Annotated in this window: 45 protein-coding genes, 1 tRNA gene and 1 pseudogene (1 of these 47 only partly in view); 33 read left to right on the forward strand and 14 right to left on the reverse strand. The window is 68.2% G+C overall.

Features of this window, described 5'->3' with window-relative positions:
- On the reverse strand, positions 1-195 hold the 5' portion of the coding sequence (locus KXV01_RS17745) for a DoxX family protein (protein ID WP_049413833.1). 231 nt of this gene lie to the left of the window's left edge; the window shows 195 of its 426 coding nt (coding positions 1-195); it begins with the start codon at positions 193-195; its stop codon lies off the left edge, out of view.
- Positions 196-339: 144 nt separating this feature from the next.
- On the opposite strand from KXV01_RS17745, the gene KXV01_RS17750 reads away from it, so the two are divergent.
- The 3 genes from KXV01_RS17750 to KXV01_RS17760 all read left to right on the forward strand — a co-directional run bounded on the left by KXV01_RS17750 (position 340) and on the right by KXV01_RS17760 (position 3,065).
- Entirely contained in the window at positions 340-930 is a 591-nt protein-coding gene (locus KXV01_RS17750; RefSeq protein WP_263467992.1) for a TetR/AcrR family transcriptional regulator, read from the forward strand.
- Positions 927-1,961 (forward strand): heparan-alpha-glucosaminide N-acetyltransferase domain-containing protein, encoded by a 1,035-nt coding sequence (locus KXV01_RS17755; RefSeq protein WP_111096175.1) that lies wholly within the window; start codon positions 927-929, stop codon positions 1,959-1,961. The genes KXV01_RS17750 and KXV01_RS17755 overlap by 4 nt, the downstream gene beginning before the upstream one ends.
- A 99-nt stretch (positions 1,962-2,060) precedes the next feature.
- The gene (locus KXV01_RS17760; protein ID WP_049413830.1) at positions 2,061-3,065 is read left to right on the forward strand and encodes an aminoglycoside phosphotransferase family protein; all 1,005 of its coding nucleotides are present in this window, start codon (positions 2,061-2,063) and stop codon (positions 3,063-3,065) included.
- 111 nt (positions 3,066-3,176) lie between these two features.
- On the opposite strand, the gene KXV01_RS17765 is transcribed toward KXV01_RS17760, so the two are convergent.
- From KXV01_RS17765 to KXV01_RS17795, 7 genes are all read right to left on the reverse strand, one after another.
- On the reverse strand, positions 3,177-4,064 hold the full coding sequence (locus KXV01_RS17765) for a DMT family transporter (protein WP_014646917.1): 888 nt from the start codon (positions 4,062-4,064) through the stop codon (positions 3,177-3,179).
- 32 nt (positions 4,065-4,096) lie between these two features.
- Complete coding sequence (gene murB, locus KXV01_RS17770) at positions 4,097-5,158, reverse strand: UDP-N-acetylmuramate dehydrogenase (protein ID WP_099487420.1); 1,062 nt, start codon at positions 5,156-5,158, stop codon at positions 4,097-4,099.
- An 8-nt stretch (positions 5,159-5,166) separates the two neighbouring features.
- Positions 5,167-6,222 (reverse strand): quinone-dependent dihydroorotate dehydrogenase, encoded by a 1,056-nt coding sequence (locus KXV01_RS17775; protein WP_049440130.1) that lies wholly within the window; start codon positions 6,220-6,222, stop codon positions 5,167-5,169.
- An 8-nt stretch (positions 6,223-6,230) separates the two neighbouring features.
- Entirely contained in the window at positions 6,231-7,001 is a 771-nt protein-coding gene (locus KXV01_RS17780; protein WP_049440132.1) for a class I SAM-dependent methyltransferase, read from the reverse strand.
- A 4-nt stretch (positions 7,002-7,005) separates the two neighbouring features.
- Complete coding sequence (locus KXV01_RS17785) at positions 7,006-7,290, reverse strand: DUF4190 domain-containing protein (RefSeq protein ID WP_049440134.1); 285 nt, start codon at positions 7,288-7,290, stop codon at positions 7,006-7,008.
- Positions 7,291-7,398: 108 nt separating this feature from the next.
- A complete protein-coding gene (locus KXV01_RS17790; RefSeq protein ID WP_099487422.1) occupies positions 7,399-8,208 on the reverse strand; it encodes an SDR family NAD(P)-dependent oxidoreductase in 810 nt (269 codons plus the stop codon).
- 41 nt (positions 8,209-8,249) lie between these two features.
- Positions 8,250-9,782: an aldehyde dehydrogenase family protein gene (locus KXV01_RS17795; protein WP_049413822.1), complete on the reverse strand. Its 1,533-nt coding sequence runs from the start codon at positions 9,780-9,782 to the stop codon at positions 8,250-8,252.
- Between the two features lie 183 nt (positions 9,783-9,965).
- On the opposite strand from KXV01_RS17795, the gene KXV01_RS17800 reads away from it, so the two are divergent.
- Together KXV01_RS17800 and KXV01_RS17805 are read left to right on the forward strand one after the other, a co-directional pair.
- Positions 9,966-10,042 (forward strand) — tRNA-Arg (locus tag KXV01_RS17800).
- An 80-nt stretch (positions 10,043-10,122) separates the two neighbouring features.
- Positions 10,123-10,587: a GNAT family N-acetyltransferase gene (locus KXV01_RS17805; RefSeq protein WP_111096177.1), complete on the forward strand. Its 465-nt coding sequence runs from the start codon at positions 10,123-10,125 to the stop codon at positions 10,585-10,587.
- Between the two features lie 26 nt (positions 10,588-10,613).
- Here the strand turns inward: KXV01_RS17805 and KXV01_RS17810 are convergent, their stop codons facing one another.
- Positions 10,614-10,973, reverse strand: a complete 360-nt coding sequence (locus KXV01_RS17810; protein WP_049413819.1) for a response regulator — start codon at positions 10,971-10,973, stop codon at positions 10,614-10,616.
- On the reverse strand, positions 10,963-12,099 hold the full coding sequence (locus KXV01_RS17815; RefSeq protein ID WP_099487428.1) for a PAS domain-containing sensor histidine kinase: 1,137 nt from the start codon (positions 12,097-12,099) through the stop codon (positions 10,963-10,965). The genes KXV01_RS17810 and KXV01_RS17815 overlap by 11 nt, the downstream gene beginning before the upstream one ends.
- Positions 12,100-12,277: 178 nt before the next feature.
- Here KXV01_RS17815 and KXV01_RS17820 point away from each other — a divergent pair, with 178 nt between their 5' ends.
- The 5 genes from KXV01_RS17820 to KXV01_RS17840 all read left to right on the forward strand — a co-directional run bounded on the left by KXV01_RS17820 (position 12,278) and on the right by KXV01_RS17840 (position 18,423).
- Positions 12,278-15,385 carry a response regulator gene (locus tag KXV01_RS17820; protein WP_164283347.1) on the forward strand — a complete coding sequence of 1,036 codons (3,108 nt, stop codon included), beginning with the start codon at positions 12,278-12,280 and terminating at the stop codon, positions 15,383-15,385.
- Positions 15,382-16,206, forward strand: coding sequence for a CheR family methyltransferase (locus KXV01_RS17825; protein WP_005416310.1), 825 nt, complete (start codon positions 15,382-15,384; stop codon positions 16,204-16,206). The genes KXV01_RS17820 and KXV01_RS17825 overlap by 4 nt, the downstream gene beginning before the upstream one ends.
- Complete coding sequence (locus tag KXV01_RS17830) at positions 16,206-16,781, forward strand: chemotaxis protein CheB (RefSeq protein ID WP_049440472.1); 576 nt, start codon at positions 16,206-16,208, stop codon at positions 16,779-16,781. The genes KXV01_RS17825 and KXV01_RS17830 overlap by 1 nt, the downstream gene beginning before the upstream one ends.
- On the forward strand, positions 16,778-17,911 hold the full coding sequence (locus KXV01_RS17835) for a hybrid sensor histidine kinase/response regulator (RefSeq protein ID WP_049413814.1): 1,134 nt from the start codon (positions 16,778-16,780) through the stop codon (positions 17,909-17,911). Before KXV01_RS17830 ends, KXV01_RS17835 begins: the two co-directional genes overlap by 4 nt.
- An 83-nt stretch (positions 17,912-17,994) precedes the next feature.
- Positions 17,995-18,423 carry a BLUF domain-containing protein gene (locus KXV01_RS17840; protein ID WP_111096179.1) on the forward strand — a complete coding sequence of 143 codons (429 nt, stop codon included), beginning with the start codon at positions 17,995-17,997 and terminating at the stop codon, positions 18,421-18,423.
- Between the two features lie 15 nt (positions 18,424-18,438).
- Here KXV01_RS17840 and KXV01_RS17845 read toward each other — a convergent pair whose 3' ends face one another.
- Positions 18,439-18,759, reverse strand: coding sequence for a metalloregulator ArsR/SmtB family transcription factor (locus tag KXV01_RS17845; RefSeq protein ID WP_049413812.1), 321 nt, complete (start codon positions 18,757-18,759; stop codon positions 18,439-18,441).
- A gap of 80 nt (positions 18,760-18,839) precedes the next feature.
- Here KXV01_RS17845 and KXV01_RS17850 point away from each other — a divergent pair.
- The 3 genes and pseudogenes from KXV01_RS17850 to KXV01_RS17860 all read left to right on the forward strand — a co-directional run.
- Positions 18,840-19,283 (forward strand): annotated as a pseudogene (locus KXV01_RS17850) (hypothetical protein); the annotation flags it as partial.
- The gene (locus tag KXV01_RS17855) at positions 19,280-19,717 is read left to right on the forward strand and encodes a DUF6691 family protein (protein ID WP_049413808.1); all 438 of its coding nucleotides are present in this window, start codon (positions 19,280-19,282) and stop codon (positions 19,715-19,717) included. The pseudogene KXV01_RS17850 and the gene KXV01_RS17855, both read left to right, overlap by 4 nt.
- A 43-nt stretch (positions 19,718-19,760) precedes the next feature.
- Positions 19,761-20,813, forward strand: a complete 1,053-nt coding sequence (locus KXV01_RS17860) for a linear amide C-N hydrolase (RefSeq protein ID WP_049413806.1) — start codon at positions 19,761-19,763, stop codon at positions 20,811-20,813.
- Here the strand turns inward: KXV01_RS17860 and KXV01_RS17865 are convergent.
- Positions 20,810-21,589, reverse strand: coding sequence for a DUF6491 family protein (locus tag KXV01_RS17865; RefSeq protein WP_263467993.1), 780 nt, complete (start codon positions 21,587-21,589; stop codon positions 20,810-20,812). The two genes, KXV01_RS17860 and KXV01_RS17865, sit on opposite strands and share 4 nt — an antisense overlap.
- Positions 21,590-21,670: 81 nt before the next feature.
- Here KXV01_RS17865 and KXV01_RS17870 point away from each other — a divergent pair, with 81 nt between their 5' ends.
- Both KXV01_RS17870 and KXV01_RS17875 read left to right on the forward strand, forming a co-directional pair.
- On the forward strand, positions 21,671-22,366 hold the full coding sequence (locus KXV01_RS17870; RefSeq protein ID WP_049440463.1) for an AraC family transcriptional regulator: 696 nt from the start codon (positions 21,671-21,673) through the stop codon (positions 22,364-22,366).
- A 126-nt stretch (positions 22,367-22,492) separates the two neighbouring features.
- Positions 22,493-23,443 (forward strand): DMT family transporter, encoded by a 951-nt coding sequence (locus tag KXV01_RS17875; RefSeq protein WP_099495174.1) that lies wholly within the window; start codon positions 22,493-22,495, stop codon positions 23,441-23,443.
- A 9-nt stretch (positions 23,444-23,452) separates the two neighbouring features.
- On the opposite strand, the gene KXV01_RS17880 is transcribed toward KXV01_RS17875, so the two are convergent.
- Complete coding sequence (locus tag KXV01_RS17880) at positions 23,453-23,776, reverse strand: hypothetical protein (RefSeq protein WP_199164869.1); 324 nt, start codon at positions 23,774-23,776, stop codon at positions 23,453-23,455.
- A gap of 27 nt (positions 23,777-23,803) precedes the next feature.
- Between KXV01_RS17880 and thrA the strand changes: the two genes are divergently transcribed.
- Genes thrA through thrC form a run of 3 tightly spaced genes read left to right on the forward strand, consistent with a single transcriptional unit; the run spans position 23,804 to position 28,535 of the window.
- Complete coding sequence (thrA, locus tag KXV01_RS17885) at positions 23,804-26,308, forward strand: bifunctional aspartate kinase/homoserine dehydrogenase I (RefSeq protein ID WP_263467994.1); 2,505 nt, start codon at positions 23,804-23,806, stop codon at positions 26,306-26,308.
- Positions 26,305-27,219: a homoserine kinase gene (locus KXV01_RS17890; RefSeq protein ID WP_164283339.1), complete on the forward strand. Its 915-nt coding sequence runs from the start codon at positions 26,305-26,307 to the stop codon at positions 27,217-27,219. The genes thrA and KXV01_RS17890 overlap by 4 nt, the downstream gene beginning before the upstream one ends.
- Positions 27,220-27,248: 29 nt before the next feature.
- Positions 27,249-28,535, forward strand: a complete 1,287-nt coding sequence (thrC, locus tag KXV01_RS17895; RefSeq protein WP_164283337.1) for a threonine synthase — start codon at positions 27,249-27,251, stop codon at positions 28,533-28,535.
- Positions 28,536-28,640: 105 nt separating this feature from the next.
- On the opposite strand, the gene KXV01_RS17900 is transcribed toward thrC, so the two are convergent.
- Positions 28,641-29,393 (reverse strand): helix-turn-helix domain-containing protein, encoded by a 753-nt coding sequence (locus KXV01_RS17900; RefSeq protein ID WP_099495177.1) that lies wholly within the window; start codon positions 29,391-29,393, stop codon positions 28,641-28,643.
- Positions 29,394-29,519: 126 nt separating this feature from the next.
- On the opposite strand from KXV01_RS17900, the gene hisS reads away from it, so the two are divergent.
- The 15 genes from hisS to KXV01_RS17975 all read left to right on the forward strand — a co-directional run bounded on the left by hisS (position 29,520) and on the right by KXV01_RS17975 (position 43,541).
- Positions 29,520-30,914 carry a histidine--tRNA ligase gene (gene hisS, locus KXV01_RS17905; protein ID WP_049413795.1) on the forward strand — a complete coding sequence of 465 codons (1,395 nt, stop codon included), beginning with the start codon at positions 29,520-29,522 and terminating at the stop codon, positions 30,912-30,914.
- Positions 30,915-31,177: 263 nt separating this feature from the next.
- The gene (locus tag KXV01_RS17910) at positions 31,178-31,486 is read left to right on the forward strand and encodes a YerC/YecD family TrpR-related protein (RefSeq protein ID WP_005416326.1); all 309 of its coding nucleotides are present in this window, start codon (positions 31,178-31,180) and stop codon (positions 31,484-31,486) included.
- Positions 31,487-31,520: 34 nt separating this feature from the next.
- Complete coding sequence (gene hisG, locus KXV01_RS17915; protein WP_049438529.1) at positions 31,521-32,432, forward strand: ATP phosphoribosyltransferase; 912 nt, start codon at positions 31,521-31,523, stop codon at positions 32,430-32,432.
- Positions 32,429-33,724 (forward strand): histidinol dehydrogenase, encoded by a 1,296-nt coding sequence (gene hisD, locus KXV01_RS17920; RefSeq protein ID WP_111096186.1) that lies wholly within the window; start codon positions 32,429-32,431, stop codon positions 33,722-33,724. The genes hisG and hisD overlap by 4 nt, the downstream gene beginning before the upstream one ends.
- A complete protein-coding gene (gene hisC, locus KXV01_RS17925) occupies positions 33,721-34,815 on the forward strand; it encodes a histidinol-phosphate transaminase (protein WP_099495181.1) in 1,095 nt (364 codons plus the stop codon). Before hisD ends, hisC begins: the two co-directional genes overlap by 4 nt.
- A complete protein-coding gene (hisB, locus tag KXV01_RS17930; RefSeq protein WP_049413790.1) occupies positions 34,812-35,885 on the forward strand; it encodes a bifunctional histidinol-phosphatase/imidazoleglycerol-phosphate dehydratase HisB in 1,074 nt (357 codons plus the stop codon). Before hisC ends, hisB begins: the two co-directional genes overlap by 4 nt.
- Positions 35,882-36,484, forward strand: a complete 603-nt coding sequence (gene hisH, locus KXV01_RS17935) for an imidazole glycerol phosphate synthase subunit HisH (protein WP_049413788.1) — start codon at positions 35,882-35,884, stop codon at positions 36,482-36,484. The genes hisB and hisH overlap by 4 nt, the downstream gene beginning before the upstream one ends.
- Complete coding sequence (gene hisA / locus KXV01_RS17940) at positions 36,481-37,215, forward strand: 1-(5-phosphoribosyl)-5-[(5-phosphoribosylamino)methylideneamino]imidazole-4-carboxamide isomerase (protein ID WP_099495182.1); 735 nt, start codon at positions 36,481-36,483, stop codon at positions 37,213-37,215. The genes hisH and hisA overlap by 4 nt, the downstream gene beginning before the upstream one ends.
- The gene (hisF, locus tag KXV01_RS17945; protein ID WP_099495183.1) at positions 37,209-37,985 is read left to right on the forward strand and encodes an imidazole glycerol phosphate synthase subunit HisF; all 777 of its coding nucleotides are present in this window, start codon (positions 37,209-37,211) and stop codon (positions 37,983-37,985) included. Before hisA ends, hisF begins: the two co-directional genes overlap by 7 nt.
- Positions 37,975-38,595: a bifunctional phosphoribosyl-AMP cyclohydrolase/phosphoribosyl-ATP diphosphatase HisIE gene (gene hisIE / locus KXV01_RS17950; RefSeq protein WP_049413784.1), complete on the forward strand. Its 621-nt coding sequence runs from the start codon at positions 37,975-37,977 to the stop codon at positions 38,593-38,595. The genes hisF and hisIE overlap by 11 nt, the downstream gene beginning before the upstream one ends.
- Before the next feature lie 147 nt (positions 38,596-38,742).
- Positions 38,743-40,332: a calcineurin-like phosphoesterase family protein gene (locus tag KXV01_RS17955; protein WP_263467995.1), complete on the forward strand. Its 1,590-nt coding sequence runs from the start codon at positions 38,743-38,745 to the stop codon at positions 40,330-40,332.
- Between the two features lie 33 nt (positions 40,333-40,365).
- Positions 40,366-40,650: a hypothetical protein gene (locus KXV01_RS17960; protein ID WP_065199045.1), complete on the forward strand. Its 285-nt coding sequence runs from the start codon at positions 40,366-40,368 to the stop codon at positions 40,648-40,650.
- A gap of 84 nt (positions 40,651-40,734) precedes the next feature.
- The gene (locus KXV01_RS17965) at positions 40,735-41,757 is read left to right on the forward strand and encodes a glucokinase family protein (protein WP_049413782.1); all 1,023 of its coding nucleotides are present in this window, start codon (positions 40,735-40,737) and stop codon (positions 41,755-41,757) included.
- A gap of 51 nt (positions 41,758-41,808) precedes the next feature.
- Complete coding sequence (locus KXV01_RS17970) at positions 41,809-42,807, forward strand: N(4)-(beta-N-acetylglucosaminyl)-L-asparaginase (protein WP_049438333.1); 999 nt, start codon at positions 41,809-41,811, stop codon at positions 42,805-42,807.
- Complete coding sequence (locus KXV01_RS17975) at positions 42,804-43,541, forward strand: copper homeostasis protein CutC (protein WP_164283329.1); 738 nt, start codon at positions 42,804-42,806, stop codon at positions 43,539-43,541. The genes KXV01_RS17970 and KXV01_RS17975 overlap by 4 nt, the downstream gene beginning before the upstream one ends.
- Positions 43,542-43,737: the final 196 nt, after the last annotated feature.

Here is a 43,737-nt window from a genome sequence, read left to right on the forward strand (position 1 = left end):
GCCCAGCAGCACCCCGGCACTGGCGAGGTTGAACAGCACAGGCGGTTGCAGCCCGGCCGCCTGCATTTCGGCCACGCTGTTGTCCCACGCCAGCAGCTTGGCCAGACCCGATGACAGGAACACCACGGCCAGCAGCAGTCGGGCCAGGAACCACAGCACGCGGCTGTCGAGCAGGGCGGTGATCATCCGTGGCATGAAGTCACTCCAGGTTGGGCTTGGAACGGGCCGCGCAGCATCGGGCCTCAACCGCAGTTGAGGTCAAGGGCCGGCTGAACGGAGCTCGCTGGTGGCCGGGTTTCCAGCTTCCAGTTGGACGAACGTTCGTTCATTATTGGCGTCATGAACCGAGCCGACCGCAACGCGCGACGCAACGCGCAGATCCTGCAGGCCGCCCTGCAGTGCTTCCTCGCCAAGGGATTCCACCAGACCAGCATGCGTGACATCGCGCAGGCGGCCGACGTCAGCCTGGGCAATCTCTACAACCACTTCCCCGGCAAGGAGGCGATCATCCTTGCAGTGGCAGTGGCCGAGAGCGAAGAATTGGCGCCGTTGCTGCAGCGACTGGCCGTGGCCGACGGTGATCGCACGCAGGTGCTGGTGTTCCTGCAGGACTTCCACGCGCTGTGCAGCCAGCCGGAATGGGCGACGCTCGCCGTCGAAGTGCTGGCCGAGAGCGCACGCAATCGGGCCGTGGCCGAGGCATTTGCGGCCAATCGCAGGCAACTGCAGGCTGTGCTGGCCGAAGCCCTGCAGCAGGTGGCAAAGCGTGAACGTCGGCGTCCCGTGCTGGCCCCGGCGCTGCAGGCGCAGGTGTTGCTGGATGCCACCGAAAGCGATGCCCTGCGTCGAGGGCTGGGCGAAGCCGGTGGCACCGATGAGGCTCCGCTGGACCCTGGCCTGCTCGCGCTGCTGCTCGGTGCACGCGCATGAGCGCGGTTGACCGGCGATTACACGGCCTTGATCTGGCGCGGTATCTGGCGCTGGCTGGCATGGTGCTGGTCAATTTCCGCCTGGCAATGGCCGTGCCAGCAGAGGGCGCCGGATGGTTGGCAGGCGTCTTCCACTTTCTGGAAGGCAAGGCCTCTGCGACCTTCGTTACCCTGGCCGGACTTGGCCTGGTACTGGCCACGCAGCGCCTTGGCTGGATGCCGGCCAGCGCGCAGACCTGGCGGCGCGCGCTGTTTCTGCTGGTGCTGGGCCTGCTCAACCTGACCCTGTTCCCGGCCGACATCCTGCACTACTACGCGGTGTACTTCGCGCTGGCGGTGCTGTGGCTGCGTGCGTCGCCACGGGTGCTGCTGGCCAGCATCGCCGGCCTCGCGGCCGGGTCGTTCTGGGCACTGCTGCACTGGAACTACAGCCAAGGCTGGAACTGGCAGACGCTGGAGTATGCCGGTCTCTGGCAATGGCCGGGCGCCGCGCGCAACCTGTTGTTCAACGGCTTCCATCCCTTGCTGCCCTGGATGTGCTTCTTCCTGCTGGGCATGCTGCTGGCGCGCCTGCCGTTGTCACAAGCGCGGGTGCAGCGTGCGTTGCTGCTGGTGGGCCTGCTGCTGATCGGCGCAGGCCAGGCCGTGCAGCAGCTTGCGCAGGGAACGCCCTGGCAGCTGTGGCTGTCAACGCAGCCGATGCCGCCGGGACCGGCCTACGTGTTGACCGGTGCGGGCGCAGCCTGCAGCGCGATTGCCGCGTGCCTCTGGATCAGCCGCCGGCATCCGGGGGATTGGCTGGAACCGCTGACTGCAGCAGGGCGAATGACCCTGACCCTGTACGTCGGCCACATCCTGCTGGGCATGGGTACGCTGGAATGGTTGGGCCTGCTCGATGGCAGCGCGTCGCTACCGACCGTGCTGCTGTGGGCGCTGTTGTTCCTGATGCTGGCCACGGGCGCAGCGTGGCTGTGGTCGTGGCGGTTCACGCGGGGGCCATTGGAAGCGGTGATGCGGCGCGTCGCCGGCTAGCACGTCGGTCGCGCAGGCACGATGTTGTGACGGACATGTCTGTGTCGTGGCGGGCACATCTGCGATAGTTGTCGCAGATAACACTTTCCGCTTGCATCCATGTCATTCGCTTCGGCGCAGCATCTCGGCGAAGTCCTCCAGCAGTCCTATGGCATCACCGCGACCGCCGTGGTGCCACGCCCGGTTGGCGCCGATGCCAACGCCAGCGTGTATCGCATCGATGCACGGCGCGGGCAGTGGTGGTTGAAATGCCGCAGCTACCAGGTGGCCCCTGCCGTCTGGGACACCCTGCATTGGCTGCGCGGCACGCTGGGTATCGAGGAAATCGTTGCGCCCTGGCCGGCGCTGACCGGCGGGGCATCGGTGCAGCGCTGGGGCCTGCAGTTCACCCTGTTCCCGTATGTGGAAGGCCAGTCCGGTTTCGAGGCGGCATTGAGTCGCACGCAGTGGCAACGGTTGGGCGAGGTGCTGCGGCGCCTGCACGAGGCGTGCCCGCCACCGGCGCTGCAGGAAGCGCTGCCGAGCATCCGGACGGAAACCGCGGCGCTGGAGACCGTCGGGCAGTGGCTGGCCGGCGAAGGCCTGGCGGCTGCCAAGGATGGGCTGGGCCGTGCCTTCGTCTCGGTCTGGGACCAGCAGCATGCGCGCATCGCGGCGCTGCACGCGCAGGCACTGCAGCTGCACGCGGCGTTGCAGGATGTGCCGGTGCGGCTGCACCTGTGCCACACCGACCTTCATGCCGGCAATCTGCTGATGGGCAATGACGGCGGCCTGCACCTGATCGACTGGGATGGCTTGTCGCTGGCACCGCGCGAGCGCGACCTGATGTTCATCGGTGGCGCTGTCGGCGGGCGCTGGGGCCGCGAGAATCCGTTGGGATTCGAGGAGGGCTATGGCAGCGACCGCGGCGACCCTCGCTGGATTGCCTGGTACCGTCACTGGCGCATCCTGCAGGACCTGATCGAGTTCCAGCAGGTCCTGCTGGGCAGCGATGGAGAGGATCGTTCGCCGCAGCTGCGCCGGCAGTCGCTGCACTATCTGAGCGAGCAGTTCGCACCGGGCAATGTATTCGACGCGGCCGAGCGGGTGTATCGCGCGCTGTAGATCCCACGCCATGCGTGGATGGCATTTCCTACGATGAACCCTCACGCTGCGCGGCGGGTCGGGCATGGCCCAAATCTACAGGGGCGCGCGGTGTCTGCGCGGGGTGTGGATCTACTCTGCGGGCTTGGCCGCTGCAGAGGCGGCTGCGCTGGCGGCGCGGCGCGACAGTACGGCCTCGCGGTGGGCAATGTAGGCGTTGGCGGCGAGGATGATGCCGGCGCCGATGATCGTCCAGCGGTCCACGCTTTCGTTGAACAGCAGCCAGCCGAACAGCGTTACCAGCGGCAGCTGCAGGAAGCTGATCGGGGTCAGCGCCGAGACTTCACCCAGGCGCAGCGCCCGCGTCCACAACAGCTGGCCGATGGTGCCGAGCACGCCGGTGGCCAGCAGCCACAGCCAGGCCACGCCGCTCGGCCAGACCCAGACGAACAGCGCCGGAAGCAGCGACAGCGGCACCCAGAACACGTAGGTGTAGAGCACCACGGTATCGGCGCTGTCGACGCGGGTGAGCTGCTTGATCTGGATCGCCACCAGCGAACTGAGCACCGCGGCGGCCACGGCGACCAGGCTGCCCGCGGTGAAGCCGGCGGTACCGGGTCGCACGATCACCAGCACACCGATGAAGCCGACCACGACCGCGGCCCAGCGGCGCACGCGCACGGTTTCACCCAGCCACAGCACGGCGGCAATCGTGACGAACAGCGGCGTGGAGTACGACAGCGACACCGCCTGCGCCAACGGCAGGTGGCCCAGTGCCCAGAACGCGCACAGCATCGAGCCCAGGCCAATCGCACTACGCACGAAATAGCGCGGCAGCTGCTGCGTCTTCAGCGGCGCACGGCCCGGCCGCAGCAGCATCGGCAGCAACGCCAGCAGGCCGAAGGCATTGCGGAAGAACGCCACTTCCTGGGTCGGCACGTAGCGCGTGGCATAGCGGATCGCTACCGCCATCAGGCCGAACGCCATCGTACTGCCGAGCATCAACAGCGCCGCCCGCATCGGGGCGGCGCTGGGGGAGAGGGCGGGAGTGTTCACCACTGTGCGCCGAGCAGGCGGGGCTCCGGTTCGATCGGCACGCCGAACTTCTCCAGCACCGAGGCCGAGATGCGGCGCGCCAGCGCCAGCAGCTCAGCACCGCTGGCATTGCCGTGGTTGACCAGCACCAACGCGTGGCTTGGCGCCACACCGGCATCACCTTCGCGGAAGCCCTTCCAGCCGCAGGACTCGATCATCCAGGCCGCCGAGACCTTGCGCTTGCCGTCCTGCTCGGCCGGGAACACCGGCAGCTCGGGGAAGTGCTGCAGCAGCACGTCGACCTGTTCCAGCGGCAGCACCGGATTCTTGAAGAAGCTGCCGGCATTGCCCAGCACGTCCGGGTCGGGCAGCTTGCGGCGGCGGATCGCGATCACGGCATTGGCAACGTCCACTGCGCTCGGCAGCTCCACGCCCTGTGCCTGCAGTTCCTCGCGGATGCCGGCGTAGTCCATGCGCAGATCGTGCAGCAGTGGCAGCTTCAGTTCGATGGCGGTGATCAGGTAGCGATCGGGTTGCTGCTTGAACACGCTGTCGCGGTAGGCGAAGCCACACTGTTCGTTGTCCAGCCGTACCCAGGCCTGTTGCTGGCAGTCCCAGGCCTCGACGGCCTGGATGAACTCGCCGACCTGCGCGCCATAGGCGCCGATGTTCTGGATCGGCGCGGCACCGGCGGTGCCGGGAATCAGCGCCAGGTTCTCCAGCCCGGACAGGCCTTCCTGCAGCGACCACATCACCAGGCCATGCCACGGCACGCCGGCGCCGGCACGGATCACGGCATGGTCGGCGCGGTGTTCAAGGAAACTGATGTCACGGTTGCCGAACACCAGTACGGTGCCCGGCAGGTCCTCGGCGATCAGAACGTTGCTGCCGCTGCCCAGCACCAGCAGTGGGTCGCTGGCCACCTCGGGCAATGCCAGCACCTCCGGCAGCAGCGCGGCATCGTGCAGTTCCAGCAGCTGCGCGGCGCTGGCCTGCACGTGGAAGGTATTCAGCGCCTGCAGCGGCGCATTGCGGGTGAGCGTCCAGCGCAGCGGGGCGTTGCCGTCGATGGTATCCATAGGCGCGCTCACAGCGGGGCCACCGCGCCGCGGCTCGGCGCTTCGCGGCGGCGACGGATCGCCTCGACGCATTCGGAAACCAGCGCCGGTCCACGGAAGATGAGGCCGCTGTAACACTGCACCAGTGCGGCACCGGCCGCCATCTTGGCGACCGCATCGGCGCCGGACAGGATGCCGCCGACGCCGACCAGCGGCACCGACTCGGGCAGGCGCGCGCGCAGGCGGCGCAGCACCAGCGTGGACTGCTCCAGCACCGGTGCACCGGACAGGCCGCCAGCCTCATTGGCCAGCGGATCGCCGGCCACCTTGCTGTGGTCGATGGTGGTGTTGGTGGCGATCACGCCGTCCACCTGCAGTTCGCCCAGCACGCGGGCGGCGGCGTCGATATCGCGTTCGCTGAGGTCCGGCGCCACCTTCACCAGCATCGGCACGCGTCGGCCGTGGCGGGCAGCAAGGTCTTCCTGGCGGTCGCGCAGCTGGCTGACCAGCTGGCGCAGCGCGGTCTCTTCCTGCAGCTCACGCAGGCCGGCGGTGTTGGGCGAGGAGATGTTGACGGTGATGTAATCGGCCAGCGGGTACACCTTGTCCAGGCAGGCGATGTAATCGTCCACGGCCTGTTCGTTGGGGGTGTCCTTGTTCTTGCCGATGTTGATACCGAGCAGGCCGCGGCGGTTGCGCGCGCGCTCGACGTTGCGCACCAGCGTGTCCACGCCCGCGTTGTTGAAGCCCATGCGGTTGATGATCGCGTTGTGTTCCGGCAGCCGGAACAGGCGCGGTTGCGGATTGCCGGCCTGCGGGCGCGGGGTGATGGTGCCGATTTCGACGAAGCCGAAGCCGAGCGCGAACAGTGCATCGATGTGCTCGCCATTCTTGTCCAGGCCGGCGGCCAGGCCGACCGGATTGGGGAAGGTCAGCCCGAACACCGTGCTGGGCATCGGCGCGATGCGTGCGGCCAGCAGCGGCGTGGTGCCGGTGCGATAGGCCAGGTCCAGTGCGGACAGGCCGAGGCCGTGGGCGCGCTCGGCGTCGAGCGAGAACAGGAAGGGGCGGGCAAGCGAATACATGCGTCGGTTCAGTCCAGCGTGCCGAGGAAGGCTCGGGTTCGATATTCAAAAGCGACCTGGCCGTCCACCGCATGGGCGGCGAACAGGTCCTGCAGAGCGTCGATCATCGGCGCGTGGCGAGGATGACCGGATTGGGGCGCGTAGGAGGAGGACAGCAGGCGCCCGCGCAGGGCGTCGAAGTCCAGATGCTGCACGTTCGGCAGCTCTACCCTGCCGCGCAGGCCGGGGCCGAACCAGGCCTGCATGGTGGCATCGTCCTGGTAGCGCTCGGCCACAGCGGTGTAGTCGGTGCCGTAGTCCAGCAGCAACTGTTCGTAGCCGATCAGGAACGGGCTGGCATCGAGCAGGCGCGAGTTCCAGTAGATCAGTGCCTGGCCACCGGGGCGCAGGATGCGCTGCCACTCGGCGCGCACCGCCACGGTGTCGAACCAATGGAAGGCCTGCGCAACGCTGACCAGATCGATGCTGGCGTCCTCCAGGCCGGTGGCCTCGGCACGGCCATCGACAGCGGAAAAGTCCGGATACTGCGGCGCCAGCCACTGTTCGGCGGCGGCGCGCATGGCAGCGTTGGGCTCGACCGCCACCAGCGGATGACCGCTGGCGAGAAACGGGCGGCTGGAGATGCCGGTGCCGGCGCCGATGTCGGCGACACGGGCCTGGTGGCTGACGCCCATCGGGCCGTGCAGCCAGTCCAGCAGTGCGGGCGGGTAGTCGGGCCGGTAGCGGACGTAGTCGGCGACGCGGCTGCTGAAGCGTTCAGTGCTGTCGGAGGCGGTCATGGCGTCAGTTCGACACCGCCGCCAGCCATGCCAGGCCGCCGAAGAACAGGATGAAGACCAGGATGGCGGCAAGCACGGCGCCGACCATGACCCAGCCCAGCACCAGGCCGGTGAGTGCCATGCCATCGCCTTCCAGTTCATGCGGGCGGCGGCGGATCTCGGCGCGGGCCATGTGGCCGGTGATGATGGCGACGATGCTGGCTACGAAGGGCAGGACGGTCCAGCTGGCGATGCCCATGACCAGGCTGACCACGGCCAGGGCGCTTGTCTGTCGGGGTGCCACGCTCATCGGGTCCTCCTTGGCAGTGTGCACATGATAGTGCCTCTGCCCGGGCAATCCCATGCCCAGCGGTTGCGGACGCGCCAACCAGGGTTGGCCGCGACCGGCGGGCCGGTGTCAGCCCATCAACACCTGGCCGCCATCCACGTTGAGCACGCTGCCGGTCACCCAGCGCGCCAGCGGCGAGCACAGGAACAAGGCGGCGTCGGCGATCTCGCGCGGGTGGCCGAAGCGGCCGAACGGGATCTTCGCCAGGGTGCCGTGGTACAGCGCGGGATCCTCGATGCGGCGACGGTCCCAGAGCCCGTCATCGAACTCGATCGAGCCCGGTGCGATGGCGTTGACCCGGATCCGGTCCTTGGCCAGCGCCAGCGCCTGCGAGGTGGTGTAGTGCGAAAGCGCGGCCTTGGCAGCGGCATACGGCGCGCCACCGGGGCGCGGCTGCTGCGCGGCAATCGACGACAGATTGAGGATGCAGGCGTCGCCGGACGCACGCAGCCATGGCAATGCCAGGCGCGAGGCACGCACGGCTGCCATCAGGTCGATCTGCAGGCTCGCTGCCCAGCCATCCTCGTCGTCGGCCATGCCGTAGCCGGTGGCATTGTTGACCAGCACATCGATGCCGCCGAAGGCACCGGCGGCGGCCTGCAGCCAGGCCTGGATCTGGCCGGGGTCGGCCAGATCAGCGGAAAACGCGTGCACTGGCGCGCCCTGTGCCTGGGCATCGGCGCACAGGGCCTCCAGGCCGGCCTGGCCGCGCGCACAGACCGAGACCTGCGCACCGGCACCGGCAAAGGCCAGTGCCATTTCACGACCAATGCCCTTGCTGCCGCCGGCGATGAGCACGCGGCGGCCGGTGAAATCAATCACCGGCTTGCCAGCCTGTAGCGCCGAGCCAGGCTCGGCTGCACTTCCTGCGGTGTTCATGGCCCGTCCTGCCGAGCATGGCTCGGCACTACAAAACAGCGTTACAGGTCGAACTTGATGCCCTGCGCCAGCGGCAGCGAATCCGAATAGTTGATGGTGTTGGTCTGGCGGCGCATGTAGACCTTCCAGGCATCCGAGCCGGACTCGCGGCCACCGCCGGTGTCCTTCTCGCCACCGAAGGCGCCACCGATCTCCGCACCGGACGTGCCGATGTTGATGTTGGCGATACCGCAGTCGCTGCCGGCGGCCGACAGGAACTTCTCGGCGGTCTTCAGGTTCTGGGTGAAGATCGAGGAGGACAGGCCCTGCGGCACGCCGTTCTGCATGTCGATGGCTTCGTCGATGCTGTCGTACGGCATCACGTACAGGATCGGTGCGAAGGTCTCGTGCTGGACCACGGCGTCGCTGTTCTTCAGGCCGGTGACGATTGCGGGCAGCACGAAGTTGCCGGCGCGGTCGATGCGGGTGCCGCCGGTCTCGATGGTGCCGCCGGCCGCCTTGGCCTGGGCGATGGCATCGAGGAACTGCTGCACGGCGCCTTCGCTGTTCAGCGGGCCCATCAGGTTGGCGGCATCGGTCGGGTCGCCGATCTTGCCTTCCACCTGCTTGTAGGCCTTGACCAGGGTGGACAGCACGTCAGCGTAGATCGAGCGGTGCACGATCAGGCGGCGGGTGGTGGTGCAGCGCTGGCCGGCGGTGCCCACGGCGCCGAACACGATGCCCGGCACGGCCAGCTTCAGGTCGGCGGTTTCGTCCAGGATGATCGCGTTGTTGCCGCCGAGCTCCAGCAGGCAGCGGCCGAGGCGGCGTGCGACCTTCTCGTTGACGGTGCGGCCGACCTGGGTCGAGCCGGTGAAGCTGATCAGCGGCACGCGGCGGTCGTCGACCATCTTCTCCGACAGCGCGGTGCCGGCATCGTTGATCAGGAAGAAGATGTCCGGGAAGCCGGCTTCGCGCAGGGCGTCGTTGCAGATCTTCAGCGAGGCGATGGCGGTCAGCGGCGTCTTGTTGGACGGCTTCCAGATGCACACGTCGCCACAGATGGCGGCCAGGAACGAATTCCAGCTCCACACCGCGACCGGGAAGTTGAAGGCCGAGATGATGCCGACCAGGCCCAGCGGGTGGTACTGCTCGTACATGCGGTGGCCGGGGCGCTCGGAGTGCATGGTGTAGCCGTACAGCATGCGGCTCTGGCCCACGGCGAAATCGGCGATGTCGATCATCTCCTGCACTTCGCCATCGCCTTCCGGCTTGCTCTTGCCCATTTCCAGGGCAACCAGCGAACCCAGGGCGTCCTTGTGCCTGCGCAGTGCTTCACCGCACAGGCGCACGGCTTCACCGCGGCGCGGCGCCGGCGTGGTACGCCAGACCTTGAAGGCTTCCTGGGCGCGGGCGACGACGGTCTCGTACTCGGCCTCGGTGGTGGCGCGGACCTGCGCGATCGGCTCGCCGGTGGTCGGGTTGACCGGGGTGATCAGCTCACCGCTGGTCGCGCTCGACCACTCCCCGTTGCCCAGGTACGTGCCAGCGTTGATCGCGTCCAGGCCAAGGGACTTGAGCAGCTCGGAAGACATGCAGACTCCTGTGTTTCGTTACGTTGTTTGGTGCCATCGCGGGCAGGTGGGGGACGCGATGAACTGAATCGCCGATGGTAGCAGAGCGCCCCGACCGGCCATGGTGCAACGCGCCAGCGCCGCCGTGTGGAGCACGAATGCTTGGAGGGCAGGGTGTGTTGCCTGTAAACTTCCCGGCTGCATGGCCCCGTAGCTCAGCTGGATAGAGCGTCCCCCTCCTAAGGGGAAGGTCGCCCGTTCGAATCGGGCCGGGGTCACCATGTACGCGGCGCCACGTCCGCGTGCACTGCCTGCGAGGTCACTCGGATATGCTGGCGCCTAACCCTGCGAACCGGCCGCCATGGACCACCGCCTGCAGCCCGTGCAACCCCAGGACTACGCGCTCATCGCCGGGTGGCTGGGCTCGGCCGCAGCCACGCTGCGCTGGGCCGGACCGGGCGTGCCCTATCCACTGCAACCCGAGCAGTTCGAGCAGGTATTGCAGCTGCGCGAACGCCCGGGATGGCTGCTGCTGGCAGAAAGCGGCCAGCGCATGGGTTTCGGCCAGGCCTGGTGCACCCAGCCGGGTACGATGCATCTGGGCCGTCTGCTGGTTGCCCCTCAGGCGCGGGGCTGCGGTCTCGGGCGGACGCTGGTACACGCGCTGATCGAGCAGGCGTTCCAGTCTGATGCTGGCCAACGGCTGACCCTGCGCGTCTATCGGGACAATGCCGCCGCGCTTGCGTTGTACCGGACCCTCGGCTTCGAGCCAGTGGACGCTGCATCTACGCCGGCGCTGCTGTTCATGCAGCAGGCCCGGCGCTGAGCATGGCCATGCAGGCCGGTATGCCTTCAGTCCTGCTTGAGCAGTTCGACCAGCTGGCGCAGGCGATAGGGCTTGGGCAGGAACTCCACCTGCTCCGGAAGCGGCGGCAGCTGCGAACGCGCATAGCCGGAAGACAGGATCATGCGTGCATGCGGCTGCTCACGCGCGACGTGCTCGCTGAGTTCGATTCCGGACATGCCATTGGGCATGCTGACATCGCTGAACACCACGTCGAAGCGTGCGTCGCCCTTCAGCAACGCAGCGGCTTCATGCCCGTCGGCGGTGGTGGACACCTCGATGCCGAAATCGCGCAGGGCCATGCCGATCATCTCGCGCAGATCGTTCTGGTCCTCCACCATCAGTACGCGGATCGGGTCATCGGTCATGGGTTGCATCCTCGGTTGCGGGGAGCAGCAGGCTGACCGTGGTGCCGACACCGGGCGTGGTGGACACATCGACGAAGCCGCCGCTCTGGGTAGTGAATCCGAACACCTGGCTCAGGCCCAGGCCGCTGCCCTTGCCGATGTCCTTGGTGGTGAAGAAGGGCTCGCTGGCCCGCTCGGCGATGTCGGCGGCCATGCCGTGGCCTTCGTCGCAGACGCTGAGGGTGACATAGCCGCGTTGCAGCGTGGTGTCCGCATCCGGGTCGAGGCGATGTTCCAACGCGGTGCCGATCAGGATGCGACCGCCATCGGCGGTGGCCTCCACGGCATTGGCCACCAGGTTCGCCAGGGCGGTCTGGAGCTGCATCGCATCGGTGCTCACCTCCGGCAGGCCAGGGGTGAGATGGGCATCCAGTGCCACCGTGGGCGGGCAGGCGCGTTGCAGGTCCGGCAGCCACTGCCGTACCAGCGTATTGATGTCCACCGATTCCCGGATCAGGGTCTGGCCGGTGCTGAAGGCCAGCAGCTGGCGGGTCAACAGCGCGCCGCGGTCAGTGGCTGCCTGCGCGGCATCCAGGAGCTCGGCCGCGCGTGCATCGTCACCGCGGACGCGCAGCGACAGCAGGTCCAGTGCGTTGCCGATGGTGGTCAGCAGGTTGTTGAACTCGTGTGACAGGCCGCGGCTGAGCCGACCGACCGTCTCGAACTGCTGGGTATTGCGCAGCGCACGCTGGGCATCGCGCAGCAGCCGCTGCGCCTGCCACTGCTCGGTGATGTCACGGGTGATCTTGACGAAGCCCAGCAGTTCGCCGGCCTCCACGACCGGCTCAATGACCACGCTTGCGCGGAACGACGAGCCATCGCGGCGAACGCGCCAGCCCTCACTGGCGACATGCCCCTGCTGCGCTGCGGCGCGAAGCAGGCGCTGCGGTTCGCCGGCCTCGCGGTCGGCGGCCAGGTAGAAGCGGCTGAAGTGCGTTCCCACCACTTCATCGGCTGAATAGCCTTTGATACGTTCGGCGCCCGGGTTCCAGCTGCACACGATGCCTTCAGGATCAAGCAGGTACAGCGCATGGTCGCGCACGCTGTCGATCAGCAGTCGCAGTTGTCGGGAAGGGTCCGTCAGCACGGACGTCGTAGAGGCGGCTGCGTCCACGTGTAAATAAGTGTTACCCCTGTGAGGGACGTGAAGCTAGGCACTCAAGTGTGAAGGATGCGTGCACGCCTGACACGTGCCATTGGTCCTGTGCGGCTGAATGCGACACGGAGTACCATCTTCCACCCTTTGCCTTCTGGAACCGACCTGCATGCGTCCTGGTGCGACTACGCGTGACCGCTGGATCTGGATGACGTCCGCCGTGCTGCTGGCCGCGACCATCGCGTTGGAACTGGTCGTCCCGCTCGGCTACGCGGTATGGCTGGCCTACTTCCTCGCGGTCGGCGTGACGGTGTTCCAGCGCAGTGCACGCGCGCCGTTCGTGGTCGCGGTGATCGCCTGTGTCCTGCTGGTGATCGGCTTCAACGTTGCGCCAGCCAGCAACAACTCGTCTTTCTCGCTTGTCAACCGTACCGTCGGTGGCTGCGCCTTCCTGATGATCGCACTGATCGTCTCGCGCGCGATCCAGGCCCGGCGCCAGGCGATGCGCGCGCTCTGGCTGCAGGAGGCCGAGAACGCCGTGGCGATGAGCCTGCGCGGTGACCTCGGGCCGGAGCAGATCGCCGAGGCGGCAGCAGTAAGCCTGGCCGGGCAGCTGGATGCAGAGGTCGGTGCGGTCTATCGCCTGGACGGCGGCCGGCTGCAGCTGACCGGTGGCGTGGCGCTGCCCGCTGGGACGCCGGCCTTCCTGGCCCTGCAGGAAGGACTGGCCGGGCAGGTTGCCCGGGACGAACGCATCCGCCACCTGCACGGCGAAGACGCTGCCGTGCTCGAACTGCAGACCAGCCTGGGCCGGCTGCCGGTGCGCGAGCGCATCCTGGCGCCGATCAGCAGCGATGGTGCGGTGGTCGGTGTGATCGAGCTGGGCCGCGCGCGGGCGGGTGAACAGCGTGACCTGGATCGCGAGCTGCTTGAGCGCTGCGCCGACACCATCGGCATGGCACTGCGCGCATCGCTGCTGCGTGCGCAGCTGGTGGTGCTGCTGGAGGAGTCGCAGCGCCAGGGCGAGGAGCTGCAGGCCCAGCAGGAAGAGCTGCGCGTGGCCAACGAGGAACTGGAAGAGCAGAGCCGCAGCCTGTTGCAGTCGCAGAGCCACCTGGAAGAACAGCAGGCCGAGCTGGAACAGAGCAACGTGCAGCTGGAAGAGCGCACCCACGAGCTGGAGGCGCAGAAGCAGGCACTGCTGGTCGCGCAGAGCCAGCTGGTGCGCAACAGCAACGAGCTGGCGGCGACCTCGCGCTACAAGTCCGAATTCCTGGCCAACATGTCGCATGAGCTGCGCACGCCGCTGAACAGCTCGCTGATCCTGGCCAAGCTGCTGGCCGACAACAAGGACGGCACGCTGACCGAGGAACAGGTGAAGTACGCGCGTGCGATCCTGTCGTCCAACAACGACCTGCTGGCGCTGATCAACGACATCCTCGACCTGTCGCGCATCGAGGCCGGCCATGTCGAACTGTCCGATGAAGTGGTCGTGGTCGAGAGCGCGCTGCAGCGCCTGCGCGAGACGTTCGAGCCGATGGCGCGGCAGAAGGGCCTGGCCCTGCAGATCGAAGCCGACGCCCTGGCACCGACCCAGATGGTGGTTGACAGCCAGCGGCTGCAGCAGATCCTGAAGAACCTGTTGGCCAACGCGGTGAAGTTCACCGAGCATGGCAAGGTCAGCCTGCACGTGCGTGCCGGCGGCAACGGCCGCATCCGGTTCGAGGTCTGTGACACCGGCATCGGCATTGCCCGCGAGCAGCTGGATGTCATCTTCGAAGCGTTCCGCCAGGCCGATGGCAGCACCCGCCGTCGCTACGGCGGTACCGGTCTGGGCCTGTCGATCTCGCGCGATCTGGCCGAGCGCATGGGCGGCGGCATCCAGGTCGACAGTGAGCCCGGGCGCGGCAGCTGCTTCATCCTGGAGCTGCCGTTGCAGGGTGCGCCCGCGGCGAGCGCAGCCGTCGCTGCCGAGGTCCCCGTGGCAGCGCCGCCGACGGCGCCGGCCGTGCTGCCGGCCGCGCCCGTACGCGCTGCGACCGCAGCAGCGCCGGTCACTGCGATGGCCGGCGTAGCCGACGACCGCGGTCGCCGCCAGCGCGCCGGGCGCCTGATCCTGGCGGTCGAGGACGATGCCACGTTCGCCGAAGCGCTGGTGGCGCTGGCCCATGAACTGGACTTCGACTGCGTGGTAGCGGGCACGGCGGAAGAGGCGCTGGCCCTGGCCAGCGAACTGCGCCCGAACGGCATCCTGCTCGATATCGGCCTGCCGGACGTGTCGGGCCTGAGCGTGCTGGAACGCCTGAAGCGCAATCCGGACACCCGCCACATCCCGGTGCATGTGGTCTCGGCCACGGACCGCAGCCAGGTAGCGCGCGAGCTGGGCGCGATCGGTTTTGCGATCAAGCCGACCACGCGCGAGCGGCTGGTGACGGCCATCGAACAGCTGGAACAGACCAGCCAGCGCGACATGCGGCGGCTGCTGATCGTGGAAGACGACAACGAACTGCGCCACAACCTGGAACTGCTGCTGGGCCGTGACCAGCTGCAGATCGTCGCTGTAGGCACCCTGGCCAGCGCACTGGAACAGCTCAGTACGGTCACGTTCGACTGCATGGTGATGGACCTGTCGCTGCCCGACGGCAGCGGCTACGACCTGCTCGAGCACATGGCCGGCAACGACGATGTCGGTTTCCCGCCGGTGATCGTCTATACCGGTCGCGCACTCAGTCGCGAGGAAGAGCAGCGCCTGCGCCGCTATTCCAAGAGCATCATCATCAAGGGCGCACGTTCGCCCGAGCGCCTGCTGGACGAGGTGACCCTGTTCCTGCACAGCGTGGAGGCCAGCCTGCCAACCGACCAGCAGCGCCTGCTGCGCGAGGCCCGCCGTCGCGACACCGTGCTCGACGGTCGGACGGTGCTGCTGGCCGAGGACGACGTGCGCAACATCTTCGCACTGTCCAGCGTGCTCGAACCCCTCGGCGTCACGCTGGAGATCGCGCGCAATGGCCAGGAAGCGGTGGATCGGCTGGCTGAGCGCGAGGTCGACCTGGTGCTGATGGACATCATGATGCCGGAGAAGGATGGCCTTGCTGCGATGCGCGAAATCCGCGCGCAGCGCCACCTGCAGGACCTGCCGATCATCGCGCTGACCGCCAAGGCCATGCCGGACGACCGTGAGCGCTGCCTGCAGGCCGGCGCCAACGACTACATCGCCAAACCCATCGACGTCGACAAGCTGGTATCGCTGTGCCGGGTCTGGTGCTCGCGGCAATGAACGAGCAGGCCCTGTTCGACCTGGAGCTGAAGGTGCTGCTGGAAGCGCTTTACCAGCGCTATCACTACGATTTCCGCAGTTATGCGGTGTCGTCGCTGCGCCGGCGGATCCGCCAGGCCATGCAGCGCTATGAGTGCGAGCGGCTGGCTGACCTGCAGCACCGCCTGCTGCACGAGCCGGACCTGTTTGCGCAGGCGATGCAGTTCTTCACCGTGCAGGTCTCGGAGATGTTCCGTGACCCGGCCTATTTCCGTGAGCTGCGCGAGCAGGTGGTGCCGGTGCTGCGCACCTACCCGTCGGTGAAGCTGTGGGTGGCCGGGTGCAGTACCGGCGAGGAAGTGTGGTCGCTGGCGATCCTGTTGCACGAGGAAGGCCTGCTGGAGCGCAGCATCGTCTACGCCACCGACATCAATCCGGCAGCCCTGGCCACCGCCGAGGCCGGCGCCTATGGCATCGACCGGATGGCCCAGTTCAGCCGGAACTACCTGGCGGCCGGTGGCACCGCCTCGCTGTCCGACTACTACGCCACGGCCTACGATGGCGCGGTATTCGATCGCCAGCTGCGCCGCAACGTGGTGTTCGCCGACCACAGCCTGGCCACCGACACCGTGTTCTCCGAGGTGCACCTGGTGTCGTGCCGCAATGTGCTGATCTATTTCAACCGCGATCTGCAGGACCGCGCCGTAGGCCTGTTCCGTGAAGCGCTGGTGCATCGCGGCTTCCTTGGCCTGGGCAGCAAGGAGTCGCTGCAGTTCGGGCGCCACCACGGCGCGTTCGAGACCTGCTCGCGGGAGCATCGCCTGTACCGGAAAGTTGCCTGATGGCACTGCCGACACGACCGGCCGTGCTGGTGATCGGGGCCTCTGCGGGTGGGGTCGCGGCGCTGCAGGCGGTGCTCGGCGCGCTGCCCGCGGCTCTGCCGGCGCCGGTGCTGGCGGTGCTGCACCTTCCGCGCGATCGCAGCAGCCGCATCGCCGAAGTGCTGGCGCCGTACTGTGCGCTGCCGGTGCGCGAGGCCGAAGACAAGCAGCCGCTGCAGCCTGGCACGGTGACCTTTGCGCCACCGGACTATCACCTGCTGGTGGAAGACGCCGGTTCGCTGGCATTGTCGGTGGACGCACCGGTGCTGTTTTCGCGCCCGGCGATCGATCCCTTGTTCGAGTCGGCTGCGGCCGTGTTCGGCGCGCAGGTGCTGGCCCTGCTGCTGACCGGTGCCAGCAGCGATGGTAGTGAAGGGGTGGCCGCGGTGCGCGCTGCCGGTGGCCGCGCCTGGCTGCAATGTCCCGACGAGGCCGAGGCATCGATGATGCCGGCCTCCGCCCTGCAGCACGCCGGCGCCGATGCCGTGCTGCCCCTCGAACTGATGTGCCGTCGCCTGAAGGAGTTGTTTGCATGAACCTGCTGCCACCGGACCCTGCGCAGTCGCAGACCCCGGTCAACCTGCTGATCGTCGATGACGTGCCGCAGAACCTGGTGGCCATGCAGGCGCTGCTGCAGCGCGAGGGCGTGAACCTGCTGCTGGCCGGCTCGGGCGCACAGGCGCTGGAACTGCTGCTGGAGCATGAGGTGGCGCTGGCCCTGCTGGACGTGCACATGCCGGAGATCGATGGCTTCACCCTGGCCGAGCTGATGCGCGGTTCACACCGCAGCCGGGATGTGCCGATCATCTTCCTGACCGCGTCGCCGGACGACCCGCTGCGCGCGTTCAAGGGCTACGAAACCGGCGCGGTCGACTTCCTGCACAAGCCGGTGGCGCCGCAGGTGATCCTGAGCAAGGTCAATGTCTTCATCGAGCTGTACCAGCAGCGTCAGCTGCTGAAGGCGCGCAACGAGGCGCTGGAGCGTTCGCTCAAGCTCAACGAGACGATGGCGGCGGTGCTCACCCACGATCTGCGCACGCCGCTGTCGGCGATCCTGCTGTGTGCCGACAAGCTGGCGCTGGAGCTTCCTGCGGGCAATGACGGCGCGCAGCAGACCCTGAAGCACCTGGAGGCCAGCACGCTGCGCATGGCGCGCATGGTCGAGCAGCTGCTGGACTTTTCGCGGATCCGCAGCGGCGGCCTGCGCCTGCAGGCCAGCGCCTGTGATCTTGCCGAGGTCACGCGTGCGGTGGTGGCCGAAGCGGGCAGCGCCCACGGCCACGCACGGGTGCATCTGGATATGCAGGGCGATACCCGCCTGCAGGGTGATCTGGATCGGCTGGGTCAGGTTGCCGCCAACCTGATCGGCAATGCGCTCACCCATGGCAGCGAGGCGAGGGTGGAGGTGGACGGCCGTGATCCGCGCAGCGTGCTGCTGCGGGTGAGCAACGCGGGACGGATCGACGACGCGCTGCTGCCGCGTCTGTTCGAGCCGTTCAAGGCCAGCTTCCACCCCAGCAATGGCCTGGGGTTGGGCCTGTATATCGTCGATCAGTTCGTGCGCGCGCACGGCGGGCACATCGCAGCGCGAAATGAAGCCGGCCAGGTGGTGTTCGAAGCCCGGTTGCCGAGACGCGCAGAGGGGCTGCCGGCGGCCGCTACCTGAACTCTTCAGGAAATACCCGCGGGCACTGAGACGGACTCGTCCGCAGCTGCTACCGTGGGTGTACATCTTGTCAAGGAAGCGCCATGCCACTGCGTGCCATCGCCTACGTCAGCCAGGCGCTGCCGGATCTTTCCGCTGAACGGCTGCAGGCGCTGGTCGATGATGCAGCCCGCTTCAACAAGGTGGCGGGCGTGACCGGTGTGCTGCTGCATGACGGCGGGCGATTCCTGCAGTACATCGAAGGGCCGCCGGATGGTATCGATTCGGTGTACGAGCGCATCCTGCAGGCCGGTAGCCATATCGACATCATCGAACTGGCGCGTGGCCGCCTCGGCCAGCGCCAGTTTCCGTACTGGTCGATGCGCGCGTTGCCGGTGGAGGAGGCGCTGCTGCGGCAACTGTCTTCCAGCGACTGGTCAGGTTTTACCCGCGCGTTGCATGGTGACCTGTCGGCGCCGACCCCGGTGGATCTGCTCGATCACGTCGTGCAACCGGTGCTGCACGCAGGTTGAACCTGCGTGGAAGGTTCAGCGCGCTGTACTTCCGCAGTACGCCGCGTGCAATGCCTGCAATACGCCCAGCGCCGGCCCTTCCACTACCCGGTAGTGGATCGCCTGCGCTTCGCGCCGGGTCGCGACGATGCCAAGTCCGCGCAGCACCGCCAGGTGCTGGGACAGCGCTGATGCGCTGAGCCCGGTCAGTGCCTGCAGTTCCGGTACTGGCGCCTCGCCTTCGACCAGCCGGCACAGCACGCGCAGCCGCGCAGGATGGGCCAGGCTTTTGAGCAGCGCCGCGGCCTGGGCGGCATGCCCGGCCATCGCGGCACTGTCGAGCTCGATGCGGGTCATGGTTGACCTTTTGTTTTAGAAGAAGCTAATTTAGAAAAAGCTAATTCAAAAGGCAAGCGAATGAACGGAACAAGTGGAGGCAGGTCATGACCGTGCCGTGGGCCGCCGTCGCGGGGGGCGCGTTGATCGGTGCGGCGGCGGTGGTGTTGCTGGCGACCACGGGCCGGGTGGCCGGCATCAGCGGCATTGCCGCTGGCAGCGTGCGCGCGGCACCGGGCGAGCGCGGCTGGCGCTGGGCATTCCTGCTCGGCCTGCTTGCCGCTGCCGGGGGTGTGCTGTACTGGCAGGCCGTGCCAGGTCAAGCGCCCCGCAGCCTGTTGCGTGACGCCTTGCCGGCGTGGCAGCTGGTTGGCGCCGGCTTGCTGGTCGGATTCGGTACGCGGTTGGGTAACGGCTGCACCAGTGGTCATGGGGTGTGCGGCGTGGCCCGCGGCTCAATGCGGTCACTGCTGGCGACGCTGGTGTTCATGGCCTGCGCAATGCTGACCACATTCCTGATCCGCCATGGCGGGGGCTTCGCATGAGCCGCGTGATGGTGGCCGCCGGCGCGGCAGGGGCGCTGTTCGGCGCGGGCCTGGCGCTGGCCGGCATGACCGATCCGCGCCGCATCCTCGGTTTCCTCGACATCGCCGGCGATTTTGATCCCACCTTGGCCTGGGTGCTGGCCTCGGCACTGCTGGTCAGCGCGGTCGGCCAGCACTGGGCGGTGCGGCGCCCGCGGCCGTCATGCGCAACGCGCTTCCAATTGCCCGCCGCGCGCGCTGTCGATGTGCGCCTGGTGCTGGGCGCGGCATTGTTCGGAATGGGTTGGGGCTGGGCAGGCTATTGCCCGGGCCCTGCCATCGCCGGGCTGGCGGTGGGATCGCGCGAAGCGCTTTGGTTCGTGCCGGCGATGCTTGCAGGTTTCTGGCTGCACGATCGCCTGGCTCGCCGGGGCTTCACCGCTGTGTCACCCTGAATCGGGTCATATCCACGGATCACGGGGAAAGGAGCGCAACGACATGGCACGGATGAAGTGGAAGGAAAGGGCGCTGCTGGCGGTCGCGCTGGCCGCCGCAGTGGCACCGGCGCTGGCCTGCACGCGCGCGGTCTACCTGGGCGACAACGGTGATGTGATCACCGCGCGCTCGATGGACTGGAAGGTCGATGTGGCGACCAACCTCTACGTGCTGCCGCGCGGCATCGCGCGCACCGGCCAGGCCGGGCCGAAGTCGCTGGCCTGGACGGCGCGCTACGGCTCGGTGGTGGCCACCGGTTACGACGTATCGACCACCGATGGCATGAACGAGAAGGGCCTGGTGGCCAACCTGCTGTGGCTGGTCGAATCGGAGTATCCGAAGCAGCGTGGCAACAAGCCGGGCCTGGCCATCTCACTATGGGCGCAGTATGTGCTGGACAACTTCGCCACCGTAGACGAGGCGGTCGCGGCGCTGCAGCGCGAGCCCTACTCGATCGTCACCGACAAGGTGCCGGGCGAAGACCGCCAGGCCACGCTGCACCTGTCGCTGTCAGATGCCAGTGGCGACAGCGCCATCGTCGAATACATCGGCGGTCGCCAGGTGATCCACCATGACCGGCGCTACCAGGTGATGACCAACTCACCGATCTTCGAGCAGCAGCTGGCGCTCAACAGCTACTGGCAGCAGATCGGCGGCACGGTGATGCTGCCGGGTACCAACCGCTCAGCCGACCGTTTCGCGCGTGCCTCGTTCTACATCAACGCCATTCCCAAGGCGGAAGACCCGGTAGTGGCGCTGGCCAGTGTGTTCAGCGTGATCCGCAACGCCTCGGTACCGTATGGCATCACCACCCCCGGCGAACCGAATATCTCATCCACGCGCTGGCGCACCGTGGCCGACCACAAGCGGCGGTTGTACTTCTTCGAATCGGCACTGACACCGAACACCTTCTGGGTCGACCTGAACAAGGTCGATTTCGGCGGCAAGGTGCTCAAGCTCGATCTCGGTCCGGACCAGCGCAATACCTTTTCCGGCGACGCGCTGGGCCACTTCGTGCCCAGCGCACCGTTCGCGTTCCTCGGCGTCGACGGTTAGTTCGACGCCTGGCTGGAAGCCGGATAGACCGCCTGGATCGTGCAGCCGCCGCGGGTGTACTGCGGCAGCGGCGCCAGCGCGTCGTTGCGCAGGTCACCGTTCTCGAATCCGGCGGTGAGGATGCGATCGCCCGGATTGCCACAGATCAGCCCGTTCTGCATGCCGGAGTGGAAGCTCAGGTGTGGTGCACGGTCGAGCTGGCGGCAGTGGCTGCCAAGCTCCACGCGACAGTAGCGGTGGCCACCATTGCGATGCGGATTGGTCTCCACCAGCATGCCCTGCGGGTCGGACGACCACGCGCGCACGTTGCGCGTGGCAAAGCAGTACGACGGCGAACCACCGAAACTGCGGCGGATGTCCCTGCGCTCGCGGATGGTCAGGGCGGGCAGGGTGGCCATGCGCAGGCGGTCGCTGTCGCGGGCCATGCTGGCGTAGTCGCGATCCTGCACGGGGGTCACCGCGCTGATCGCGCAGCTGCGGCCATCGACCACCACACGCTCGCTGGGGCGACCGCAGGCCCAGCCGGCGGGCGCCTCAAGCTTCAGCGTGGTGGCACCGCGGACGCCGGCACACTCCTCGCTGAAGTCGATCCGATAAGCTTGGCCGGAAGCGGCCCGCAGGGCGATTGAACGCGGTGACGCCTGCTCCACTTCCTGGACGCCGACCGCGTCCATGCAGTGCGGGGCCGGTGGGGTACGTTCCTGCGCGGAGGCCGAGGCGGTGAGCGCCAGGCCGAGGCTGGTGGCAAGCACCAGGGACAGCTGCCGATGGGTCATGACCTGCACTCCCTGCGTTGGATGACGGATCGACTATAGCAGCGGTTTGCACGGCCGTTGTTACGCGCGCACACTGCCCGGATGGGCGCCATCTTCCATCTGCGGCACTACGGGCAGGCCACCGGCCTGGACCGCCATGACTACGCGCAGTGGGTGCTGCCGCTGCAGGGCGAACTGCAGTTCGAGATCGAAGGGCGCGGCGGCCGGCTGGACCTGCTGCAGGGGGCATTTGTCGCCGCCGGCGAAGCACATGACCAGATGGCGGACGGCCCCAATGGTTTCGTGATCGTTGATTGTCCTGCAGGCGTGCTTGATGACGGCACGCAGGAGCATCTGTGCCGCCAGCGCTGGCTGCATCTGCCGCTGGCGTTGCGGCAGCGCCTGGCCGACGTGCAGGCAGGGCAGCCGATGCCGGCGCTGCTGCCGCAGTTGCTGCAGGTATTTGCACCGGCGGGCAGTGGCGCGCGCATGCAGGGCCTGTGCGCGGCGGTGCAGGCCGATCCCGGCCGGGCCTGGCCGGTTGCCCGGATGGCCGGCTTTGTCGGTGTCAGCGAGAGCCGCTTGCACGCGCTGTTCCAGCGCGAGTTCGGGCTGAGCCCGCAGGCCTGGCTAAGCGCGTGCCGCTTGCGTTGGGCCAAGCATCAGCTGCGCACCACTGCCGCGCCGATCAGCGATATCGCACTGGCTGCAGGCTATTCCGAGCAGAGCGCACTGACCCGTGCGCTGCGCCGCGAATGTGGCCAGACCCCCGCTGCGTGGCGCAGGGGTGCCGGCTGACGTGTAGAGCCGAGCCGATGCTCGGCTCACAGGTCAGCGGCAGCGCAGCGCAGTAGCCTCGGTCAAGCGTGCCGCGCAGGCCAGCGCTTACACTGCGTGGCCCGTTCCATCCCCCCGGACAACCGAATGCGCAACAACCCGATGGCCGTGGGCATCGCCAATGGCGTTGCCGCTGGCGCACTCTGGGGCGTGGTCTTTCTCGCGCCTGCCGTGCTTCGGTCGTTCAATGCGCTGCAACTGTCCGCCGGCCGCTACCTGGTCTATGGCCTGATTGCCGTCGCCCTGCTGCTGCCGCGATGGAAACGGCTGGCGCCGCGGCTGGGCCGTGCCGAATGGATCGGCCTGCTGTGGCTGAGCCTGGCAGGCAACCTGGTGTATTTCCTGCTGCTGGCGACCGCCGTGCAGTGGGCCGGTGGCGCTGCGGCATCGCTGATCGTTGGCCTGATTCCGGTGGTGGTCACCCTCGTTGGCGTGCGCGAGCAGGGCGCTGTACCACTGAAGCAGCTGTTGCCGGCACTGGGGCTGTGCGTGCTGGGGGTCGCCCTGGTGGGTTGGGAAGCGCTGATGTCCGAGCACCTGGCGACCCCGTGGCGGCAGCGCCTGATCGGGCTGCTGTGCGCGTTCGGTGCGCTGTTCTCGTGGGCGCTGTATTCGATCGGCAACAGCCGCTGGCTGGCGCGCAGGCCGGACCTGTCCAGCCATGACTGGTCGCTGCTGAACGGCGTCACCACCGGCGGCCTGGCCCTGCTGCTGGTGCCGATGGCCTTCACCGGGCACACCGGCAGCCATACGGCGGCGCAATGGGGCGGGTTCTGGGCGATCAGCGCCGGCGTGGCAGTGGTGGCCTCGATCCTCGGCAATGCATTCTGGAACCGCGCCAGCCGCCTGCTGCCACTGACCCTGACTGGCCAGATGATCGTGTTCGAAACCCTGTTCGCGCTGCTGTACGCGTTTGCCTGGCAGCGGCGTTGGCCCTCGTTGCTGGAAGCGTTGGCAATCGTGTTCCTGGTGGCTGGCGTGATGCTGTGCGCGCACGCGCATCGCACACCACGGGCGATCGCCGAACATGCCGGCTGAATGCAGTCGTCAAGCGTGCTGATGCCGGCTTTGTCTCAATTGCAACCAAATGGCGGCACGTTGGCCGATGATCGCGGCAGCGGTTTTCTGCATCGCAGCACTTGACAGCGGCCGGGCGCACGGTGTTTTCTGTGCGCCATGGTCCTTGATGCCGCCCACGCCAGCCTGATCGCCCCCGCCACTGCGGGCCGTTCGACTGCGCCGGTCGCGACCATCACCACCATTACCACCACCACCGTCACCACTGCCCTGGTGCGGCCCGTCGTCTTCGTGTAACTCCCGAAAACCACGGCCCCGCACCATCCAGGTGGCGGGGAAACTCGACACCTGCATGCGACGGGGCCTCCTACCGAGGTCTGCATGTCTTCCCACGCCCCCGCCCATTCCGTTGCCCCGGCCGACCTGGCTGCACCGTTCACCGTCGTGCACAAGTTCGGCGGCACCTCGGTGGCCGATGCCGAACGCTATCGCCATGTGGGCGGCCTGCTGCTGGCCCGTCCCGAATCGTTGCAGGTCACTGTCGTCTCGGCGATGAAGGGCGTCACCGATGCGCTGATCGAACTGGCCCAGCTGGCGGCCAAGGGCGATGAAGGCTGGCGTGAGGCCTGGCATGCCCTGCGCGCACGCCATCGCGGCGCTGCCGTGGCGCTGCTGGGCGAGCAGGTGGGCGAGACGGTCGAGTGGATCGACGCCCGCTTCGATCAGTTGGCCGAAGTGCTGGCCGCGCTGGCGGTGATCGGCGAGCTGCCGCGCGAGGTGCTGGACCGTGTGCAGGGCTTGGGCGAAGTGTTTTCCGCACAGCTGCTTGGCAAGTATCTGCGCGCGCTGGGCGAAGACTGCGCGGTACTCGACGCGCGCGATGTGCTGGTGGTCGGGCATGGCGAACTCGGCGTGGATGTCGACTGGGAAGCCAGTGCCGACCGCCTGGCCAAGTGGCGCCTGCAGCATCCGCAGTCGCGCCTGGTCGCCACCGGATTCGTCGCACGCGATCGCGATGACCGCATCACCACCCTCGGCCGCAACGGCAGCGACTATTCCGGTGCGATCTTTGCCGCGCTGTTCAACGCTGACGAGCTGCACATCTGGACCGATGTCGATGGCGTGCTGTCGGCGGACCCACGGCTGGTGCCCGAGGCAGTGCAGCTGGAAGCGCTGAGCTACGACGAGGCCTGCGAACTGGCGTACTTCGGCGCCAAGGTGGTGCACCCGCAGACGATGTCGCCGGCGATCCGCCTCGGTCTGCCGATCTTCATCCGCAATACGTTCCAGCCGGCGCATCCGGGTACGCGCATCAGTGCCGAGCGCTCGCCGCGTGGGCCGGTAAAGGGCCTGACCCTGAGCCCGGGCCTGGCCCTTTTGAACCTGGAAGGCACCGGCCTGATCGGCGTGCCCGGCACTGCAGAGCGCGTATTCGCCGCCCTGCGCCAGGCGCAGGTGTCGGTGGTGATGATCTCGCAGGGTTCGTCGGAACATTCAATCTGCTGCGTGGTGCGTGCTGCCGAAGCCGGCCGTGGCCGCGATGCACTGCTGCACGCATTTGCGCACGAGTTGTCAGCGGGACAGGTGCAGCGCGTGCAGGTCAGTGAAGGCGTCAGCGTACTGGCCGCGGTCGGTGATGGCATGGCCGGGCAGCCAGGCGTGGCGGCGCGCCTGTTCGAGGCACTGGGGCGTGCGCAGGTGAACATCCTGGCGATTGCGCAGGGCTCGTCCGAGCGCAACATCTCGGTCGCAGTGGACAGTGCCGATGCCACCCGTGCGCTGCGCGCGGCGCATGCAGGCTTCTGGCTATCGCCGCAGACCTTCGCGGTCGGTGTGATCGGGCCCGGCAACGTTGGCGCCGCACTGCTGGACCAGTTGCTGGCCGCGCGCCCGCAGCTGCTGGCCAAGGCCAATGTGGATCTTCGCCTGCGCGCGCTGGCCTCGCGTTCGCGCATGCGCCTGGAAGTGGACGGCCTGCATGCGGACTGGCGCGAGGCCCTGCGGGACGCGGGTGAATCCAGCGATCTTGATCGTTTCACCGAACACCTGCTGGCTGCGCACCTGCCGCATGCGGTGGTGATCGACTGCAGCGGCAGTGCCGAGGTGGCCGAGCGCTACGAGGGCTGGCTGGCGGCGGGCATCCATGTGGTCACCCCGAACAAACAGGCGGGTGCCGGGCCGCTGCCGCGCTACCAGCGCATCCGCGCCGCCGCAGCGGCCAGTGGCGCGCGCTTCCGCTACGAGGCCACCGTGGGCGCGGGCCTGCCGGTGATCACCACGCTACGCGACCTGGTCGATACCGGTGATGAAGTGCTGGCGATTGAAGGCATCTTCTCCGGCACGCTGGCCTGGCTGTTCAACCGCTTCGATGGTAGTCAGCCGTTCTCGCAGCTGGTCGCGCAGGCGCGGTCGATGGGATATACCGAGCCGGACCCGCGCGATGATCTTTCCGGGGTGGACGTAGCACGCAAGCTGGTGATCCTTGCCCGCGAGGCCGGTCACGCGCTCAGCCTGGAGCAGGTACAGGTGGAAAGCCTGGTGCCGGCACTGCTGCGCGACGGCAGCGTGGATGACTTCATGGCGCGGCTGGGCGCGTCCGATGCCAGCCTGCTGCAGCGCCTGCAGGACGCGCGGGCGCGTGGCGCGGTGCTGCGCTACGTGGCACGGCTGGGCGCCGACGGCGCCTCGGTGGGCCTGCAGGAGCTGCCGGCCGACCACGCCTTCGCCAACCTGCGGCTGACCGACAACGTGGTGCAGTTCCGTACCCGCCGCTACTGCGACAACCCGCTGGTGGTGCAGGGACCGGGCGCTGGACCGGAAGTGACGGCGGCGGGCGTGTTCGCCGACCTGCTGCGGGTAGCCGCTGGCGAGGGGGCACGCCTGTGATCGCACGTGCATTTGCGCCCGCCTCGGTGGCCAACGTGGCGGTGGGCTTCGACATTCTGGGGCATGCCATTGCAGGCGTCGGCGATACGGTGAGCGTGCGGCGTATCGATGAGCCGGTGGTGCGCATCGAGGCGATCCGTGGCAGTGCGGTCGAACTGCCGCTGGAGGCGGCCGGAAACACCGCAGGTGCGGCGTTGATGTCGCTGCGCGCAGGGCTGGACCTGGACTTCGGCTTCGCGGTGGAGATCGACAAGGGCATTCCATTCGGCTCGGGCATGGGCGGCTCGGCAGCGTCGTGCGTCGCTGCGCTGGTTGCTGCCAATGCATTGCTGGATGTGCCACTCTCGCGCGAGGCGCTGTACCCGTTCTCGCTGGACGGCGAGGCCGTGGCCAGTGGGGGCCGCCACGGCGACAACGTGGGCCCGCTGCTGCTCGGCGGGCTGGCGTTGTGCACGGCCGACCGCCTGCTGCCGATCCCTGTGCCAGCCAGTTGGCACAGCCTGCTGGTGCACCCGCACGCGGTGCTGGAAACCCGTCTGGCACGCCAGGCGCTGCAAGGCAGCTATGCGCTGGGTGAATTCGTGGCGCAGAGTGCGAATCTTGCGTTGGTGCTCAGCGGCTGCCATCGCAGCGACGCGGCGCTGGTGCGCGCTGGCCTGCGCGATGTGCTGGTGGAGCCGCGACGGGCGGGACTGATCGGCGGCTTCGAGGCGGCTCGCGATGCGGCGTTGTCAGCCCGTGCAATGGGCGCAGGCATCTCCGGTGCCGGCCCCAGCGTGTTCGCCTGGTTCGAAGATGCCGACCGGGCCCACGCTGCCGCGGCGCCGGTGCAGGCCGCATTCGCTGCTGCCGGCTTCGACAGCGATGCCTGGGTGTCGCCGCTGGATGCGCCGGGAGCCCGGCTGTGCTGACTCCTTCTCCCTCTTTGGATACTGAACCCATGCAATTCGTTTCGACCCGCGGCCGGTCCCCGGCCGTTGGCCTCAGTGCGGCCATCGCTGCAGGCTTGGCGCCCGATGGTGGCCTGTACGTGCCCCAGGTACTGCCGGCGCCACGTGAGCTGGAAGCCGGTGCGGCCCTGGCCGATACCGCTGCAGATCTACTGGCACCGTTCTTCGCCGGGGATGCGCTGGAGGCCGCATTGCCGTCGATCTGCCGCGAGGCGTTCGACTTCCCGGTGCCGCTGCGTGCGCTCGGCGACGGTGACCACGTGCTGGAACTGTTCCATGGACCGACGGCGGCGTTCAAGGACATTGGTGCGCGTTTCCTGGCCGGTACGCTGTCGCGGCTGCAGGCCGGCGAGGACCGTGATCTGACCATCGTCGTCGCCACCTCCGGCGATACCGGCGCCGCCGTTGCCGCGGCCTTCCATCGCCAGCCCGGCGTACGCGTGGTGGTGCTGTATCCGGATGGCCGCGTGTCACCGCGCCAGGCGCACCAGCTCGGCTGCTTCGGTGACAACATTCAGGCGCTGCGCGTGGCCGGTGCCTTCGACGACTGCCAGGCCATGGTCAAGCAGGCGCTGGCCGACCGCGAACTGCAGGCACAGGTGCCGCTGAGCTCGGCCAACAGCATCAGCCTCGGTCGCCTGTTGCCGCAGATGAGTTATTACGCACATACGGCACTGAGCCACTACGCGTTGCATCGTCGCCGGCTCAACCTGGTGGTGCCGACCGGCAACCTGGGCAACGCCATGGCCGCGGTGCTGGCGCGCGCACTGGGGGTGCCGATCGGGCAGATCGTGCTGGCCACCAATGCCAATGCCGTGCTGCCCGCGTACTTCGGTGGCGGCGACTACCAGCCGCAGGCCAGTGTGGCCACCGTGGCCAATGCAATGGACGTGGGTGCGCCGAGCAACTTCGAGCGACTGCGCTGGCTCTACCACGGCGACGACGCGGAACTGCGTGCAGCTTTCCGCGCGTTCGCGGTGGATGACGTGACCATCCGCGCGACGATTGCGGCGGCCCATGCCAGCCGCGGCGAGCTGTTCTGCCCGCATACGGCTACGGCGGTGAAGGTGCTGCAGGATCTGCGCGCGCGCGGTGCCAAGGGCGACTGGGCGGTGGTGGCCACTGCACATCCGGCCAAGTTCGAGGCCGTGGTCGAGCCGTTGATTGGCGAAACGGTGGCGGTGCCGCCTGCGCTGGATGCGTTGCTGCAGCGACCGGCGCACGCCGAACCATTGGCGGCAGATTACGCGGCGTTGCGCGAGGTGTTGTTGCGTTGATCGGAGAGGGATGCGGGTGCCGGCCAGCGGCCGGCACTACCCGTGTTGCATCCTTCCGGTAGTGCCGGCCGCTGGCCGGCAATCCCATCATCAGCCGCAGTGCGGTCAGATCAACCCTTCACCGGCCAGCGCGCGCAGCCCGTCCTCGTCGAGGATCTCCACTACGTTCAGGTGGGGCAGGGCAATCAGTCCCTGCTGGCGCAGCTTGGTGAAGGTGCGGCTGACCGTTTCCATGGTCAGGCCCAGATGGTCGGCAATGTCGCCTCGGCCCATCGGCAGCGACACGCGCAGGCCGTCGCCGCCCAGCCTGGCTTCACGCGCGGCCAGGCGCAGCAGGAAATCGGCCAGCTTCTCGGCCGGCTGCAGGCGTGCCAGGGCCAGTGCGGCGTCCTGCGCGGCATCCAGTTCCTGGCAGGCACGCTGCAGCAGCTTGCGCTCCAGATGAGGGAAGCGGCTGCGCAGCAGCTTCATCTGTGGCAGCGCGACGCGGCACACGCGGCTGTCGGCGATGGCTTCGATGTCGCAGCGATGGTGGTCGCTGCCGCTCAGGCCCAGGTAGTCGCCGGGCAGCACGAAGCCGTTGATCTGGCGGCGGCCGTCGGCCAGGGTGCGTACCAGGCGCAGTGCGCCGGCAGTCAGTGTATAGACATGGTCTCGCTCTTCACCCGTGCGGGCCAGCGTGCTGCCCATGCTCACCTGCTGCGAAACGGTGACCTGTTCCAGCGCCTGCACTTCATCGGGCGACAGCGCCGAGCACACCGCAAGATGGCGAACCGAGCAGTGCAGGCAGTCCAGCGTGGTGCAGGACGGCGAGGCGGGATCGTTGGTGGCGGGCGGAGCGCCGGAAGGCCGTGACATGGTGCGGGGGCGTATCGCGGGCGGGGAGGGCCTTATGATACTTCAAGCGGCCGTTCGACCCTGCCCGAGGCGGGGGCGCTAGAATGTCGCCCCCTCCCACGTCCCGTTCCAGCAGGAGTTCCGCCCGTGATCAAGCCCCGTACCCCGCCCGGCACCCTTGAACTGCTGCCGCGCGAGCAGATTGCGTTCCAGCGCATGCTGGACGTCATCCGCCGCAACTACGAGCGCTTCGGGTTCCTGCCGGTGGAGACGCCGGTGTTCGAGCTGTCCGACGTGCTGCTGACCAAGTCCGGCGGCGAGACCGAGCGCCAGGTGTACTTCGTGCAGTCCACCGGCGCGCTGGCCAACGCGGCCGAATCGGGCGACCGTTCGCTGCCGGAGATGGCGCTGCGCTTCGACCTGACCGTGCCGCTGGCACGCTACGTGGCCGAGCACGAACACGAACTCACCTTCCCGTTCCGTCGCTACCAGATGCAGCGCGTGTACCGCGGCGAGCGTGCCCAGCGCGGCCGTTTCCGTGAGTTCTACCAGTGCGACATCGACGTGATCGGCAAGGACAGCCTGAGCGTTCGCTATGATGCCGAAGTGCTGGCGGTCATCCACGCCGTGTTCTCGGAGCTGCGCATCGGCGACTTCAGCATCCAGCTGAACAACCGCAAGCTCATGCGCGGCTTCTTCGAAAGCCTGGGCGTGGCCGAAGGCGAGCGCCAGCTGGCGGTGCTGCGCGAAGTGGACAAGCTGGACAAGCGCGGCGCCGATTACGTGCGCGAGACGCTGGTGGGCGAGGGCTTCAACATCCCGGGCGAGCAGGTCGAGAAGATCCTGGCCTTCGTGGCCGTGCGTTCGCAGGGCCATGCCGATGCGCTGGCGCAGCTGGCCACGCTTGAAGCCGACGCCGGCTCTTCGGAAATCCTGCGCACCGGCGTCGCCGAGCTGCGCGAAGTGCTGCAGCTGGTGCAGGCACTGGGTGTGCCGGAGAGCGCGTACTGCCTGAATTTCTCCATCGCGCGCGGCCTGGACTATTACACCGGCACCGTCTACGAGACCACGCTGACCGACCACCCGCAGATCGGCTCGATCTGTTCGGGCGGCCGTTACGAGGACCTGGCCAGCCACTACAGCAAGTCGAAGCTGCCGGGCGTGGGCATCTCCATCGGCCTGTCGCGCCTGTTCTGGCAGCTGCGCGAAGCCGGCCTGATCGATGGCATCGAGGCCAGCAGCGTGCAGGCGCTGGTGGCGCTGATGGACGAGCAGGGCATGGCGCAGTCGCTGGACATCGCCCGCCGCCTGCGCGCCGGTGGCATCAACACCGAAGTGCAGATGGAGCCGAAGAAGATCGGCAAGCAGTTCCAGTACGCGGCCAAGGCCGGCATCCGCTTCGTGGTGCTGGCCGGTGAGGACGAGCTGGCGCGCGGCGTGGTGGCGGTGAAGGACCTGGTGCGCGAGCAGCAGTTCGAAGTCTCCCGCGACGAGCTGGCCAGCACCCTGCAGGTCGAGCTGGAGCAGTCGAAGGTGATGTAACGGCCGGTTGGCCGCGCGCCACCACGCCACGAAAACGCCCGCCACCCGGTGGGCGTTTTTTTTTGCCATTGCCTGGGGTCAGGGCGGTTTTCCTCCAGAAACGGATCCGCCCCCGCCAACCCTCAGCAACCTGGCATTTGACCTTGCTTCGCATGCAGCAGGCGCAGGGGCAGCGCCGCCCAGCCTCCCCCAGATTTGACGCGCTGCGCAAGAATGCGCTAATGTACTAACGCGCTATTACATTGATGCATGGAAACAGCCCCGTGAAAGCCCGCCCCGAGATTGCCGCCAAAGACCCCAAGGCCGACCTGGAAGCCCTGGCCCGGGCCTTTGCCGCCCTGCGCGAGCCGGAGCAGGTGGAAGCCTTCCTGCGCGACCTGTGCACTCCGGCCGAGCTGGAAGCCATGGCCGACCGCTGGAAGGTGGTGCCGCTGCTGCAGCAGGGCGTGCCGTACCGCGAGATCCACGAGCGCACCGGCGTCAGTGTGACCACCACCGGACGGGTGGCGCGCACGCTCGAGCATGGCCATCGGGGCTATGCCGCCGCCATCGACCGCCTTGCTTCGCGCTGATCCGCGCCCCGTTCCGAACTTCGAGACCTCCCCCATGAGTGCAACCCAGGCAGCGCCGGCACGAGACCGGCTGCGTATCGCCATCCAGAAGAGTGGCCGGCTGGCCGAGCCCGCCCGCAACCTGCTCAGCGCCTGTGGCCTGAGCTGGCGCGAGAGCCGTGACAAGTTGTTCTGCTACGGTGAATCGCTGCCGGTGGACCTGCTGCTGGTGCGCGACGACGACATCCCCGGCCTGATCGCCGACGGCGTCTGCGACCTCGGCATCGTCGGCCGCAACGAGCTGGACGAACAGGCCGCGGCACGCCGTCAGATCGGCCTGCCCGACGCCTACCAGGCGCTGCGCGGGCTGGGCTTCGGCCAGTGCCGGCTGATGCTGGCGGTGCCCGAGGAATGGCAGTGGCAGGGCCCGGCGCAGCTGGCCGGCACCCGCATCGCCACCAGCTACCCGGCCATCCTCACGCAGTGGCTGGCCGAGCAGGGCGTGGACGCGCAGGTGGTCGAGCTGTCCGGGTCGGTGGAAATCGCCCCGCGCCTGGGTACCGCCGACCTGATCTGCGATCTGGTGTCCAGCGGCGCCACGCTGCGTGCCAACCAGTTGACCCCGGTGCACAACCTGCTCGACAGCGAGGCGGTGCTGGCGGGCGCGGTGCGGGTGCCGGATGACGCACGCGCGTCGCTGCGCGCGATGCTGCTGCGCCGCCTCGACGGCGTGGTGCAGCGCCAGGACCGCAAGCTGCTGATGTTCCGCGCCAGCGAGGATCGCGTCGACGCGCTGGCGCAGTTGCTGGCCGATGCCGAGCCGCTGGTGCGGTTGCCGGCCGATGGCGGTGCGCTGCGCCTGCAGACCATGTGCCCCGGCCCGCTGAGCTGGCAGCGCATGGAGGAACTCGAGCGCGCGGGTGCGCAGGGCCTGATGGTACTGAGCGTGGAGCGGTCGCTGGCATGAACCGTCTGATCTGGTCCCGACTTGATGAGGCCGCGCGCAGCGCGGCATTGACCCGCCCGGTGCAGACCGTGGCGCAGCAGACCCGCGACGCGGTGGCGACGCTGATTGCACAGGTGCGCGCGCAGGGCGACGACGCGCTGCGTGCGATCACCGCACGCTTCGATGGTGTCGAACTGTCGTCCTTTGAAGTGAGCGAAGCCGAGTACGCTGCGGCCGAAGCCGCCGTACCCGGCGAACTGCGCCAGGCCATGGTGGACGCGGCCGAGCGCATCGCCCGCTTCCACGCCGCCGGCATGGGCAAGGGATACGCAGTTGAAACCGCGCCGGGCGTAGTCTGCGAACGCATGCTGCGTCCGATCGGGCGGGTGGGCCTGTACGTGCCAGCCGGCAGCGCGCCGCTGCCGTCCACCGCGCTGATGCTGGGTGTTCCGGCACAGCTGGCCGGCTGCCCGCAGGTGGTGCTGTGCACGCCGCCGCGAGCCGATGGCAGCGCAGACCCGGCCGTACTGGTGGCGGCGCGGCTGACCGGCGTGCAGCGCGTGTTCAAGCTGGGCGGCGCGCAGGCGATCGCTGCCATGGCCTATGGCACCGCAAGCATTCCCGCCTGCGACAAGCTGTTCGGGCCGGGCAACAGCTTCGTGACCGAAGCCAAGCAGCAGGTCGCACAGGACGGCGCCGCCGCCATCGACATGCCGGCCGGTCCTTCGGAAGTGCTGGTGATTGCCGATGCCGGCGCCAATCCGGCATTCGTCGCCGCCGACCTGCTGTCGCAGGCCGAGCATGGTCCGGATTCGCAGGTACTGCTGCTGACCGACGATGCCGCGATGCTGGCCGCGGTCGAAGCCGAGGTCGAGCGCCAGGTGGCCGTGTTGCCGCGCCAGCAGATCGCGCGCCAGGCCTTGTCGGCCTCGCGCCTGATCCAGGTCGATTCGCTGGACGAGGCCTTCGCGATCAGCAACCGCTATGCGCCCGAGCACCTGATCCTGGCCCTGCGCGACCCGCGCGCGTGGCTGGACAAGGTGCAGGCGGCCGGCTCGGTGTTCCTGGGGGATTACACCCCCGAAGCACTGGGCGACTACTGCAGCGGCACCAACCACGTGCTGCCGACCGCCGGTGCCGCGCGTGCCTACAGTGGCGTCAGCGTTGCCAGCTTCCAGAACCTGATCAGCGTGCAGAGCGCGAGCGCCGCCGGCCTGGCGGCGATCGGCGGCTGCGCACGCATCATCGCCAGCGCCGAAGGCCTGGATGCCCACGAACGTGCGGTGGCATTGCGCATGGAGGCCGCCGCATGAGCGCCGCCATTGATGACGTGCTGGCACTGGTGCGCCCGGATCTGCAGGCCTTCGCCGGCTACAGCTCGGCGCGCAGTGCGGTGGTGCAGGGCGAGGTCTGGTTGAATGCCAACGAGTCGGCCTGGGCCAATCCGGCCGATGCGGCTGGCAGCAGCCGGCGCTATCCCGAACCGCAACCGCTGGTGCTGCGTGAGGAACTGGCGGCGCTGTACGGCGTGACGCCACAGCAGCTGCTGGTCGGCCGCGGCAGTGACGAGGCCATCGACCTGCTGGTGCGCGCGCTGTGTGTGCCCGGTCGCGATGGCGTGCTGGTCACGCCGCCGGTGTTCGGCATGTACGCCGTCTGCGCACGCCTGCAGGGTGCCGCATTGATTGAAGTGCCGCTGGTGGACAGCGAGGATGGCCTGCGCGCCGATCTGGATGCGGTGATCGACGCGGCCAAGGCGCAGGGAGCCAAGCTGGTGTTCCTGTGCGCACCGTCGAACCCGGCCGGCAGTGACATCGCTCTGGAGGAGGTCGAGCGTGTGGCGGTTGCGCTGCGCGGGCAGGCGCTGGTGGTGGTGGACGAGGCCTATGTGGAGTACGCGGGGCGCGCATCGGCCACCACGCTTCTGGCCGCACACGCCAACCTGGCGGTACTGCGCACCTTGTCCAAGGCGCACGCGCTGGCTGCTGCCCGTATCGGCACCCTGATGGCCGCCCCGGAGCTGATTGCCGTGCTGCGCCGCTGCCAGGCGCCGTACCCGGTGCCGACGCCGTGCGCGGAACTGGCGGTGCAGGCGTTGCAACCCGCCGCGCTGGCCCGGACCGCCGAGCGCGTAGCCACGGTGATTGCCGAGCGCGAACGCCTGCGCGTGGCGCTGCCGGGCCTGGCCGGCGTGCGTCGCGTCTACCGCTCGGCCGGCAACTACCTGCTGGTTCGCTTCGCCGATGCCCAGGCCGCGTTCGATACGCTGCTGGCTGCGGGCGTGGTGGTGCGCGACCAGCGCGCCGCGCCGCAGCTGGGTGATGCGCTGCGCATCAGCATTGGCAGCCCCGAAGAGAATGACCGCGTGCTTGCGGCCCTGTCGGCGCGGAGGGCCGCAGCATGACCCCGATCCTGTTCATTGACCGCGACGGCACCCTCATCGAGGAGCCGTCCGACTTCCAGATCGACGCCTACGAAAAGCTGCGCTTCGTGCCGCAGGTGATCCCGGCGCTGCTGAAGCTGCGTGACGCCGGCTACCAGTTCGTGATCGTCACCAACCAGGACGGCCTGGGCAGCGACAGCTACCCGCGCGCCAGCTTCGATGGCCCCAACGAGCTGATGCTGCAGATCTTCGAAAGCCAGGGCATCACCTTCCGCGACGTGCTGATCGACTGCAGTTGGCCGCAGGACAACGCCACGACCCGCAAGCCGGGCATCGGCCTGATGACCGCCTACCTGCAGGACCGCAGCATCGACTGGGCACGCTCGGCCATGGTTGGCGACCGCATCACCGACCTGCAGTTCGCCGACAACCTCAACATCCGTGGCTTCCAGCTGCGCACCGCGCAGTTCGGGGGCGAGTGGGACTGGCCGGGCATTGCCCACGCGCTGGCCGACGCGCCGCGCACCGCCGTGGTCCAGCGCAACACGAAGGAGACCAAGATCCGCGTCGAACTGGACCTGGATCGCGCCGGTGATGCACGCATCTCCACCGGCCTGCCGTTCTTCGACCACATGCTGGAACAGATCGGCAAGCACGGCGGCTTCGCGCTGGACATCCAGGCCGAGGGTGACCTGCACATCGATGAGCACCACACCATCGAGGACACCGGGCTGGCCTTGGGCCAGGCCCTGCGCGAGGCGCTGGGCGACAAGCGCGGCATCGGCCGCTACGGTTTCACCCTGCCGATGGACGAGACGCTGGCCAGTGCTGCGCTGGACTTCAGCGGCCGCCCGTACTTCGTGTTCGAGGGCGAGTTCAAGCGCGAGCGGGTGGGGGACATGCCGACCGAGCTGGTGCCGCATTTCTTCCGCTCGCTGTGCGATGCCAGCGGCCTGAACCTCAACCTGCAGGTGCGCGGCGACAACGATCACCACAAGGTGGAGGCCTGCTTCAAGGCGCTGGCGCGCGCACTGCGCCCGGCGCTGGCCAGGCAGGGCACCGCGTTGCCCAGTACCAAGGGGGCGCTGTGAGCGATGTTGCGCTGATCGATGCCGGTGGTGCCAACCTGGGCTCGGTGCGCTACGCACTGGAGCGGCTGGGCGCGACGGTGCGGCTGGTGCGCGATGCGGACGGCCTGGTGGGTGCGCAGCGGGTGATCCTGCCCGGCGTCGGCGCCGCCGGTCCCGGCATGCAGCGCCTGCACGCGCAGGGCCTGGTCGAGCCGTTGCAGCGGCTGGAGGTGCCGCTGATGGGCATCTGCCTTGGCATGCAGCTGCTGTTCGAACGCTCCGAGGAAGCGGGTGTGGAGACACTGGGACTGATTCCGGGCGTGGTGCGCAAGCTGGTGCCGGCCTGTGGCATCCGCGTGCCGCACATGGGCTGGAACCGCCTGCTGCCGCTACGTGAGTCGGTGCTGTTGCAAGGTGTGCCGGAACGCGCCAGCGCCTACTTCGTGCACAGCTATGCGGCGCCGCTCAATACCCATACCGTCGCTGCCTGCGACCACGGCGGGCTGTTCACTGCCGTGGTGGAGCAGGGGCGTTACTACGGCGCACAGTTCCATCCCGAGCGCTCCGGCGAGACCGGCTCGCTGATGCTGCGCAATTTCCTCGAGGGCACTGCTGCATGAGTTTCATCGTCTACCCCGCGCTGGATATCCGCGACGGCCGCGTGGTGCGGCTGCGCCAGGGCGACTACGCGCAGGAAACCTCCTACGGCGACGATCCGCTGCCGCGCGCGCAGGCGTTCGCCGCGCAGGGCGCGCAGTGGATGCACCTTGTGGATCTGGATGCCGCACGCGCCGGTGGCTATACGCTGGCGCCGCTGCTGGCGGCGATCCGCGCGCACACGCCGCTGCAGGTGCAGACCGGCGGTGGCGTGCGCGGCCGCGACGACGTGGCGCGCATCCTCGATGCCGGCGCCGGCCGCGTGGTGGTGGGTTCGCTGGCGGTGCGTCGCCCCGATGAGGTGGTCGGCTGGCTGGAGGAATTCGGCGCCGAGCGCATCACGATTGCGCTGGATGCCCGCCAGGACGCACAGGGGCAGTGGCAGCTGCCGGTGCACGGCTGGACCGAGAACGCCGGGGTGACCCTGGATGACCTGGCCCAGCGCTACGCGCGCGCCGGCATGCGCCACCTGTTGTGCACCGACATCGCCCGCGACGGCATGCTGGCCGGGCCCAATATCGGCCTCTACCAGCACCTGTCGGCATTGCTGCCGGGAGTGGCGGTGCAGGCGTCCGGCGGCATCCGTGACGTGGCCGACGTTGCTGAAGCGCGAAGTGCGGGTTGCGGCGGTGCGATCCTCGGCAAGGCGCTGCTGGAACAGCGCATGGACCTGGCGGAGGCGCTGGCATGTTGAGCCGCCGCATCATTCCCTGCCTTGACGTGCGCGATGGCCGGGTGGTCAAGGGTGTGCGCTTCCGCGACCACGTCGACATGGGTGACGTCGCCGAGTTGGCGCAGCGCTATCGCGACCAGGGCGCCGACGAGCTGGTGTTCTATGACATCGGCGCCAGCCCCGAGGCGCGTTCGGTCGACGTTGCCTGGATCGAGCGCATCGCGCGGCTGATCGACATTCCGTTCTGCGTGGCCGGTGGCATCGACAGCGTGGAAACCGCGCGCCGCGTGTTGTTCGCCGGTGCCGACAAGGTGTCGATCAACTCGCCCGCGCTGGGCCGTCCCGAACTGATCACTGAACTGGCCGACGAGTTCGGCGTGCAATGCGTGGTGGTCGGTGTCGATTCGGTGCGCGAAGCGGATGGCCAATGGCGGGTGCGCCGTTTCAGCGGAGACCCGGACAAGACCCAGGCGGTGCCACTGCGCACCCTGGACTGGATTGTCGAGGCGCAACGTCGGGGCGCCGGTGAGATCGTGCTGAACTGCATGGACAGCGATGGCGTGCGCCGCGGCTACGATGTCGCACAGTTGCAGCAGGCGCGGGCACTGTGCCAGGTGCCGCTGATCGCCTCTGGTGGCGCCGGTGCGATGGAACATTTCGCAGAAGCCTTCGACCAGGCCGACGTCGATGGTGCACTGGCGGCGAGCGTGTTCCACAGCGGCGCCATCGCTATTCCAGAATTGAAGCGCTACCTGCGCGGACAGCAGATCGAGGTGCGGGATGTCTATTGAAGTCAGGCCGTCGTTGGACGCATTGCAGGCGCTGGACTGGGGCAAGGGCGACGGCCTGCTGCCGGCCGTGGTGCAGGATGCCGATACCCTGCAGGTGCTGATGCTGGGCTATGTCAGCGCAGAGTCGCTGGCGGCCACGCTGGCCATCGGCCACATGACCTTTTTCAGCCGCAGCAAGCAGCGGTTGTGGACCAAGGGCGAGCAGTCCGGCAACGTGCTGGTGGTGCAGTCGATCAGCGTCGACTGCGATGCCGACACGCTGCTGGTGATGGCACGCCCGGCGGGACCAACCTGCCACACGGGTGCGGAGAGCTGTTTCGACCAGGCGCCGAAGGACTTCCTGGGCGGGCTGGGCCAGTTGGTGGCGATGCGTGAGTCGCAGCGCCCGCCGGGCAGCTATACGACCAGCCTGTTCGAGGGCGGCATCCGCCGCATCGCACAGAAGGTGGGTGAGGAGGGGGTGGAGACCGCGCTGGCGGCGGTGGCGCAGGATGACGAGGCGCTGCTCGGCGAGGCTTCGGACCTGCTGTACCACCTGCTGGTACTGCTGCGCGCGCGCGGTCTGTCGCTGGACGATGCGCGGGCGGTGCTGGAAAAACGCCATCGTTGAAGCGTGGTAGTGCCGGCCGCTGGCCGGCAACATCATCATCTTCGGGCATCGAGGGGGTGCCGGCCAGCGGCCGGCATGCCCGCCGGCAATGCAGCCGAGCGTAACTGGGCTCTACAATACCGCGTCTCTTTCTGCTGGATGTCTCCCATGAAACTGCCTGCCGCCTGGCTGTGCTGCCTGTTGCTGACCTCGCCGGCCTGGGCTGCGGACACCGTGGTCACCGGCAAGGTCTATCTGGAGCGTGACGGCAAGCCGGGCCGCGGTGCGACCGATCCGGGCCTGGCCGGGGTGCAGGTCTCCAACGGCGAGGTCATCGTCAAGACCGCCGCCGACGGCAGCTACAGCCTGCCGGTGCGCGATGGCCAGACCGTGTTCGTGATCAAGCCCGATGCGTATTCGTTCCCGAAGGCGGCAGACGGCCTGCCTTCGTTCTGGCGCCACTTCCGCCCGAACGGCTCGCCGGCGCTGAAGTACGGCGGCATCGCCGCCACCAGCGATGTCACCCGCAACTGGGATTTCGCGCTGCAGTCGGATCGCCATGACAGCCGTCGCGGCTTCCAGATGCTGGTCTTCACCGACTCCCAGACCGCCAGCCTGAAGGACATCGGCTACTACCAGCAGTCGATCGTGGCGCCACTGGTCGGCCAGACCAGGGCGCGCATGGGCACCACCCTGGGTGACATCGTCAGCGACGATCTGACCCTGTATCCGGCAATCAACAGGGTCACCACGTCGCTGGGCGTGCCGTGGTTCCATGTGCCGGGCAATCACGACCTCGATTTCGATGCAGCCAGCGACGAGCATTCGCTGGACAGCTGGCGCAACTTCTACGGGCCGGACACCTACGCGGTGGAAGAGGGCGGTGCCAGTTTCGTGTTCCTCGACGACGTGGTGTACGACCCCAACGCAAGGCCGAAGTATGTCGGTGGCCTGCGCGAAGACCAGTTCGCCTTCCTTGCCGGCTACCTGAAGGGCCTGCACAAGGACCGTCTGCTGGTGCTGGGCATGCACATCCCGCTGTTCGACGCCGCGCCGGGGCGCGAGACCTTCCGTCATGCTGACCGCCAGCGCCTGTTCGACCTGCTGAAGGACTTCCGCAACGTGCTGGTGCTCAGCGGCCACAGCCACACCCAGCAGCACGTCTACCACGGCAAGGCCGAGGGCTGGAACGGTGACAAGCCGCTGCACGAATACAACGTCGGTGCCAACTGCGGTGCGTTCTGGTCGGGGGTGAAGAATGCCGCTGGTGTGCCGGACAGCACCATGAGCGACGGCACGCCGAAGGGCTATGCACTGCTCGACGTGGCCGGCAACGGCAGCTATCGCCTGCAGTACCGCGTGGCCGGCAAGCCGGCCAGCGAGCAGATCGGCCTGCATGCCCCCAAGGTGCTGCGCCAGGGGGCCTACCCGGCGTGGGGCATCTATGCCAACGTCTATATGGGTGAGGATGCCAGCATGGTCGAGTACCGCGTCGATGGTGGCGCCTGGCAGCCGATGAAGCAGGTCAGCCAGCCCGATCCGCGCCTGATGGTGGAGAACGTGGCCGACGACCTGGCCGACACCCTGCGCGGCTACGACCGCTCACCGGAGGCCACCGCATCGCCGCACCTCTGGCGCGGTGCGCTGCCGACCGACTTGGCGGTGGGCAGCCACAAGGTTGAGGTACGCTCCACCCAGCCCGATGGCGCGGTGTTCACCGCGACCACCCGCTACAGCCTGCAGGCCGCCCAGCCCTGATCCCGCACCACCGTTCCAGCGAAAGGACCCCGCATGGATATCCGTTTCATGGCCGGCACCACGCCGGTCACTCTCAGCCGCCACTGGTTCACCGGCGCGATGCTGCTGCAGAGCGCCTCCGAGAAGGTCTGGGTGCAGCACCCGCTGCATCCGGGCACCCACTTCTCGTTCTCGCTGGTACAGTCGTGGCTGCGCCACATCGCCGGCCATGAGGTGCTGGTCGAGCGCACCCGGCCGCTGTTGTTCGCCGGCTTCCGCCCGCAGCGCCTGCGCGTGCTGGTGGATGGCGTGCAGGTAGCCGAACAGGAAGGCATGTAGGCCAACCTGAACCGCCGGCGCGCTAGGCAAAGCCGCCCCGATGCCTGAGAATCGGGGCGATTCAATCGATCCAAGCAGGCCAGCGTGACCATCGCAGCAGCGTCCCCGGTTTCCACCGACTCCGCCCGCGGCGGTCTTCCGCGCAGTCTCGTTGTCGCCGATGTCGGCGGCACTTTCGCCCGTTTGGCGCTGGCTGAAACGCAGCCCGGCCAGGCACCCCTGCTGGGCAGCCATCGCACCTATGCCTGCGCCGAGCATCCGAGCCTGGCCGCGATCCTGGCCGATTTCACCGCTGGCCTCGGCCAGCCGGTGCAGACCGCGGTGGTCGCCATCGCCGGCCTGCTCGATGGCGACGTGCTGATCAATTCCAATCTGCCGTGGACGGTCTCGCTGTCGACCACCCGAGCGCAGTCCGGGCTGCATGAGCTGCAGCTGATCAATGATTTTGAGGCGGTGGCGTTGGCCATTCCCTACCTGCAGCCGGATACGCTGGTGCCGTTGAACGGCGATGCCGACCCGGCGCAGGCGTTCCCGGCGCTGGTGCTGGGTGCGGGTACCGGCCTCGGCGCCGCGCTGCGCTTTGCCGATGGCGAGCGCCCGGTGCTGGCCAGTGAAATCGGCCATGCCGCGCTCGGCGCCGGCAATGCGCTGGAGCTGCAGGTGCTGGGCAAGCTGCTGCAGCGCTGGTCGCATGTGGACAATGAGCGCGTGCTGTCCGGCAGTGGCCTGATGAACCTGTATCCGTGCCTGTGCGAACTGCGTGGCGTCACTCCAGTGTGGAGCAGTACCGAAGCACTGATCGGTGCCGCGCGCAGCGGTGAGGATGCGCTGGCCGTGGAAACGCTGCAGGTGTTCTGTGCCTGGCTGGGCAGCCTGGCCGGCGACGCAGCGATCGCGGTGGGTGCGCGTTCGGTGTACCTGGCCGGTGGCATTTCCGCGCATGTGCAGGATTTCCTGGCCGATGGTCGCTTCCGCGAGCGCTTCCTCAACAAGGGCGTGCTGACCGAGGTGCTGCGCCAGGTGCCGGTATGGCGCGTGGAGCATGGCCAGCTGGGCGTGCTCGGCGCGGCGGTCTGGCATGCCGCGCGGCAGCCCACGCACGACTGATCGCCGCGACCGGCATCGGGCCGGCCGCGCATTGCAGACTGGGAGGGGAAGATGGTGGATCGCAGGCAGTTCCTGCAGGCCGGCGCACTGGCCGCAGGCATGGCGGCTTTGCCGGGCGTGCAGGCGCGCACGCAGGGTGGGGCCAGGGTGGTTTCGACCTGGGACTTCGGCGTGCCGGCCAACCAGGCCGCGTGGAAGGTGCTGGCGCAGGGTGGCAGCGCACTGGATGCAGTTGAAGCCGGTGCACGCTGGGCCGAGAGCGAGCTGTGCAACCCCACCGTCGGCCATTGCGGCAACCCGGATCGCGACGGCGTGCTGAGCCTGGATGCGAGCATCATGGATGGCGATGGCCGTTGTGGCGCAGTGGCCGCGCTGGTCGACATCCTGCATCCGGTGTCGGTGGCCCGCAAAGTGATGGAAAACAGCCCGCACGTGCTGCTGGTGGGCGAGGGCGCGCAGCAGTTCGCGGTGCAGCAGGGTTTCGAGCGCAGGCACCTGCTGACGCCGCAGGCCGAAGCGGCCTGGCGCGAGTGGCTGAAGACCGAGAAATACCAGCCGCAGATCAATGCCGAGCGCCGTGCTATTCCTGGCAACAGCGACAACCACGACACCATCGGCATGCTGGCGCTGGATGCCCGCGGTAACCTGGCCGGCGCCTGCACCACCAGCGGCATGGCCTGGAAACTGCACGGCCGGGTCGGCGACAGCCCGATCATCGGTGCCGGCCTGTACGTCGACAACGAAGTGGGTGCGGCCACTGCTTCGGGCGTAGGTGAGGAGATGATCCGCAACGCCGCCTCGTTCCTGGTGGTCGAGCTGATGCGCCAGGGGCGCTCGCCGGCGCAGGCCTGCCGCGAGGCCATCGACCGTGTGGTGCGCAAGCGCCCGGAGGCGAGCAGGACATTGCAGGTGTGCTTCCTGGCCATGAACAAGCAGGGCGAGGTGGGCGCCTACGCGTTGCATCGCGGCTTCGTCTATGCGGTGTGCGATGCGCAGCGCCAGGATGACCTGCGTGACTCGCCGTCGATCTACACGAGCACCCAGGCGTGAGCACGCGGCTCACTCTGGAAATCGCCAGCAACTCGCTGGCCTCGGCGCTGGCCGCGCAGGCCGGCGGCGCCGACCGCATCGAGCTGTTCGACAACCTGGCCGAAGGTGGCACCACGCCGTCGTTCGCCAGCATCGCGATCGCACGCGAGCGCCTGTCGATTCCGCTGTTCGTACTGGTGCGCCCGCGCCCGGGCGACTTCCACTACGACGCAGTGGAAACCGAACTGATGCTGCGTGACATCGCGCAGTGCCGCGCGCTGGGCTGCGATGGCGTGGTGATCGGTGCGCTGGATGTGCAGGGCGACATCGACCTCGCGTTGTGCCGTGAACTGGTGCAGGCCGCCGGGCCGCTGCAGGTGACCTTCCATCGCGCGTTCGATGCGGCCCGCGACCTGCCGGCAGCGCTGGAGCAGGTGATCGGACTGGGTTGCCGGCGCGTGCTGACCTCGGGCGGCCAGGCCAGCGCCGAGGCCGGCGCCGAAGTACTGGCGGGCCTGGTGACCCAGGCGAAGGGACGCATCAGTGTGATGGCCGGCGCGGGGCTGGGCCCGGCCAATATCGCCGCCGTTGCACGACGGACCGGCTGCACCGAACTGCACGCCTCGGCCAAGGGCCTGCGGCGCTCGGCCATGCAGTTCCAGAACCCGGCTTTGCGCGGGCTGGACCCTGACTGGAGCCAGACCGCCACCGCCACCGTGGCCGCGCTGCGGCAGGCGCTGGACGGCGCAAGGTAGCCCGCTTGTCCTGTAGAGCCGAGCCCACGCTCGGCTGCTCTTTGCGGCAAACGACATCAGCCGAGCATGGGCTTGTATGTTCCTCCCGGCTCCTACGCGGTATGTAGGAGCCAGGGTGGAGGGACCGTCAACATGATATCTGCGGATAGCAGCCGACAGACGAGCCGAGCGATCCCCATCCCGCACCTTAACGTCG

The organism is Stenotrophomonas sp. Ps181 (assembly GCF_025697425.1).
Lineage (GTDB): Bacteria > Pseudomonadota > Gammaproteobacteria > Xanthomonadales > Xanthomonadaceae > Stenotrophomonas > Stenotrophomonas sepilia.

Bases quoted from the DNA above. Each gene is read 5' to 3' on its own strand.
- KXV01_RS17960 (WP_065199045.1), top strand. From the start codon at position 40,366: ATGGATATCCGTTTCATGGCCGGCACCACGCCGGTCACTCTCAGCCGC.
- KXV01_RS17860 (WP_049413806.1), top strand. From the start codon at position 19,761: ATGGCACGGATGAAGTGGAAGGAAAGGGCGCTGCTGGCGGTCGCGCTG.
- KXV01_RS17870 (WP_049440463.1), top strand. From the start codon at position 21,671: ATGGGCGCCATCTTCCATCTGCGGCACTACGGGCAGGCCACCGGCCTG.
- KXV01_RS17825 (WP_005416310.1), top strand. From the start codon at position 15,382: ATGAACGAGCAGGCCCTGTTCGACCTGGAGCTGAAGGTGCTGCTGGAA.
- KXV01_RS17880 (WP_199164869.1), bottom strand. From the start codon at position 23,776: ATGCAGGTGTCGAGTTTCCCCGCCACCTGGATGGTGCGGGGCCGTGGT.
- KXV01_RS17865 (WP_263467993.1), bottom strand. From the start codon at position 21,589: ATGACCCATCGGCAGCTGTCCCTGGTGCTTGCCACCAGCCTCGGCCTG.
- KXV01_RS17755 (WP_111096175.1), top strand. From the start codon at position 927: ATGAGCGCGGTTGACCGGCGATTACACGGCCTTGATCTGGCGCGGTAT.
- KXV01_RS17830 (WP_049440472.1), top strand. From the start codon at position 16,206: ATGGCACTGCCGACACGACCGGCCGTGCTGGTGATCGGGGCCTCTGCG.
- hisC (WP_099495181.1), top strand. From the start codon at position 33,721: ATGAGCGCCGCCATTGATGACGTGCTGGCACTGGTGCGCCCGGATCTG.
- KXV01_RS17750 (WP_263467992.1), top strand. From the start codon at position 340: ATGAACCGAGCCGACCGCAACGCGCGACGCAACGCGCAGATCCTGCAG.
- KXV01_RS17790 (WP_099487422.1), bottom strand. From the start codon at position 8,208: ATGAACACCGCAGGAAGTGCAGCCGAGCCTGGCTCGGCGCTACAGGCT.
- KXV01_RS17780 (WP_049440132.1), bottom strand. From the start codon at position 7,001: ATGACCGCCTCCGACAGCACTGAACGCTTCAGCAGCCGCGTCGCCGAC.
- KXV01_RS17835 (WP_049413814.1), top strand. From the start codon at position 16,778: ATGAACCTGCTGCCACCGGACCCTGCGCAGTCGCAGACCCCGGTCAAC.
- hisB (WP_049413790.1), top strand. From the start codon at position 34,812: ATGACCCCGATCCTGTTCATTGACCGCGACGGCACCCTCATCGAGGAG.
- KXV01_RS17840 (WP_111096179.1), top strand. From the start codon at position 17,995: ATGCCACTGCGTGCCATCGCCTACGTCAGCCAGGCGCTGCCGGATCTT.
- KXV01_RS17875 (WP_099495174.1), top strand. From the start codon at position 22,493: ATGCGCAACAACCCGATGGCCGTGGGCATCGCCAATGGCGTTGCCGCT.
- hisIE (WP_049413784.1), top strand. From the start codon at position 37,975: ATGTCTATTGAAGTCAGGCCGTCGTTGGACGCATTGCAGGCGCTGGAC.
- murB (WP_099487420.1), bottom strand. From the start codon at position 5,158: ATGGATACCATCGACGGCAACGCCCCGCTGCGCTGGACGCTCACCCGC.
- thrC (WP_164283337.1), top strand. From the start codon at position 27,249: ATGCAATTCGTTTCGACCCGCGGCCGGTCCCCGGCCGTTGGCCTCAGT.
- KXV01_RS17760 (WP_049413830.1), top strand. From the start codon at position 2,061: ATGTCATTCGCTTCGGCGCAGCATCTCGGCGAAGTCCTCCAGCAGTCC.
- KXV01_RS17775 (WP_049440130.1), bottom strand. From the start codon at position 6,222: ATGTATTCGCTTGCCCGCCCCTTCCTGTTCTCGCTCGACGCCGAGCGC.
- KXV01_RS17900 (WP_099495177.1), bottom strand. From the start codon at position 29,393: ATGTCACGGCCTTCCGGCGCTCCGCCCGCCACCAACGATCCCGCCTCG.
- KXV01_RS17785 (WP_049440134.1), bottom strand. From the start codon at position 7,290: ATGAGCGTGGCACCCCGACAGACAAGCGCCCTGGCCGTGGTCAGCCTG.
- hisA (WP_099495182.1), top strand. From the start codon at position 36,481: ATGAGTTTCATCGTCTACCCCGCGCTGGATATCCGCGACGGCCGCGTG.
- hisD (WP_111096186.1), top strand. From the start codon at position 32,429: ATGAACCGTCTGATCTGGTCCCGACTTGATGAGGCCGCGCGCAGCGCG.
- thrA (WP_263467994.1), top strand. From the start codon at position 23,804: ATGTCTTCCCACGCCCCCGCCCATTCCGTTGCCCCGGCCGACCTGGCT.
- KXV01_RS17855 (WP_049413808.1), top strand. From the start codon at position 19,280: ATGAGCCGCGTGATGGTGGCCGCCGGCGCGGCAGGGGCGCTGTTCGGC.
- KXV01_RS17845 (WP_049413812.1), bottom strand. From the start codon at position 18,759: ATGACCCGCATCGAGCTCGACAGTGCCGCGATGGCCGGGCATGCCGCC.
- KXV01_RS17795 (WP_049413822.1), bottom strand. From the start codon at position 9,782: ATGTCTTCCGAGCTGCTCAAGTCCCTTGGCCTGGACGCGATCAACGCT.
- hisF (WP_099495183.1), top strand. From the start codon at position 37,209: ATGTTGAGCCGCCGCATCATTCCCTGCCTTGACGTGCGCGATGGCCGG.
- KXV01_RS17820 (WP_164283347.1), top strand. From the start codon at position 12,278: ATGCGTCCTGGTGCGACTACGCGTGACCGCTGGATCTGGATGACGTCC.
- hisG (WP_049438529.1), top strand. From the start codon at position 31,521: ATGAGTGCAACCCAGGCAGCGCCGGCACGAGACCGGCTGCGTATCGCC.
- KXV01_RS17765 (WP_014646917.1), bottom strand. From the start codon at position 4,064: ATGCGGGCGGCGCTGTTGATGCTCGGCAGTACGATGGCGTTCGGCCTG.
- KXV01_RS17805 (WP_111096177.1), top strand. From the start codon at position 10,123: ATGGACCACCGCCTGCAGCCCGTGCAACCCCAGGACTACGCGCTCATC.
- KXV01_RS17810 (WP_049413819.1), bottom strand. From the start codon at position 10,973: ATGACCGATGACCCGATCCGCGTACTGATGGTGGAGGACCAGAACGAT.
- KXV01_RS17955 (WP_263467995.1), top strand. From the start codon at position 38,743: ATGAAACTGCCTGCCGCCTGGCTGTGCTGCCTGTTGCTGACCTCGCCG.
- KXV01_RS17970 (WP_049438333.1), top strand. From the start codon at position 41,809: ATGGTGGATCGCAGGCAGTTCCTGCAGGCCGGCGCACTGGCCGCAGGC.